Consider the following 47,190-nt stretch of genomic DNA (forward strand, 5'->3'; position numbering starts at 1 on the left):
ATGTCGGCGTTGTTCTTGGGTTCGATGACGGCGGTGACGGCTTCGCCCCATTTCTCGTCGGGGATGCCGATGACCGCGCAGTCCATCACGCCGGGGAAGGTGTGTAGGACGGCCTCGACTTCGGAGGGAAATACGTTGAACCCTCCGGTGATGATCATGTCCTTTTTGCGATCGAGTATGTAGACGAATCCGTCTGCGTCGCGTAGGCCGATATCGCCTGTGCCATGCCATCCGCCCGGGCGGCGGGTCTGCGCGGTGGCTTCGGGGTTGTTCCAGTATCCGTCGAAGACGAGGTCGGAGCGGATCACGATCTCTCCTTGCTTGCCCGGCCCGAGCAGCGTGCCGTCCTCGCCCATGATCTCTACGCGCGCGACGACCGTAGGACGCCCGCATGAGGCGAGCCGACCTCGATGGGTGGGCTCGGATACCGCGTCGGCTGTCTCATCGGTCGTGAGGACGGTGCACATGAGCGGAGCCTCGGTCTGGCCGAATACCTGAGTCATCACCGGGCCGAATACCTCGACTGCTTCGGCTAGGCGTTCGGGCGCGATCGGCGCCGCGGTGACGAGAAAATAACGCAAGGAGGAAAAGTCCTGTGCCCGGACCTCGGGGTGTCCGAGAAGCGCGTAGAGCGCAGTGGGGGGAAGCAGGATCCTCGTCGCCCGATTGACGCGGATCGAGTCGAAAATCTCCTTCGGCTTCACGCCCTGGTGAATGATCACTCGGCCGCCCTCGGCGAGCACTGGGAACGCCACGATGCCTGCGGCGTGCGTCATCGGCGTTGCGCAGATGTAGCGGGGTCGCCCCGGCTCGGGGAAGTACACGTTGTTCGCCAGACACATAAGCAGCAATTGCCGGTTGCTGACCGGCACCGCCTTCGGAGTGCCTGTGGTTCCGCCGGTCGACGCGAGCACCGTGATCCGAGCGGGGTCGGCGGGCAGGTCGGGCGCGCACGTGTCTTCCGGAGCAATCCAGTCGGACAGGACCGGATCTCCAGGGCGGCCGGGGCCGATCGAGACCACCGTGACGATCGACGGAACGAGTTCCAACAAAAGGGAAACGTGGGCGGCGAGGCTGCTGTGGTAGATCAGCCGGGTGCAGCCGGTCAGATTCAGGAAGCCGGCAATCTCGGCCCCACGGCTGGCCACGTTCACCGGTATCCACACCCCGCCGGCACGTATTGCGCCAACGATGCAGGCGAACGCATCAGCGTCGTTCGGACTGAAGATCGCGACCCGCTCACCAGGTTCCAAACCATCGCAGAGCAACGCGGCGGCGATGCGGTGGGTGAGCCGATGGAACTCGGCATGGGTGCTCAACGTCGTACCGTCGGGCAGTGTCATACACGGAGCCGTCGGCGCGACCCTGGCGCCGCGATCGATGTAGTCGGTCAGATTCATGTGACGTCCTTTATCTCTTCGATGAGGGGTGACCCCGCAGCTGCACCGCAGAGCCACCCCGACCCGAGTGCCCTGCTGGGCTCGCTGGTTGCTCGAGTCAGTACTTCGGCGACCGATTTGCCGGCCCTTCAGATGTCCGGCCCTCTTCCGTGACCTCCAGCCCTGTGCCGAGCCGGATCGTCGGCACATACAAAAGAGACTTCGAGTCCGCCGAAGGATTCGCGCGAATTCGGACAACATCGAGTACCTTCGCCGAGCAAGACGCCGTCATCGCCAGCCAGGGCGGCCTGCAAGTCCGCTACGCGTCGCACTCGCCCGCTGGAATTGCCCGGCGGGAATCAGTCTCGGCCGCGTGCAGACAGGGCACGAATGAAGCGAGCTATCTGTTCGGGTTTCTCCTCGGCCATGAAGTGACCGGCGTTGATCGGCTCGTAGGTCGCCTCGGGTGCCCATGCTCGCCAGAGCGCTGCGGCGTCGAATCCCAGCTGCGCACCCCAGTCCTGAGAGATCACGCCCACCGGCATCTGCAGTTGCTTTCCCGCGGCGCGATCTTCGCGGTCCATGCTCAGGTCGATGCTCGAGGTGGCACGGTAGTCGGCAACGATGGAGTCCACGGCCCTGACAGAGCTATCGATGTAGTGCCGTCGGACTTCAGGGGTGAAGGTCGCGCCGTCGGTGTCCCACGCGTCGAGGAATGAGGCGAAGAACTCCTCTGCTGCTGCTTTGATCATCTTCTCCGGCAAGCCAACCGGCTGGGCCATCAAATACAGGTGCCAGGCGACCTTCGCGTCGACGCCACGCAACACGTCCCAGGTGTCGAGGGTGGGCAGCACGTCGAGGATCCCGAGATACTGCACCGCTTCCGGGTGATCAAGACCCGCGCGGACGCCGACGAGGGCGCCCCGATCGTGGCCCACCAGACCGAACCTGTGATGACCGAGGGCCCTGGCTACCCGCACGATGTCGTTGGCCATGGTCCGCTTGGAGTATGTGTGCGGACCGTCCTCCGGCGGCTTTCCGCTTTCGCCATAGCCGCGCAGGTCCGCAACGATGACCGTGTGTTCACCGACGAGCTGGCGAGCTACTTCGCGCCACATGTAGTGCGTCTGCGGAAAGCCGTGCAGCAGGATGACTGCCGGCCCTGTCCCTGCGACTGCGACGTTCAGCTCGACCCCCTCGCCAGGCAGTGTCTGGTATCGGAATCCGTCGATGGCTGGCATGGTCGTGAGTCTCCTTCACAGGTCAGGGGTCGATTGGAGGGACGGGCGTCCGGAGAAGATCCCGGCAGGAAGCCCTCGCGGGCGGGGAGATGTAGCCCGTAGGGCGGGGATCAGGATGGAATCGACGAGCGACTCGAGATAGTCGTCGTCGGTGGCGAGGCCATTGAGCCGCCGTAGCAGCAGCACTGCTCCGGCCACCTCTTCGAAGGGGAACGGATCGACATCTTCGGGCAGCTCGCCGCGCAGCACGGCAGCCTCGATCACCGAGGTGGGCAATCGGGCGCCGGTCGGTCCGACGGCCTGTTCGATCGCCTCACAGAGCTCGGGATCCTCGAGGCCTGATTGCAGCAGCAACAGCGCGGTTTGGCTGTCCGTCGAGCGCATCGTCGTGATCAGTCGTCGACACAACGCGATCAGGTCGCCGCGGAGACTGCCCGTGTTGATGTCATTCGGGCCCTCGCGGCGAGCGGGACCCGCCTTCAGTGCGGCGACGACCATATCCCGCTTGGATTTCCATCGCCGGTAGAGAGTGGCCTTCGACGCGCTTGCCCGACGGGCGACTTCTTCGAAGGTGACTCCTTCATAGCCGCGCTCAGCCAGGAGGGCGTTCACCACCTCGAGGATCTCGCCCTCGCGTGCATCATCGCGAGGGCGACCTCCGCGACGCGCCCCTTGCTCGGCCGGGGAGCCGGCACGGTTTAGATACGACACGTTCCGTACCGTATCACGCCGCCGAGTCGGCAGACCCGAATGGAGCACGCACCTGACCACGGGCGTCGGCGGGAGTTGTCCGTGCCGACGCAGTTGCCCGAGGCGCTCTATGCGGATCAGCGAGCGATCGAGATCGCGAAGGGCGTGAATCCGCTGGATCGGATCACGTGCGGTACGAACAAGATCGCGGCCTCGGCAGCCCGCGCGGTCGCGATCCCGCCGAGGTCGGTGATCCACTCCTGGTGCCAGCCGAGGTCCGCGAGAAGCCCGCGGACGACCTGCTTGGTCTCCGGGTCCTTGCCGGAGAGGAACGCGGTTGGCGTCTGGGTGAGCGCGGCGGGCGCGGTCATCACCGAGTAAAGCATCGTGTTGAGCGTCTTGACGACGTGCGTCTCGGGGAGCGCCTCCTGGAGTTGCTCCGCGAGGCTCGAGCCGGGGTAGAGCAGGTCGGCGGGCAGTCCGTCCGGTCCGTCGACGGTGGCGTTGGAGACGTCTACGAGGATCTTGCCGCCCAGTTCCTCGCGCAGCGCGGCGAGCCGCTCCAGCGAGCCGGCGCCTGGCGTGGCGTTGATGACGATCTGCGCTGTCCGGGCAGCGTCGGCGGCAGCGCCCGGCGAGCGGTCCGCCACGGTCACTTCGTGCCCGGCCCGGGTGAGGGCGGTGGCCAGGCCGCCGCCGACGCGGCCGCCGCCGAGGATGGTGATCTTGCTCATGGTGAAGGTCCTCCTGGGTTTTCTGTGTTTTCTGTTCTGGTCGGTGGTCAGCGGGAGAGCGTGGCGACCGCATCGGCGTGCACGCCGGGCGCCGCTGCCAGGAAGCTGTCGCTCTCCGGGGTCCAGGGGCGGCCATCGGCGGTGGAGATCCGTCCGCCGGCCTCGGCGACGAGCAGCGCACCGGGAAGCAGGTCCGCGCGGGCCCCGGCGAACTGCCAGAAGGCGTCGATCCGGCCGGCGGCCACGTTCAGCAGGTGCAGGGTGGCGGGCACGGCTGTCCGCACCACGAGCGCGTCGGTGAGCATCTCGGTGATCGAGGAGCCGACGCGCCGCACGACGGTCTCGTCCTCGTCCGGCCTGGCCTGGCTCGTGGCCACGATGCTCAGCCCGAGGTCCGTGGTCCCCGACACATGCAGCGGCCGGCCGTCGAGGTGGGCGCCGGCGCCGGCGAGCGCGGTGTAGGTCTCGCCGGTCAGCGGCAGGTGGACCGCGGTGAGCACCGGCTGGTTATCGTGCACGAGGGTGGCGGTCACCGCCCACTCCGGCAGGGCGTGCAGGTGGTTGATGTTGCCTTCGACCGGATCCACGACCCACCATTCGCCGGCCGGCAGAGCGCCGCCGTCCAGCTCCTCCTCCACCCAGCGGGCGTCCGGGCGGAGGGCTTCGAGGCGGGGGCGCAGGATTTCGAGAACCGTGTCGTCGTTGGCGGCGAGCGCGCCCATCAGCTCGTCACGGGTCCGGAACCGGACCACGTCGCCGAAGCGCTCCCGCAGTGCCGAACTCGCCGTGCGTACAGCGATCTCGGTCTGTGCGAGCAGGTCGGCGTCGGAGGCGGAGCCGGCGGCTGTGGCAACACCGGTGTTCCGAATCGACTCGGGCATGGCGGGTGCTCCTCTCTGAGCAGGGGGTGATGAGGTCAGCCGGGCGAGAACCGTGGTCTTTTGCGCCCGCATCTCGAAGGTAGGAGGAGCCACCATTAACTTCAAGTGCATGTAAAGCACGAATAGAATGACTCCCATGCAATTGGATTTGAATCTGCTCGCCGCACTCGACGCTCTCCTGGAGGAAGGCAGCGTGGCCGGCGCGGCCGACCGCCTGCACGTCACCGCCCCCGCGATGAGCCGAAGCCTCGGCCGGATACGGCGCACGACGGGGGATCAGATCCTGGTACGCACAGGGCGCACGATGACCCCGACGCCATACGCGCTCGCCGTCCGGGAACAGGTGCACGACCTGCTGCGGCAGGTCCAGGGCGTGTTGGCGCCAAGCCGTGAACTCGACCTCGCGACGCTCGAGCGCACCTTCACGCTCCGCTGGCACGACGCACTGGTCGCCCTCAGCGGTCCCACCCTTCTCGCTGCCGTGCGCGAGCAGGCGCCGGGCGTGCGTCTGCGCTTCATCGCGGAATCGAGCATCGACACCCCCGAGTTGCGTCGCGGCGAGGTCGACCTCGCCGCGAACGCGGACCGCCCGACCGCACCCGAGATTCGCGCCGATCGGGTGGCCGAGACCCAGCACGTCATCGTCGTAAGGCGGGGGCACCCGCTCACCCGTGTCGAGACCGTCACCGCCGCGCGGTACGCCGCGGACGAGCACATCACCGTCTCGCGGCGCGGAAGGCTCGGCAACATCATCGACGACGCTCTCGCGCGGCTCGACCTCACCCGACGTGTGGTGGCGACCGCGCCCACCGAAAGAGCCGCATTCGAGTTCGTGCGAGGCTCCGACCTCCTCGTCACAGCCCCCGAATCCACGGCGCGTTCGGCCGCCGCAGATCTCGGCCTGGTCCTGCTCCCGCTCCCGTTGGACCTGCCGCCGGCCCCGGCGTACCTGTCGTGGCATCAGCGCTATGACACCGACCCCGCACACATCTGGCTACGCGATCTGGCACGGACCGCGTTGACCAGTGCGATGAGAGGACAGGGTCAGACGGCGCATTGACACCTGCTGAGGCAGAGAACCAGTCCGTCTTCCAGCCAGCTCGACGGCGCAGGCTGACGCCACCGGGTGTCCAACCGGGGCACCAGGGGCGCTCCTACTCGAATTCCGGATCGCCGAGATCGCGAGGCAGCGCGCGGCGGCCGGCGCTCCGCAGCCGATCCACGTCCGAGAATTCGCGGATCGACACGCCCGTATCTTGTCTTTCAGTGCACCGAGTTATGCCGCTCATTCGCCGAACACGAGGTAAGTGATCCTGTGCCCTGCCGGAACCGTCTCGGCCCGAGAGCCGGCGGCTAGTGTTCTCCGACCTACTGGTGCATGAGGCGCTGCTTTCCAAGGAGGTGTGCGAGCAGATCCGGCTGCGCTCGGCGTAGCGCGGGACGCGGTCGACCGGCGGGAGATTACGCGCCATCGGGACGTAGACGAAGATTCCGCCGTGCGTCTGCGTGTTCCTCCCGGTGGCAAGGTTCGCTCGACATCCACGGACCATCCCCGCGTGCGCGGGGCCGACGGATACGCATCAGGGTGCACTTGCTCGGCGACCCATCCGTTGGGTTCTATTGACAGCGTGAATGTCCGGCTTCAGTCCGTGCTCCACCAACGGGGGATCGTGCCCAAGTCCTTGGCCGATGTCTGCCAGGTCGACCCGAAGACGGTGCGCCGCTGGCTCGGCGGCCGGGTACCGCACGCCAGGCACCGTCGGCGGGTGGCTCATCATCTGCGCGTAGAAGAAACCTTCTTTTCAGGATTTCCGGGGGTTCGCGGTTGCTGGTGATCACCGTGGAGGCTTTGCGGTGGTGCTCGACGATCAGCTCGTAGAAGTCGTTGGTCTCGGGCGCCTCGAGCCGATGCAGAGCGAGGTCGTCGATGATCAACAGGTCGACGCGGTGCAGTTTGCATCTCGTCTTCGTAGCTGCCGTCCAGGCGTGCGCCGCGTAGGCGTTTGAACAGTTTGTCGGCGCGTTCGGTGTGGACGCTGCGGTTGCGGCGGACCGCGATGTGGCCTAATGCGTTGGCCAGGAACGTCTTTCCAACCCCGACCGGCCCCATGATCAATACGTTGTAGGCGTCGGCGAGGAACCGCAGCGAGCATAGCTCGGACCAGAGCTCGCGGTCGAAAGTGACCGCGGTGGAATTGTCCCAAGCCTGCAGGTGCATCTGTAGGTCCAGGTGGGCGACCTTGGCGCGCGGCGTTGTTCGGATTGGCGGTCGCGGCGGGCGACCTCGTCGGCGAACAACATCTCCAGAAAATCGTGGTGCGGCAACCGATTCGACCTGGCGAGAGCGAGCCGTTCGGGCAGGATGTCGAGGAGCTGGCCGAGCTTGAGCCGGCGCATCAGCGACTTCAGCTCGGGAGTGATCTCGATGGGTTTGGCCGCCGGGGACGCGGCGGGACGGCGGGTGTTCATGACGGCCTCCTGACCGCGAAATCGGTGGTGGAACGGACGTACCGGGACGGCGCCGGTGGTGGCAGCAGCGACAGCTGCCCGCTGGTGGTGCCGCGGGTGAGCATGCGGTCGATGACCCCGACGTCGACCACCTCGGCGTCCAGGGCGCGGCGGCAGGCGTCGGCGCCGTGACGGCGGACCAGGCCGAGCAGCCGGCGGGCCGCGTGCCTGGTCGCGTTCCTACGGACCTGCACCATGTCGAAGATGGCCGACCCGTGGCACTACCGGCATCGAGGAACGGAACCGGGATCGGGCGCGGAAGAGTCGGGCCAGAACGACCGCGACGGGCACTGAATCGCCCCGGCGCCCCGGGGTTTGGTGCTCACTGACTCCGGACTCACCGGGGGAATTCACCCTGTCTCGGCGGGTGCGTTCCGAGGACGGTGGTGAGCTGGAGTTTGGTCTCGTCGTCACTGCCGGGTACAGCGGTCATGATCACGATCTTGAGCTCGGAATCGCCGTCGGTCAGCACGTCACAGTCCACCGTGACCGGACCCACCGACGGATGCCGGACGGTCTTGCGAACCTCGCGATTGGCAGCCACCTCTCCTGTCGCCCATTGTTCTGCGAACCTGGCGTTGCCCGCATTCAGATCAGCGATCAGCGCGGCAAGGCGGCGGTCCTGAGGGAATCGGGCGGTGGCGCGGCGCAGATCGGAAACGCGGTCGACCACGTGTCCGTCGTCATGACGGAAACCTTGGTCGCGCACTCGCCCGCGCCGGCTGGTTCCGGCGCGGCATTGGATGCGGCGCGCGGCGCCTACGCCGCGCTCGTCGCGGACCGGACCATCCTGCGTTTCCTCATGCACGCGAACTGTGCCGCCGGCGAGCCGCTGGTAGGGCAGGCCGTGCGCCGGTGCTACGCCAAACAGGTCGACACCGTTCGGCAGCTGCTCGGCGACGACGACGCCGTGCGGCGCTGGTTCGGCGCCGGAATGCTCGACAACGTGGTCGCTGTGCTGGGTCTGGCCGACATCGACGAGCCGTGGGCACGCGTCCTCAGCGCCCGATGACCCGATACCGGGGATACGCCCACGCTGGCATTACGGAACAACCTGGTCAGCGCCTACGAGTCGGCGGAGGATCTGGGTCGTGCGATCCCGCTGTTGGAGGCGACGCTCGCTGATGCCGAGCGGATGCTGAGACCCGGCCACCACTTGACTAGAACGATCCGCTTGGGGATCGGGACCCGGGCGGAATCGCTACGCTCGCTGACCGACCGAAAACCGATCGCCTGTCGATTCCGTCCCGAGGTTCACGCCGTTGTGTTCCGCCATCGGCACCGTTGCCGGGCAGCTAGGGTGCTGAGCACCCCCACCTCGAGATGGACATATCCCGGAGTAGCAAGCGCTGGATATTCGGCTGGTTCCCAACGGCAACTGGAGATACGTGCTTGTATTTCGTTCACCATTTCTGCGGAGCCCTCTCGCGCCTCGCCGAGGTGAAACCACGCCTGGAGTCGCAGTTCGACGTTTGCCGAATGCATCACGGTCCACCACGCCTCGGCATAGGTCTGTGCGATGTGGCTGACCACCTCGCCTAGTGAGTGAGTGTGTGTGCTTGCGTGGGCGTTTCGTCCGCCGTACATTGCGCCTCTTCACGAACAACATGTCATCCGAATTGCAGAACTCGGCAGCGTTGGAACGCGGACTCGCGGGAGGCGTCCTCCCAGGCTTCGATGTCGTCGCGGACCTGGTCGAGGTGGGCGAGGATGCCGTCGACGGCATCGGCGCCGAGCGCGAGTCGCAGTAGTGTCCTATCGACATCGAGGGCGGTGAGTATGAGGGCTGCGCCGCGGGCCGGGTCGCCGGGCTGTTGTCCGTCAGATGCAGCGACGACAGCGCGCATGCCACCGACCGTGGCGGCGTAGTCGGACAATTCGGAGCTGAGCGTGGTGTTTCCGGGCAGACTGGTGCGGAACGACCCCGGCTCTACGATCATCACCTTGATGCCGAGCGGCCGGACCTCGCTCGCCAGCGCCTCGGACATGCCCTCGACGGCGAACTTGCTGCCGCTGTACGCGGAGAAGCCTGCTCGGGAGGTCTGGCCGAGCAGGCTGCTGACCTGGACGATCGCTCCCGATCGTTGAGCGCGCATATGCGGCAGGACGGCGCGTACCATTGCGGCTGGCCCAAAGACGTGCAGTTCGAACAGATCCCGAAGTTCCGCGTCGGAGGTCTCCTCGAACGCTCCGATATGGCTGCGGCCGGCATTGTTGACCAGGACGTCGATGTGGCCGTAGCGGGCTGCGATGTCCGCGACAGCGGTCGCAATCGCGGTCTGATCGGTGACGTCCAGAGCGAGCGCCTCGATCCGATCCGGGTGGGCGGCGACGAGGTCTGCCAGGGCTTCGGGGCGCCGCGCGGCAGCGACGACAATATTCCCCGCGGCGACTGCCGCCTCGGTGATGGCCCGACCGAAGCCGGAATTGGCGCCTGTGACAATCCAGATCGCGTTCACTTCTTCAGCGTGCAGCCGGTGCAGGGGCGCGTCCAAGACCTGTCATGATAACCATTGGTTATGGACCTGCACGGACGCGATCTGCGCTACTTCCTGGCTGTCGCTGAAGAGCTGAGCTTCACGCGCGCGGCTGAACGACTCTATGTGTCGCAACCGGCACTGAGCAAGCAAATTCGGGCACTCGAAAGACATTTGGGCGCACTACTTTTCACACGAGATCCGCAGCGGGTGATACTGACACCCGTCGGTGAGGCACTGCTCCCGCACGCACGGACAGTGCTGGCGGCACTCGACGCGGCGACCGCGGCGGTGGAGCAAGCGCGAACGGCCCAGCGAAGCACCCTCGTGATCGGGATGGGGGCCAGCCCGGGGCGCGGCGGACTGCTTCCGGCGGTGCGGTCGCGGTTCCTTGCGGCCTACCCCGAAGTCACCTTGAAGTTACGTCAGGTGGGCTGGCAGGACCCGACCGCCGGACTGTCGGACGGCAGCAGCGATCTGGCGTACATTCGGCTCCCGTTGCCGGATCCGGAGCGCTACGCCACCACAGTGGTATCGGAGGAGCCCCGGCTGATCGCGCTGCCTCCCGGACATCACCTGGTGGGCACAACGGCATTGGACTTCGCGGACCTGCTGAACGAGCCGTTCCTGGCGCTGCCGCACGCGGCAGGACCACTGCGGGACTACTGGCTGGCAACGGAGAAGCGAGCCGGGCGGCCGGCCCGCGTCGGCGCCGAAGTGGCCGGTATCGATGAGGTCAACGAAGCTCTGGCGGCGGGCCTCGGCGTGATCCTGACCGCCGCGGGCGACATCCCATTGCTCGACCGCGGCGGGGTAACTTTCCGCCCGGTCCGCGATCTACCCCCGCTACTTTTTGCGCTCGCCCGCCGCGCAAACGACCAGCGTCCTCTGGTTCGGGCCTATGAGCAGGCACTACGAGCAGTCCGCGACGTCGACGAGAAATAGGAGCACGCACCGCATCAGCGATAGCAACTCGCGGATCTCACTGCTGCGGTGGTCGGCGATCGATGCTGAACGACAGCGTCCCCGACATCGCGATCTCGTCCGTCGCCTCGTTCCTGGGCGTAACTACCCGCGGAAGAATTGCATGCATCCGGTGCGCTCGCGGTGGTGGTCACCGGCCAGAGTCCGCGTTTGCTGCGGGCCACCCACCTTTATGCGGTGGAGGTGGACGAGCCCGGGTTGTGACCGTCGGGGCCGGTCATCGTTGTCGGCGCACTCAGGGGGCTTTGTGGGCTCCGGTCATGAGTGCGGCCAGATCTTCCGGGTGCAGGAAGGACGGCGGGGGCGGCGGACCCCAATTGAACAAACCTTTTGCGCCTTCCAGGGTTTCGGGGCTCCACAGTTGGTCGTCGACGATGCAGTCCATATCGGAGTAGTACTCGCTGAAATTGCCTGCGGGATCTTTGAGGTACCAAAAGAAATTAGAGCCTGCGTGGTGACGGCCCAGGCCCCACACGTGGCGTTCCGGGTTGTCCTCGAGCATCGCGAATGCTCCGCGTCCGACCTCGTCGATATCCTCCACCTGCCAGGAGGTGTGGTGCAGAAAGCACACCGGGGCGGCCAGGACCAGGACATTGTGGTGGTCGGTGGAGCAACGGAGGAACGCGCCGTGGTCCTTGATGTAGTCGCTCGCCTTGAAACCGAGTCCCTCGACGAAGAATCGCATGGTGGTTTCCAGGTCGGTGGTGCCCAGGACGGCATGCCCTAGTTTGCGGGGCCGGACCCGGTCGGTGCGATCGATGAAACCAGCTCGTTTTCCGGTTCTCTCGACACGGCCGGGACCATTGTAGGGAGTGGGCGGTGTAGGGGGCTGGATGATGCGCGGAGTGACACTCATATTGATCTGCGAGCCGGTGATCGGCTCGGTCGCGCGAAGTACATTGGTGCGCAAGTGAACCGGTATGCCGAGCCGCCCCAGGCGGGCGGCGGTGGCGTCGAGGTCGTCGGCATCGTCCGCGGCGATGCCGAGCTCGACCAAGCGGCGATGGGCCGACTGGACGATCTCGAGTTGATCGCCGCCGTCTTGGGTCGCGAACCAGCCGTCACCGCGGGGTGTCAGCCCGAAATCGGTGTAGTAGGCCATCGTTTCGGTCGGATTGGGGACGCCGATGGTGACGTGGGAAAGTCCGTGCAGTGCCATGGCCTACTTCTCCGACTCGGCCACGAAGGTCTGGTGCAGTTCGCCGATGCCCTCGATCCAGCTGTCCAGGCGTTCGCCGGGCTGAATGAACCGCTTGGGATCGCGGCCGACGCCGACACCGGCGGGGGTGCCGGTGAAGATGATGTCGCCCGGGTAGAGGGTGGTGGTGTGCGACAGCGTGGAGATGAGCTTGGGCACAGAGAAGATCAGTTCGCGGGTGCGGCCCTTCTGCATCTGCTCGCCGTCGAGGGTGCAGCCCAGTTCCAGGTCGTCACGATTGTCGAGCTCATCGGTGGTGACCAGCCACGGACCCATCGGCGCGAAACCTGGGAACGACTTGCCGAGGCTGAATTGGGGTGCGGGACCGGCCAACTGGGAGGAACGTTCAGAGATGTCCTGCCCGGCGGTGAGCCCGGCGACGTATTCCCAGGCGTCGGCCTCGCTGACCTTGGCCGCGGTGCGGCCGATGACCACCACCAACTCCACTTCCCAGTCGACGGTTCCGCCGGTCGGGATGACGACCTCGGTGTCAGGACCGCTGAAGCTACTGGCGAACTTGGTGAAGACCGGCGGGATCCGGGTCGGGGATTCGAAACCGGATTCCGCGGCATGCGCGCTGTAGTTCAGGCCGATCGCGAAGGTTTGGCGGGGCGTGGGGGACGGAGCGCCGAGGGTGCGCCGATCGATCTCGACACCGCCGGTGTCCGAATGTTCCGCTGCATCGGCCCAGGCCCGGAACGCATCCCAGTTCTCGTAGATCGGGGACAGTCCGGGGCCGAATCGGCCTTCGCTCGCGGTCGCGATATCGATGGCCTGCTGTCCATGAACGAGAACGGCTCGGCCGCCGAGGTTTGCGATACGCATGTCAATTGCTCCTTGCCTGTGTGGCCAGATCGGCCGATGGATGAACGTGTGCTCGGAGGTGCCGGGAGTATTGGGAGATGAGGCCGTCGACGGCTGCCGTGTCGCGCACGGCGCCGAAGATGTAGTGATCGGCGCGTACCAATGCCGTGGTCGCACCGAATTGCGCGAACCAGGAATGCCATTCGCCGTCGGCATCGATCAGTGTGGTGGCCGCGGCGATCGGCGGAACCGCAGTCGATGCGAGTGTGAACGGCGCGAGGACGATCAACCGAACCCCGAGCGCGGTGAGTTCGGCGCAGGCTTGCTCGCCGAGGATTTCGGGAAGTTGTGTGTCAGTGGTGAGCAACAGGGCGGCGTTCGCGCCGACCAGGTCGTCGAGAAGGGCTGTCCTACCGTCGAGTTCGGCACGGAACTGGGGCGACAAGGTGCCACGCAGTTCGGGGAGGTCGATACCCGTGGCCACGACGCCGGGCCCGAGTACCGGCTGAGCCGAAATCGGGAGCACCACAGCAGGATCGGCATTGCCAGCGATCATCCGAGCATCGCGTTGCGCGGCGGCTTCTTCGTCGAGCACACAGATGACCTTGCCCAGCTCGACCGACATGGCGATCGCGTGCTGGATGTGGGTGAGTCGCTCGCTGGTGTATGTGTCCAGCAGCGCTGGATCCGATTGCCCGCGCAGAACTCGATCGAGTTTCCAGCTCAGGTTGGCCGCGTCACGGATGCCCGAGCACATGCCCTGACCGGCGAACGGCGGCATATTGTGCGCCGCATCGCCGACGAGGAAGAGCCTGCCTTCGTTCCAGTGGTCGGCCCATCGCGCCTGAAAGGTGTAGACCGCATGCCGTTCCAGGACAGTGTTCTCAGGGGTGCGGCCCCACGGCTCCATCAATCGCCACGCGGTGTCGCTGCGGTTCAGGTCGTCGAGCGATTCACCCGGTAGCCGCATGAACTCCCATCGGCGCCTCCCCGGACCGCCGGAGACGATCGTGGTCGGCCGGACGGGATCGCAGAGCTGCCAGTTCTGCGGCGACCACACCAGATCGTCCTGCGGAATGGTATCCACGATCAGCCAGTCGAAGTAGAACCCCAGATCCTGCATCGATGTCGACATCTGTTCGCGGACAAAACTGTTGGCTCCGTCCGCGCCGATCGCATACCGAGCGTGGGTCTGGGCGGTGGCACCGTCCGCACCGGTGTGGGTGAGCACCACATACTGGTCGGGTTCGGCGACGAGCCGGATCACCTCGCGGCCGCGCCGCACCGTTACCTGCGGCATGGCGGCGACCGCGTCGCCGAGCACCTGCTCGAGTTCGGGCTGGGAGAAGAAGTTCGCCACCGGCCACCCGGATGGGCCCAGCCCGGACCAATCGATCCGAACCAGCGAATCGCCGTTGCGGTTGCGCCATTCGTAGTGGTCGGGAACCGGGGCAGAAATGGCCTCGATCTCGCCGCGCAGACCCATGGCCTGGAACACCCGCCCAATTTCATGGTCGAAATGCACCGCACGTGGCAGCGGGTACAGCGCGGGCCAGCGCTCCAGCACGATCACCGAATGACCTGCCAGGCCCAGCATCCGCGCGACCGCCAGCCCGACCGGACCGGCACCGACCACCGCTACGTCGTATATCCGCTCCTGCACGAAAACTCCCTTATCCGAAACACTTTGAGATCACAGCGCGGCGATTACCGCGGCAATGAGGAAGATGAGCGCCACGACCGCGACGCCGGTACGGGCGAAATGGAAACGCCGCCAGAACGCGCGGAGCCCCTCGACGCCCTCGGGTGGTGTGCCCTCGGCGCGCCTGCGGAACTTCGAGTTGATCGGTTCGCCGAACAGGATCGAACCGATCATGATCACCGCCAGGCAGCACAGGCCGAGCCAGCCGAACAGTCGCGAGCTACCCGATGACTGGGCGGAGAACAGCACCGCGCCGAGCCCGGAGAGCGACACGAAGATGGGCATCATCGGATCGACGTGTTTCAACGTGCGCCGGAAGTCGGTCGCATACTCGACCACCGACATTCGGTTCCACACCGCGAGCCGGTCGACGGCGATGACCCAGATTCCGCCGGTGGCGAGCCCACCGAACAGCAGCATCAACATCGCGCCCGCGTGCCCGAGATTCGACATGATCAGTCCTCGTTTCCGGTGTGGTCGCTGTCCACAGCGACGTATTCGATCGACAGGATCGTTGTGCTGCGGTCGGCGTCGACGAACGGTTCGTAAGCCGCACGCACCAATTCGCCTAGGCCGGAGGATTCGAAATCGGTGACCCAGGTTTCGACAATCGCGTCGAACTCCGAACCTGCGGGTGCGCACCTCGACGGTGTTCGTGTCGATACGTTGTCGACGCGTTCGAGAATCGTTGTGCGGTAACGGGAGTCACCGGCCAGAGCTACGGCAGCCTTGTCGAGCTGTTCGCCGAACTGCGCCTCACTGAGGCCTTTTCGGCGGACCCGGAAGTCGAAGGCGCAGCTGCGGAGTTCTCGTGCCTTTCCGTAAGCGGTCAGAATTTCGGTGAACAAGTGTCGAATTACTTTCTGTGGCAGGCCATTTTGTCGCGCGCTTGAACCGCTCCGCATTGGATGAGTGCGGAGCCGGAATGGATCGGATGCTTATCCCGCGGCGGGAACGGCTGCGGCGACGAGTCCGGACCAGCCGAGAATGTCGAGGTCGATCGGTTCGGCTACGGTGCCGCAGGTGCCGCAGGTGCGGGCGTCGAGGTCGGCGCTGAAACGGGTGCAGGCGCTCGCGTAGATGGGTGCGGCTTCGGCGTCATTGTCGTGTTCCCATTCCAGGCGGTGCAGTTCCTCGCCGCACGTGTGGCAGAACCAGGCCGCGGCGACAAGTCCTGCTTCGAGTGCGACATAGCGCAGCATGACGCCCTCTTCGATGGGCTCGATACGGTGCGGGGTCCCTGCTGGGACGTATACGTTGTCGCCTACCTGAGCAATGAAGTAGTTGACATTGCTGTTGCGCATACTGATTCGGGACGAGCCCGACATCTGGACGATGATGGTGTCCTTGGCGAAGATCTGATAGAACGGCTGGTCGACCCAGTTCCTCGAGAGCACCAGTTGGGGGTCGACGTCGATCGGCAGGACCGCGAGATCGGCGTAATTGCCAACTGTGGCACCGGTTTTGAAGGCTGACAGCATACGTCGGCGCGACATGTGATTATCCCTGTTCCTTCGCGGTCTTGCGCAGTGCGTGATAGGCGGCATTGGCGACCCGGGTTTGTTCGACCACTCGGCCCCAGCCCCACGGGTCGGCCGGGAATTCGGTGTTCACGTGCCCGCAATTGCCGCAGGTGCGACCGGCATCGGAGTTGCGGATCGCCGCGAATTCGTGGGATCCGACCATAGTGGAGAACTGTCGATAGACATCGTCGGCCTTGCCGAATCGGGTCGGATCGAAGTCCGGTGCGCCTTCGGGGCCGGCATCGTATTGGTGTCGAAGCATCTCCTTCTTGCAGCTCTGGCACTTGGCGACCATGGCTTCCTGCTGCCCGGCCTCCTCGGACTGCAGTTGGGTGACCGTTACCAGCACGAACGCTTCGGGGTTCTCCTGGTCACGCAGAAAGGAATTCACGCCGTGGAACTTCTGCAGTGCCATGATCTGGCCGGTCTGCAGCATCGCGTCGTTCGCGCCGAAGATCACCGTCACCTCCGACACCGAGTTGGCGTGGAAGAAGTGGCCGTGATCCTTGCCCGGTTCCCCGTACATGAGCGCGCCGCACGGCACCATCGCGCCCGCATCGTCATACGGGAAGATCGGGACCAGTTCGGCGCCGGCTTTCGCCATCCGCTCGTACACGCTGACCTTCAACGGTTCTCGCTTGCCCGTGGGCGGCGGGATTCGCTTTCCGGCGGTCATCTCGGGGATGGCTGCCGCGGCTTCGATGGCTTGGCTCACATCATTCTCCTTCGAACTGTGCCTCGTGCGTGCCCGCCGATCTCAGGGATGGGCCGGCGGGCACGCATGGGCGGCCGGACGTGAGGTGGTGACGCCCGGTACGGGGCAGCGCCCCGCCCCGATATGACGTCCGGACCGAGTGGCTGCTGCCTGCAACCTTCTGAATGTCGCATAATGCGGAACAGTGACCCGCGTCACGAGACAACAGTAGCAACTGTCACCATCGTCGGCAAGCGACCGTCAAGACTTGCCGCAGTGGTCCGTCAGCCCTTACTCCTATATGGCTCGAGCGCGGCGACGTGCTTACCGTCGGCATCGAACCTGACCAACGTGCGCCACTGGATGCGCACGCGATTGTCGTTCCACAGTGCCTCGACCGGATCGATTCGGAGCGCCGTCCGGGGCGACGACGGCGAGCGCTCCGATCTCCTCGATCCGCAATAGTTCGACGATCTCTTGCTCGACTTCGGCGGGTGTGGGTTCGTTCAGTGTCATGAGCTGAATTCCTCTGTGTCACTTCGATGTAGAGGCGATAGCCCCAATGGGGATGAGCAGCACAAGGCCGAATAGATGCAGCACGCCGCCGAGCCGCATAGTGTCGATTCCGTCGATGACCGCGGACCAGGTGGTGGTGCCCTTGATTCCGTACGCGGTCAGGACCAGTTCCGCCGAGCCCACGAGAATGCACAGGCCGCCGAGAATTCGGCTCGACCACCGTGTCGCCAAACAGGGCCAGGATTGTCGTGATCAGCGCGAGCGCCCAGGCGAGCGACCCGAAGAACGCCTGCTGCAATCCGGATGGGCTTTGGCCGGCGGCTGCGGCCATCTCCGCGAAGTTCGGGCTCATCGCGGGAATCTGCGTTTGGGGTTGGGCGGGAACGTAGGCCCAGGCCGGGCCGAATAGGGCAACCCATAGTGATAGTGCACAGAGCAGTGCAAGCCGGTAGGAGGGGTGGGCGGTGGCAGTCGGGGTCGTTGCCGTGAGGGTGGTCGTTTTCGTCGGCGTTGCGTTCATGGTCGCGTCTGCTCTCGGGTCGATCTCAGTGGGAACCGAGTCGGGTGTTCGACCAGGATGGATACGACACACAGCTAGCCCGCCGGTGTTATGTAGCGCGATGCGGAACAGTTATCCACATCGCGAACCGTAGGTTAGCAAGGGGTGAGCCCGAGAGGGGCGAATTGAGAACAATCGAAATCCGCGTGCTGTGAAACGAGTTCGGTGACCTCCGCATGAACCCGATGGTTCGCGAAGGTCACCGAAAGTGGTTGGTCGTGCAGTGCTGTCGGCTACCCGATCCGGCCGCTGAGTTCGTTCGCGATACGGACGGTGGCGGCGGCGGTCGTCGTCACCCACTCCTCGTCGACGCGCGAACGGGGTGCTGTCACGGCGATCGATGCGCGTGCCCGCCCAGCGCGGTCGCGCACGACGGCGCCGACTCCGCTGACATCGGTTTCGCTCTCGGCGTTGTTGATCGCGTAGCCGCGGTCGCGTGTTTCGGCCAGTTGGGTGATCAGGGCGGCTCTGCTGTTGATTGCCGTGTCGGTCGGCGCCTCGAGCTTCTCGTTCGGATACAGCGCCAGTAGATCGTCCTCGTCGAGTTCGGCCAGCAGTGCTTTGCCGCTGGCAGTCGCATGGGCGGGCAGTGTCCAGCCGATGCGGCTGCCGGTGCGAACGATCTGCTGACTTTCGATGCTGTCGAGGAACAGCACCTCGGGTCCCCGCAGGATTGCCAGATGGACCGTCTCGTTGGTCTCGGTCCACAGCTTGGTCAGCGCGCTGCGCGCGATCACCCGGATGTCCATGTTCTGCACGACGGCCAGTCCGATATCGACCAGCGCCGGTCCCGGCTGATAGGCCCGGGAGAACTCGTCCTGTTCGACGAACTGGTGGTAGCTCAACGTGGAGAGCATCCGGTGCACGGTCGACCGGGACAAACCCATCTCGCGGCTGACCTCGTTGACCCGAAGCTGTTTGCTGTTCTCGAACAGTCGCAGCAGGCGCAGTACGTTGTCGACCGCTCCGATCAGGCCGGCGGGTCGCTCGTCGGATTCCTCATCCGAATTGTCCACTCGCGCAGGCTTGGTGGTGCTACCTGGCTGATCGAGGCGATTGACATTCATGAGTTCACGGTATCCCACGGCAGTGCGATTTCCGCTGGTCGCGCCATTCGCCACCCGGTTTGTGATCCAAAGCATTCCATGATGGGGAACATGGGCCCTCATAGTGGAACTGAAATTCTTGTGATGTGACGCACATCATGGCACCATATGGAACATTGTTTCTCATTGTGAGACCTAAGGATCTTTGGGTGTAGCGGAGGTCCGATGACGCGATTGAGCGGCCGAGTTGCCCCTGTCGCCGGTGCGCCCTGCTCGATGTCCTGATCGCTCCGCGTGGCCGGAAAGAGGAAGTTCTCGACGGTTGGATCGCGCACTCCTCGGCGGCCCATCGCCATCCGTGGCATCTGTGTCGCCGCCGGATAGGCCACTACCCACTGCAACTTTCTTGCAGTGTGACCTACAACATGTCATGATGAGGCACAGTGTTCCGCATCATGACACCAATATAGGAGACGACATGCCTCTCTTTCTGAGTCTTCATCAGGCGCCCGGACTGTCAGCCGAGGAAGTCGCGGGCTTCGGGCCCGAGGTAGCCAAGGGCGTGCACGCGACGTTCAAGCGGCTGGAAGCCAACACCGATACGGGGTTCATCGTGACCCTGTACGAGGCGGGCGATGCGGCGTCGGTCGAGAAGGAGTTCGAGCGGGTCGGATTCCCGTTCGACTCCATTACCGAGGTCGACCTGACACTGGATGAGGCGGGTCTGAGCGCGCTGGTCGCGGAATGACAGCGGGAGTGCGGGCGACGGCCGAACCTCGGATCGAGCGGGACATCACGCTGCAGTTCCGGGCCGACTGGGGCCAGGCGAATATGACGCGCATCTGCGGGTGGCTGGCCCAGGAGATCGGCGACAGGTCCGGTGTTGGTTCACGTTTCGCCACCTGGGCGGGACGCGGCGGCCGCGATCAGACCGATGCTCTACTCGCGGGCGAGGTCGACATCACCGTCATGACTCCGGCTGCGGCTGTCCGGCTCGTCTTCGACGGATCGGGACCGATCGGGGTCGGCCCGCAGCCGAACTTGCGGGCGCTGGGCTCGATCGCTCACCGCGACCGCCTGGTCATCGCGGTCGATGCGAGCCTGCCGGTGCATACGGTGGCCGATCTCGCGACGGTGGCCGACCAGCTCGTTATCGCGACCTGCGCGGAAGACGGGATCAACACCATCGGTATGGCCGCCCATCACGGATTGCGGCTAGCCGGGGCGGCCCCGGAAACGCTGGTGGCCAACGGTGCCCGTTTCGCATACTGGGAGCGGCCGTTTCCCGCACTCCACGCCTTCACCATCGGCCAGGCGAATGTGCTGATCAACGAAGCGATCATGATGCCGGTATGGCAGCAGATCGCCAACCGGCGGCCGGTGCGCTACCTGGACTGGGGAGACGAAGTCATCGACGGCTTCGCCGAACTCGGATGGGGCGCCGTGACTGTCGACGCCGGATACCTCCCGGGTCTTGAAAGTGATCTGCGCACACTGGATTTCGCCGATCTGGTGGTGTTGTGCCGCGACGATCTGCCCGACGACATCGCTTATCTGGCGACCTGGTGCATGGTCCAGCAGCGCAAGGCCCTCGAGACCCAGTACATGCATATGGCCCCCGACCACACACCGGTCGGTTACCCCCTGGATCCGGCCACGATGGCGAAGACCCCGGTCCCGCTACATCCGGCCGCCCAGCGGGCGTACGCCGACCTCGCCCAAGAGAAGCCCGCCACCGACGGGTTGATCTGGAGCTGACCATGATCGAAACAGATCTGCTGATCACCGGAGCCGGCCCGGCCGGGCTGTTCGCCTGTTACTACGCGGGCCTGCGCGGACTGCACGTCACCCTCGTGGACAGTCTCCCGCATCTGGGCGGGCAGACCGCCGCGCTGTATCCGGAGAAAAACATCTACGACGTCGCGGGTTTCCCGGCGATCCGCGGCCGAGAGCTCATCGATCGACTGGTCGAGCAGGCGTCGACCGCCGACACGACCATTCTGCTGAATCAAGAGGCCACCACCCTCGAGGACCAGCCTGACGGTTCGCTGATCATGACCACTGCGACCGGCACCCGCATCCATGCCGGCGCGGTCCTGGTCACCGCGGGTATCGGCCGCTTCACCCCGCGGCCTCTGCCGGCATTGGACGGATTCACCGGGCACGGCGTCGAATACGTCGTCGGTTCGCCCGAGCGATACGCAAACGATCACGTGATCGTCGTCGGCGGTGGAGACAGTGCGGTGGACTGGGCCAATTCTCTTGTCTCGCATGCCCGCTCGGTCACCGTCGTGCATCGGCGCAACCGTTTCCGGGCACACGAAAGCGCGCTGGCTCAGCTGTCGGCCACCTCGGCGCGGATGATCATCAACAGTGAGATCGCCCAGGTCCACGGCAACGGCTCCCTGCGCGCGGTGACGGTGCGCGATTGCGTCAACGACACCACCGAGCAACTCGACGCCACCGTCCTCATTCCCGCGCTCGGTCATATCGCCGCGCTCGGCCCACTGACCCAGTGGGGGCTGCGGATGACCGACAAACAGATCGAAGTCGATACCACCATGGCCACCAGTCGATCTCGCGTATTCGCCGCCGGCGACATCACCACCTACCCCGGCAAAGTGCAACTGATCGCGGTCGGATTCGGCGAGGCGGCCACGGCCGTCAACAACATCGCGGTGACTCTGCGGCCCAGAGAAGCCCTGTTCCCCGGCCACTCCACCGAGATGTCATCCCAGCAGGTGGCTTGAAAACGCCGCCCCAGCTGGCGGATACCCGAACCCGGCCCCGGCCACTGGCCTGAGAGGAGGCCTGACATGGCGTATGTCATCAACGACGCCTGCATCAACGAACTCGACGGTTCTTGCGTCGACATGTGTCCGGTGGATTGCATCTACGAGGGTCTCACCAAGCGATACATCAACCCGAACGAATGCATCGACTGTGGCAACTGCCTGTCCGAATGCCCGGTGTCGGCGATCGAGAGCCCCAAGGACATCACCGACCCGACCTGGCAGCAGGACAATGCTGCGTTTTTCGCATTACCGCTACCCGGTCGCGAAGAAGCCCTCGGCGACCCCGGCGGCGCGGTCGGACTCGGCGCGGTCGGTGTGGACACCCCGCTCGCGGCCTCATGGATCAAGGAGTAGGTCATGCGTGTTCCCTTTCTGATCATCGGCGGCGGCATCGGTGGTATGACCACCGCGCTGGCCCTGGCGCAGGCGGGCTTTGCTGTGCACATCGTCGAACAGGCCCCGGAGTTCGGAGAAATCGGCGCCGGTATCCAATTGGCGCCCAACGCGATTCGGATCCTCGATCAGCTCGGGCTGGCCGGTGCGATCGAGCGGATCGCGGTCCGGCCGAAAAACCTGGTCTTCCTCGACATCGACTCCGGTGAGCACCTGGCCACTGTCGATCTCGCGGACCGGTTCGTCGCCCGGTACGGACAGTCCTACTCGGTGCTGCACCGCGGCGACCTACTCGACGCGCTACTCGACGCCTGCCGTGCGCAGGCGAATATCACCCTCGAGACCAACAAAACGGTCACCGGGATCGCCAACCGCGAGACCAACAGGGTGGTGGTCGATTTCGCAGACAGCACCCAGTATGTGTGCGACGCGGTTGTCGGCGCGGACGGCCTGTGGTCCAAAACCCGCACGTTGCTGTCCGATGATGCCCCCATCTGCTCGGCGTATGTCGCCTACCGCGGTGCGCTCCCGATGAGCGAGGTCAGCGCGCCCGTCGAGAACGACGACGAAATCGTCTGGATCGGACCGAACAAGCACCTCGTGCAGTACCCGATCCGGGGAGGCGACCTGTATAACCAGGTCGCGGTATTCCGTAGCGACCATTTCGATCCCGCCATCGCCGGGACCGAGGAGTGGGGCACCCCCGACGAGCTCGACGAGCACTTCGGTACCACCTGTGGGCAGGTACGCGGGTCGATTTCCCAGTTCAAACGCGAGAAGCGCTGGCCGATGTACGACCGTGCGCCGCTGGCCAACTGGACCGTCGGGCGGGTTACCTTGCTCGGCGACGCCGCGCATCCGATGCTGCAATACCTGGCCCAGGGCGCGTGCCAGGCTATCGAGGACGCCGAGAGCCTGACCCGGTTCATGGTCAAGCACAGCGGTGACGTCGACGAAGCCTTCGCGGCGTACCAGGCCGAGCGTATTCCGCGCACCGCCCAGATCCAGTCGGTTGCCCGCATGTGGGGCGAGATCTGGCATACCGAAGACCCCATCGTCCGAGAACTGCGCAACAGGGTATTCGCCCGCGACACCACCGAGCATTACGTCGACCTGGACTGGCTATACCAGGTCCGCGTCGGATAGGAGAACCGATGAACGACGTTGTGCGCGAGGTGGTCCAGGCCAGTGGTGCGCTCGCCTTCGCGGGTCTCAGCGATATGGTGTGGGGTCACGCCTCGGTCCGCGACCCCGAAGGCAAGGGCGTATGGATCAAGGCCTCCGGCTGGGGATTCGAAGAAATCGATGCAGACAAGGTCCACCTCGTCTCGTCCGACGGTGCGGTGCTGACGGGGGAGGGGAAACGCCACCTCGAATTTCCCATCCATACCGAGATCATGGCGCGGCGCACGGATGTGGGCTGTGTCGTGCACACCCACGCACCCGCACTCGCCGCCTTCGCTTCGATGGACGTCGAGCTGCAACCGATTTCGCACGACGCGGTGCCGTTCACCTATCCGCAGCTGCCTCGCTTCACCGAAACCGGTGCTCTCATCGCGACCCGGGACCTGGGCCGCGCCCTCGCCGAGACACTCGGTGACGCGCACGGCATCTTGATGCCCAACCACGGTGCGGTCACGGTCGGGCCCGACGCCGCAAGCGCTGTCATGTACGCGGTACTGCTCGAACGTGCTTGCCGCACACAACTTCTCGCACTGGCCGCAGGCGGATCGAAGGTATGGTCGGATGAGCAGGAGACACGCTTCAAACGTGATCAGATCTGGAACCTGGGGCAGCTGGGTGCCGGCTTCGAGTACCTGGCCAGACGCGCAGCGCAGCCCGATGTCCACTGATCGGCTCCTCGATTGGCTCGAGTCGGAGACCAAACGCCTGCTCGAGACCATCGACGAGTACTGGGAATCGGATTTCAACGAGCAATCGGCCCTGCCCGGGTGGACCGCCGGGGCATTGGTCACCCACGTGGCGAACCACGCCGACAGCGTGAACAACCAGCTGACCGGGCGCGATTCGGGCCGACGATGGACCATCGACACCGGTGCGGACCGGCCAGGCGCGGTGCTGATCACCGACGCGCTCGACTCGGCGGAACGGCTCGCAACGACGGTGTCCGGGCTGCGCGCCGCGGACTGGGGGCGCTTGGTTCGCACTCCCACAGGGGAACTGGTCACCGCCTCCCGCTTGGTGTGGCTGCGGCTGCGTGAAGTCACCGTTCACCACGTGGACCTGGGGGGTCGCTTCGAAGACCTGCCCACGGATCTGATCGACGAGCTGCTGGCCGACGCGGTACGAGCGGTGCGACACAGAGATGACTGGCCCGCACTCGTGCTGCGACCGACCGGATCCGATCAGGCACTGCGCACCCGGCCCGGGAACTATCGGGGGCCCATCGAGATCATCGGAAGCCCAACCGGACTGCTCGATTGGGTGACCGGCCGCAGTGATGGGGGCCTACTCGAAACCCCGGCGGGAAGCCTTCCAGCCCGCCCGTTCTGGATCTGACCTCATGGAAACGAGAACAATGAAGATCACCCACTTCGGGCACGCCTGCGTGCTCCTCGAGATCCCTACGCCCGGCACCGAGATCCGCCTCCTCATCGACCCCGGCACCTACTCCACCGGATTCGAAGAACTCCGTGGCCTGACGGCGGTGCTGATCACCCACTCCCATCCCGACCACATCGACATCGACCGATTGACGGCTCTGCTCGCGGCCAATCCGACCGCCGACGTCGTGGCCGATTCCGCCAGCGCCGCCCTGCTTTCGGGCCTCGACCGGACCGTCACCACGGTGAAACCGGGTGACAAACTGGGGGTCGCCGAGGTGCGGGTGGATGTAATCGGCGGCGCGCACGCGTGCATTCACGCCGCGCTGCCGAATGTCCTCAACAACGGCTACGTCATCGACGGATCGATTCTGCATCCCGGCGACGACCTCGAGACCTTCCTCGAAGGGCATGCGATCGAGGTATTGCTCATCCCGGTCGGCGGACCGTGGATGAAGATCGGCGAAGCCGTCGATTTCCTGCGCCGCGTCGCACCCCGCGTCGCGATCCCCATCCACCAAGCCGGACTCGCTGAGATTCATCAGCAGCTGCACTACCAGCTGTTGAGGAATCTCGGTCCCGACGGTTGCGAGCTCGTCGTTCTGGAACCAGGCACCGCGCTCGCGGTCTGAACAAGGCGGATAGAAATGAGCACCATCGAAAACGTCGACACGGCGACCGCACCCGACCCGGCCCTGGAGCAGCTTTACCGGGACTTCACCGCCGAGCACCTGAACCCGCTCTGGACGCAGACCAACGACCTCATGCCGATGGCGCCGGCGTCCAAGGCGATTCCCTTCGTCTGGAAGTGGTCCACGCTCTATCCGATCGCGCAGCGCGCCGGCGACCTCGTCCCGGTGGGACGCGGCGGGGAACGGCGAGCCATCGCTCTCGCCAACCCAGGTTTGGGCGGCGCACCGTACGTCACTCCGACGCTGTGGGCCGCTATTCAGTACCTGGGCCCGAAGGAAACCGCACCCGAGCATCGCCACGCGCAGAACGCCTTCCGATTCGTCGTGGAGGGCGAAGGCGTCTGGACGGTCGTCAATGGCGATCCGGTCGCGATGCGCCGCGGCGACTTCCTACTGACCCCGGGCTGGGCATTCCACGGCCACCACAATGAGACCGATCAGCCGATGGCATGGATCGATGGCCTCGACATTCCGTTCGTCAACTACACCGACACCGGGTTCTTCGAATTCGGTTCCGATGGAGTCACAGACGAGGACACACCGGATATCTCACGCGCCGAACGACTCTGGGCGCACCCCGGGCTGCGCCCACTGGTCGGATTGGGAAACAAGACCAGCTCACCGATCGCCGCCTACCGGTGGGAGCACACCGACGCGGCCCTGCGCGAACAGCTCGCCCTCGAGGACGAAGGCCACGCGGCCACCACCGAACCAGGGCATGCCGCGGTGCGCTACACGAACCCCACCACCGGCGGCGATGTCATGCCGACCATTCGCGCCGAATTTCACCGCCTGCGCGCCGGCGCGCACACCCGACCGCGCCGTGACGTCGGCTCGTCGGTCTACCAGGTATTCGATGGCATCGGACGATTCCACCTGGGGGACAAGGTTTCCGAGATCGGGAAAGGCGACATGATCGCCATCCCATCTTGGACCGAATGGTCGATCGATACCGACCACGGCCTGGACCTGTTCATGTTCTCCGACGCCCCGATCGTCGAATGCCTGCATTTCGACCGCACCCAGATTTCCGAAGGAGCCTGATCCGATGCGACTCGCCACCTTACGCCTCGATTCGAACGCCAGCGCCACCGTGGCCGTCCGCGTGGACAGCGACGAATCCGCCACTGTCATCGAAGGTTTCGCTGATCTATCCGAGCTTCTCGCAGATCCCGATTGGCGGGCTATCGCCGAAGCGGCCGACGGCGTCGCGGTTGTGCTCGGGGGTGTCGAATACGCTCCCGTGGTTCCCAAACCCAGCAAAGTCATCTGCGTCGGCCTCAACTACGCGACCCACATCAAGGAAATGAGGCGGGAACTGCCCGCCTACCCGACCTTGTTCGCCAAGTTCCGGGAAGCGCTGACCGGGCCGTACGACGATGTCATCGTCCCGACCTACGCCGCGGCGCAATGTGATTGGGAGGGCGAACTCGCCGTCGTCGTCGGTAAGACCGCCTACCAGGTGGACGAAGCCGACGCCGAGGTATACATCGCCGGCTACTCGGTCATCAACGACTACACGATGCGCGACTACCAAACCCGCACCCTGCAATGGGACCAGGGCAAGTCATTCGAGAAGACCGCCGGTTTCGGTCCTTTCCTCACCACCACGGACTCGTATACCTTCGGAAGTACGCTCGAGACCAAACTCGAAGGCCGCACGGTGCAGACCGCCACCACCGACGACCTGGTATTCAAGCCGGCCACGTTGATCGAGTACATTTCCCACATCCTCACCCTGCAACCGGGTGACGTCATCTGCACCGGAACTCCCGGCGGCGTCGGCCACGCACGCAAGCCCGAGGTCTATATCCAGCACGGGGAGACCGTCGAGGTCACTATCGAAGGCCTGGGGACGGTCCGTAACAAGACGATCGTCAAATAGGAGTCTCGCGCTGATGGGATTCCACGATCTCGCTCGCAGCGAACAGTCGCTTCTCGCCCGCCGCGGCACCGCCTATTTCGCGGAGCGGCTCGCCGCGCTCACCGATGACGAACTCGGGGAACCGACCCTGCTCAAAGGCTGGACCCGCCGCCACCTCATCGCGCATGTCAGCTACAACGCGGTCGCCCTCGGTAATCTGCTCGACTGGGCGGCAACGGGTATCGAAACACCCATGTATACCTCACCGGAGCGACGTGGGCGGGACATCGAGGAGGGCGCCACCATGTCGCCCGCGGCCCTGCGGAACTTGTTCGACCATACAGTCGCGCGGCTCGACGAGAAATGGCGAAACCTCCCGGACGCGGCTTGGGACACCAACGTCCGTACTGTGCAGGGGCGTTCGGTTCCGGTCGTGGAGACACTGTGGATGCGCAGCCGCGAGGTGTGGATTCACGCGGTGGACCTCGCCAACGGTGGTCGTTTCGACGTGTTTCCCGACGTGATCTCGAGCAGCCTGCTCGACGATGTATTCAGTGTCTGGCGCAAACGTGATGTCGGCGCGGGTCTGGTCTTTCGGGTCGATGATCGGGCACCGGTCACTGTTCTACCCGAGGTCTCGACTAGCACCACGATCACGGGATCGCTTGCCGCGGTCACCCGCTGGGTAACCGGCCGCGGAGCGATCGGCATCGCCACGACAGGGCCGGCGGTTGCCGCGCCCAGCTGGATCTGAACGCGAAAGGCGCCCAGTGGCAAAAAGTTCCACATACGCTGCTCTGATCTGGACCCCGAATCCGGATGCGGTGTGCTGCAGCATCCAAGGAAGGGCCTTGACGATATCGGTAGGCTCGCACGACATTCGTGATCTGACGGTCTATGATCCATCGGGCCGACCTGTCGGCTTCTCAGGATTCTCTCAGCTGAACCCGTATTGAACCCCTACAGGCCACTACCTGAGGTTCTGTTGAGTAGGCTCAAAAAAAGTCACTCGCCATAGCGCACGGCGACGCTGACCCCTCAGTTCGACATGACGCACGCGTCCTACAAGCCTGTTGCACTGCCCTTTGAGGATAAGGCGCCGTGGAAGAGCGAATACGACCGTGAGCAGGCGGCATGGACACGCATGACCTCCACCATCACGATAGGCGCGACGATCGGCACTTTGGTCGGTGGCCTCAGCGGCGCTCCGGTGGGCTGTGTACTCGGTGGCGTTTTAGGTGCCACCGCGGCGGCCGCAACGATCATCGGAATGTTCGGCCCGTTCATTCCGGCCGCGGCGATCGGCGGCCTCGGCGGCATCATTGCCGTCGGCGCCCTGGGAACCGTGGCCGGCCAAATCTTGGTCACAGCTCCAGTCGCAGTCGGTGCGGCCATCCAATACTTCGCCACGGTTAATTCCCCATTCCAGGGTAAATGAGACTTGCACAGATAGGAGAAGCTGAGCGCCTTGCGGGCGACCGCGACCGCATCACAGCGGAACTCGATGATCCTTCCACTGCGGGACGAAATCCTCACAGATCAGGAGTCAACCGAATCGGGGGCAGTTCCCTTTGCGAATCTACTGACGTTGCACCTGACCAGGCTTGACCCAAGTGGCTCTGAAATGACCTGAGCGGACGGCTGCTCATTGCCGGAGCCGTGCACCCATCCGCCCAAGTGTGTCGGTAGCGAGGTGGGCGGTCGTGTCGATTCCGAGAAGGATTCCGCCTGTCTCGTGACCGTCGAGTGACTGTGGCGCCTCAGTGACGATGACTCCGAATGCACCATCGGCGATCGAGATGTCCGGCGGGGGACGCTGCTGTTTCGTGTTGTGGCGTAGTCGGGACATGAGGGCCGCGGAGACGGAATTGGGGCTCCGGACCGTTTCACCTGGCATGTCGTCCAGGCGGACGGCGCGGTGCCCCGACGGCCTCGACCTTGTCGAGCTCGCCGCGGGCGGTCGAATCGGCCGCATCATCGGATTCTTCGGACTGCTCGCAGGCGAGTAAACCGAACTCGATATATGTTGCTCTTGTGACGACAGTAATGGCAATGCAATACTGTGGCCTGCTTCACTCTCGGCTCCGTTAGGGGATATGTCATGGCCTCGCTCAGTTCCATCGACGCGACCACCGCACCAGCGACCTGGAAAGGCCGCACGGTCCTCCTAATCTGTTTCATCTCAATCGTTTTCGATGGCTACGACCTGGTGGTCTTCGGGGCGACCATGCCGTCGCTGCTCAAGTACGAGCCGTGGGGAATGACCAAATCCACCGGCGGCATGATCGGGTCGCTCGCGTTGGCGGGCATGCTGATCGGCACCCTGGCCGTAAGCCTGCTCACCGATCGGCTCGGCCGCCGCCGCATCATGCTGGTGAGCATCGCCTGGTTCTCCACCTTCATGTTGCTGACGGCCGCGGCCCCCTCGTTGGAGGTCTTCGCCCTGCTGCGGTTCCTGACCGGAATCGGCCTGGGCGGCGTCGTTCCGACGTGCGTCGCCCTGACGGTCGAGTTCGCGCCGAAGCGGCATCGGCAGATGTCGAACGCCATCATGTTCAGCGGCTATTCCATCGGCGGCGTCGGCGCGGCGGCCCTGGCCATAGTTGTCCTGCGGCACTTCGACTTCCGGTTGATGTATGCCATCGCCGCGGTATCCCTGGTGACGCTGCTGCCGGTCGTGTGGAAGTTCATGCCGGAGTCGGTGTCCTACCTCGCCCGCGTCGGGCGCGTCGATGAGGCTCGCCTGACGGCCGCGAAATATGGCCTGGTCTATGCGGATATCGTCACCGAGGAGGACGAGGCCCGCGAACGATCGCAGTCGAGCCTGTCCACCCTGCTGAGCCGCAAATGGATCCTGTCGACGATCCTGTTCGCCCTGATGAGTTTCTGCGGTCTGCTGCTGGTGTACGGCCTCAACACCTGGCTGCCGCAGATCATGCGCGAGGCGGGCTTCGCGCTCGGCGCCGCGCTGACCTTCCTGCTCGTGCTCAATGTCGGTGCCATCGTCGGCGCGCTCGGCGCGTCGTGGATCGCGGACCGGGTCGGCGCGAAGAAGGTCGTCGTCGCCTGTTTCCTGCTCGCGTGTCTGAGCGTGCTGTTGCTGAGTGTGCGGCTGCCGTACGGCGTGATGCTCGGCATGGTTGCCGTCGCGGGCCTCGGGTCCATCGGAACCCAGATCCTGGTCAGCGGCTACTGCTCGACGCACTATCCGCAGTCCCTCACCGCGGCGGCACTGAGCTGCTCACTCGGCTTCGGCAGGCTCGGCGCCATCACGGGCCCGCTCATCGGTGGCTTCCTAGCGAACCTGGCCTTGGGCTGGCAGATCAACTTCTACGCGTTCAGCGCCTTCGCGATCGTCGGCGCGCTGATGGCGTTCGCGGTCCCGCGCGTAGTCGACTAGCGCGCGGCGATCAGTTCTTACCCGCGATCACCGAGGCGGTGAAATCATGTGTGGGACCGGCGAGATCATGTCGCAGTTCGCGGAAAAGGTCGGCGGCGCGCACCCCGCTGCAGTCATCGGGCAACAACTCGATCGGCAGACCGGGGTCCAGGTAGGGCAGCGTGCGCCACACCGTGAGCGCTCGCACGCAGGTGACGAACGCGGCGCGCGCCTCTCGAAAGCTTTGGGCGACAGTTCGTAGCCGACACCGTCGGTCGTCTTCTTGCTCAACAGGATTCCCCTGCGCCTGATCCTGCTGATCGCCGCGCGCGTACGGCTGACTTCACCGCGTCCAGATACGCCGTCAGCCTGACCGATGTCCACGCCGCCGAAAGGTCTCTACGCCGAAAGCCAGTTGTCCGTCTCGCACGTGCAGACCGCACAGCATGACGATGAGCTGGCGCGGCTGCGGGCTCGCCGCGTGCAGATCGGTGGGGTCGGACATTGTTCGACTCGTGCGTGCACGACAACCGCGCCGCTCGCGGCCGCCGCAAAGCCGATACCGAAAACCGAAAACCAGAAAGGGTCTGTGAAATGTGTGAATCATGTGGCGTCCCGAATCTCGGGTCCGTGGGCGAACGCGCAGGCGTCACCCGCCACGCCGCTCGCATTGCGGCAGCGGCTACGGCGAAACTGCAGGTAGCCGCCTGCGCCGGACCGGCGTCGGCCCCGTCACCGGACGCCGATCTCGTCCTGTACAACGGCACGATCATCCAGGACCCGCTGAGCGGAAAGACAGCCGAGGCCATCGCGATTCGCGGTAACCGCATCGTTGCCGTCGGCGACCGGGCCGAGGTCGTCCGCCAAGCCGGTCGAGACACCGAGCAGCGAGATCTGCAGGGCCGCACCGTCACCGCGGGCCTCATCGACTCCCATCTGCACCAGTACATGGGTGCCATGGAGCAGGCGAACATCTCGCTGCTCGAGGCACGCGACTTGGCCGACGTGGTGGCCGCCATCGACGCTCGCGTCACGCGAACCCCAGCGGGGCAATGGGTTTGCGCACGCGGCGGCTGGCACGAGAGTCTGCTCGCCGAGGCCAGACTGCCAACCCGCGCCGAACTCGACCCGGTGTCACCGAACAATCCGGTGTTTATTCCCCGCGGCGGACACGTGGTAACGGTCAACAGCGAGGCGCTACGGATCGCGGGCATCACCCGCGACACGCCCGACCCGGACGGCGGCGTGATCGTCCGCGATGCGAACGGCGAACCCACGGGCGTGCTGCTGGAGAGCGCGGCGCAGCTGGTCCGCGGGCGGCTGCCCGCGCCGCCGGACACCGCCGAGCAGCAGCGATTACTGCGCCAGAAGATCGCCGAGCATGCCGCCCTCGGCATCACCTCGGTCACCGAACCGGGCCTGACTACGGCGCAATACGAGCAGTACGTGGCACTGCGGCAAGCCGGGCGGCTCGACGTGCGCGCCCACATCCTGCTGTGGGCTCGTTCGCTGACCGACGTCGAAACCGTCACCGCCTCGATGCTGCCTCGCTCAGGCGACGACATGCTGCGCCTCGACGGCTTCAAGATCGCCGCTGACGGTGGCGTGGAGGGCGCCTATCTGCACCAGCCCTATCAGATCGTGCCCGGCGAACAGCCGAACTCCGATTATGTTGGCACGCTGAACCTGCCATCGGGCGGTGCGGCGGAGCTGGCGCGCATGTACGTCGCCGCCGCCCGCCACGGTTTCCAGTTCCAGACCCACGCTGTCGGCGATGCCGCCTTCGACCACGTGGTGCGCGCTCTCGAACTCGCTGACGGCGAAATCCCCTTGGCACCTCATCGTTTCGCGATCATGCATCTGTTCCTCCCCAGCGGGGCCGGGCTGGCGTCGATGAAGCGCATGGGCATCATCGCCACCGTGCAGGACCATCCGGTGCTCCTGGGGAACAACCAGCTGCGCTGGTGGGGTGCGGATCGGGCGGCTCGCGCGATTCCGATCCGGACCATCCTGGACGCGGGCATCACCACGGGCGGCGGGACCGACGCACCTGTCTGCCCGCCGAGCCCGCTGTGGTCGATGGGGTGGATGACCACCCGAAAGACATTGCGCGGCAATGTACTCGGAGCCGAACAAGCCATCACACCCGCCGAGGCACTGCATCTGTACACCATCGGTAGCGCCTACACACAGTTCGCCGAGGACTGCATCGGCAGCCTGGTGCCCGGAAAACTGGCCGACCTCGTCGTGCTGGACGGGAATCCGCTGACCGTACCGGCCGACGAGATCCGCGACATCCAGGTCATGCTCACCATGGTCGACGGCAGGACAGTCTACGAGCGCTGAGCGACCGCGAACCGAACCGGCCGCGGCATGGCGGATTCGCGCCGCTCAAATAGTGTGACGCTCTTCGCGCGCTCATCATGAGCTGGCCGACCGTGGGATCGTCGAGCATGCGGAGCTCCGGCTACGCCGCCGAACGAGCAGCCGAAACATTCTGTGGCACATGGCAGGTACACTCCCGTTCCCGACGACGACATCGGAGACCGGCACCACGGATCGGTAGTTTGGCGGCGCCAGCCACCCGTCGCCCCGTGCCGACAGGCATATCGAGTCAGCAGTCGACACCAAGCAGGCAGAGGCTCTCACCGGCGAAAACCGTCAAATAGCAACAACTCTCGGTTAAAGACCGAATGGTGTAACGAATTGGACTGCTGCAACTCCGATTCGACCAACGCCCAGGTCGCCCGACTACGATGGATACGTCCTCCAGCGTCCACCGCGACCGCTGGAGCTCGGTGCGGCGGTTGGTCCCGGGCAACGTCGCGGCCGGACCGGGACCAACCGGATTCGGAGCTGCTGTTCAGTCTCCGGGACACACCGTCATTTCCGCCGGTAGCCCTCGAGGATCGAGTCGTCCACGTCCGGGAGGTTGACGACAATGTTGTCGGGGGTGCGGCAGGTCAGCCACACCAACTCCTCGGTGGTGCTCATGTTCACCTCGACATGCGGCATGAACGGTGGCACGAATACGAAGTCGCCTTCACTCATATCGACATATTCCTGGTAGTTGTCGCCGTAGTAGATCCGCGCGACACCGGTAAGTACGTAGCCGCCGGTTTCCGCCTCGCCATGGTGGTGTGGCAGGGACCGGTAGCCGGGCTCGTTGCTCACCTTGCCGTACCAGATCTTGGTCGCCGGCGTGTGTTGCGGGCTGACCCCCGACACGCGCACGGCGCCGCCGGACTGGGCGGTTCCGGCGTATTCCTGTCCGGCTCGGGTGACAATGGGTGCGATTCCAGTGCTGGTGCTCTCGCGGGTCATCGTGCTTCCTTTCTGTTCCCCGGTGCGGGGTCGATCTCAGTGTGGTGAGCAGGGGTGATTCGGTTGCGTAGCACTCCGATTCCTTCGATCTCCGTCTCCACGATGTCTCCGGCGTGCAGGTAGCGCGGCGGGTCGGCAGCGACCCCGACGCCGCCTGGTGTGCCGGTCAACACGACGTCGCCGGGCCGAAGTGTGGTGAATGCGGAGATGTAGGACAGCAGTGTTGCCGGATCGAAGACCAGGTCGTCGGTGGAGCCGACCTGTTCTTCGATGCCGTTGACCCGGCAGGCGATGCGCAGGCCATCGGCGGGGAGCTCGTCAGGGGTGATCAGTTCTGGTCCCAATGGGGTGGTCGCGTCAAAGGCCTTGCCCTGCAACCACTGTGAGGTCCGGTGCTGCCAGGTGCGAACGGAGAAATCGTTGGCGACGGTGTATCCGGCGATACCGGCTCGTGCCGTGTCGCGGTCGGCGCGTCGGAGGACGGCGCCGACCACAACCGCGAGTTCGGCCTCCCAGTCGAGGCCGACGGACTCGGCGGCACCCGGGAGCACGATGTCGGCATTCCATGCGGTGAGGGTGTCGGCGAATTTCGCGAAGAGCGTGGGAAATTCGGGTTCCGGCCGGCCCAGCTCGGCGATGTGCGCCTGGTAGTTGTGGCCGCAGCACACGATCTTGCCCGGTGTGGTCACCACCGGCGCCGGTCGTGCCGTGGCTGCAGGTGCTGGGGCCGCGCCGAGGGGTACCGATCGCCAGTTCGGGTCTGCGAGCAGGGCGGCGACGTCCCGCGCGGTGCTCGCATACCACTGCCCGTCGAGGTGGACTTCGGCGTGGCTGCTGTCGTCATCGGACAGAACTGTGCGTAGACGCATCGTTGGGGCTCTCCAGGACTCGGCGGGTCGGTCGGACGGCGAACGCCGGGAGACCGTACTGCATATCGCGTTCTCTTGACGATGATGACGATAACACCATAGTGTGGTGTGGGCCACCCGTTCCCGGGACCGGCGCGATCGAGAAAGGGACGTCATGTCCGTCACCCGTATAAACCCACCCACGCTGGCGAAGCCGTCCGGTTTCGCGCACGCCACTCGCTGCGGCGACATCGTTCACCTCGCCGGGCAGACGGCTCTCACACCGGACGGGAAAATCGTCGAGGGCGGGATTGTCGTCCAGTTCCAGCAGGCGCTGTCCAATGTGCTCGCCGCGCTCGATGCCGCCGGGGGGCGACCGGGAGACCTGCTCAGTGTCACCATCTATCTGCTCGACATCGCTGACTATCAGGCCAACGGCAAAGAGATCGGCCGCATCTGGCGCGAGCTGGCCGGCACCGAGTATCCGGCGATGGCGGGCATCGGCGTCACCTCGCTGTGGCAGCCGGAGGCGCTGATCGAGATCCAGGCCGTGGCGGTGCTGGACTCCGACGCAGCCTGAGCCGACATCGACCGCAGTTCGCCCCCCATACTCCGCCACCGAAAGGGCAGAGACCCGATGCTCACCCCCTCAGCCCATACGGACACCTTCTGCCGGGACCACCTCCCACCCGAGACCGAGTGGCCCGAATTCGTCTTCGATCTGCCCGCGCTGCACTATCCCGATCGTCTGAACTGCGCGACCACCCTGCTCGATGCGGCGGTGGCCGGCCATGGGCGCGCCCAGCCGTGTCTGCTCACCAGCGTGGAGTCGTGGACATACGGTGACCTCCTCGACCGCGCGAACCAGATCGCACATGTCCTGACCCACGACTACGGCCTAGTTCCTGGTAACCGCGTGCTGTTGCGCGCGCCCAACACCCCCTGGCTGGTCGCCTGCTGGTTCGGAGTCGTCAAAGCCGGTGGTGTGGTGGTCACGACCATGCCGCTGCTGCGCGCGCCCGAGCTGTCCAAGCTGATCGAGCTGACCCGTCCCGTGCTCGCGCTGTGTGATGCCCGGTTGCTCGACGAGCTGTCCGCCGCGGACCCATCGGTGCTGATCGTCCAGGTCGGTGGAACCACCCCCGACGACCTCACCCGCCGTGCCGCGGCGATGCCGACGACATTCGACGATGTGGCGACCGCGGCCGATGACGTCGTGCTGCTGGCTCCCACCTCCGGGACGACGGGCGTGCCGAAGGTGACGATGCATTTCCACCGTGACGTGCTCGCCAATGCCGACACATTCGCGGCCCACATAGTGGCATCGCGGCCGGACGACATATTCACCGGTACACCACCCCTGGCGTTCACCTTCGGGCTCGGCGGGCTCGTGGTTTTCCCGTTCCGAGTCGGAGCGTCGGTGGTGTTGCTCGACAAGACAGATCCCGCCACCCTTGTCGAAGCGATCGAGAAGTTCGCGGTCACCGTATTGTTCACCGCGCCGACGGCATACAGGGCATTGCTGAAACGGGACGACCTGCGTCGACTGAAGTCGCTGCGGCGCTGCGTCTCTGCTGGTGAGCATCTGCCGGTGGAAGTGTTCAACGGATTCCACGAGCGGGCCGGGGTGAAGATCATCAACGGCATCGGTGGCACCGAAATGCTGCACATCTTCATCTCCGCCGCCGACGACGACATCCGACCCGGCTCCACCGGCCTTGCCGTACCCGGCTACCGCGCGGAGATCCAGGACGAGGAGGGGCATCCGGTTCCGGACGGCACGCCGGGGTTCCTCGCGGTCAAGGGGCCGACCGGGTGCCGGTATCTCGCCGATTCGCGCCAGCGCGACTACGTCCGCAACGGCTGGAACAGGACCGGGGACACCTACACCCGCGACGCCGACGGGTACTTCTGGTACCAGGCCCGCAACGACGACATGATCGTCTCCGCCGGTTACAACATCGCGACACCCGAGGTCGAGGCCGTCCTCGACCAGCACCCGGATGTGGTCGAGAGCGCGGTGATCGGCGTACCGGACTCCGATCGCGGCATGATCGTACACGCCGTGGTCGTCCTGCGGCCCGGTGTGCCAGCCGACGCGGACAAGCTCCGTGAGCTGCAGGATTTCGTCAAGCGGACCGCGGCACCCTACAAGTACCCGCGCAGCATCGAGTTCGTCGACAACCTGCCACGCAATCCGAGCGGCAAGCTACAGCGCTTCAAGCTCCGAGAGCGCTGGAGCGCGACGCGATGACCGGCATCGTGATCCAGCGTCCGGTGGATTGGCAGGATACCGACGCGGCCGGGCACTATCACCACAGTGCGGTCATCCGCTGGGTGGAGGCCGCCGAGGCTGCCTTGCTCGAGCAGTTGGGGTTGCGATGGCTCTTCGGTCGGATCCCACGGGTTCGATACGAAGTCGATTACGCGGACCGGCTGTGGTTCGGTGATACCGCTTCGATTGGACTGTCGGTGGGCAAGGTCGGCACATCGTCGATCCGATACGACTTCGTCATCACCAGGATTCCCGCCTCGGCGTCGCCGGCGGCGGAGGCTTCACCAACCGTCGCGGTCCGCGGCGCACTGACCGCCGTGCATGCGCCCGACGCGGGTGCGCAGCCCTGGCCTGCGAATGTTGCTGCGGCACTGGGTGATACATCGACATCGCAACCCAAGCCGACCGACGTCGGCGAGCACCTGCCCGAATTTCGAACGTTATCGACCCGAGAAGTGTGAGGCTTTCATGCGTATTGCAGTGATCGGCGGAGGACCTGCGGGCCTGTATTTCTCCGCATTGATGAGGCAACTCGATCCGACCCACGAGATCACCATCTGGGAGCGCAACGCCCGGGACGACACCTTCGGCTTCGGTGTCGTGTTTTCCGACGAGACGCTCGGCGGCATCGAACACGCCGACGAGCATGTCTATCGGACAATGAGCGAGCAGTTCGCCCGTTGGAGTGACATCGACATCCACTACCGCGGCGAGGCTCGCACCTCCGGCGGCCAGGGTTTCGCGGCGATGAGTCGCAAGGAACTGCTGCGTATCCTGCAGCAGCGGTGCATCGACCTGGGCGTCACCATCCACTTCCAGACGTCGGCGCCGGATGTCGAAGAGCTCACCGCCACATACGATCTCGTCCTCGCCGCGGACGGCATCAACTCTGCCGTGCGCACCCGATTCAGTGACGTCTTCGCGCCCAGCCTCGATCGCCGGCACAACAAATACATGTGGCTGGGTACCGGCCGGGTCTTCGAGGCATTCGAATTCTTCATTAAGCACACGCCGTACGGAATCATGCAGGTTCACGCCTACCCGTTCAGTGCCGACCAGAGCACCTTCATCGTCGAGATGCATGAGTCGGTGTGGCACGCAGCGGGTTTCCCCGCTTTCGCCGACCGGGAATTCACCTCCGGTGAGAACGACGAGAAGTCCATCGCGGTGCTGCAGGAGATCTTCGCCGACGAATTGGACGGGCACACGCTGCTGGCCAACAATTCCCGGTGGATCACTTTCACCACAGTCCGCAACCGGACGTGGCGAAGCCGGAACATCGTCCTCATCGGAGACGCCGCGCACACCGCGCACTTCTCTATCGGCTCGGGCACCAAACTGGCCATGGAAGACGCCCTCGCCCTGGCCGCCTGCCTGCACGAAAATGATTCCGTCGCAAGCGGTCTGGCGGCCTACGAAGCAGAGCGGCGCCCCGTCGTCGAATCAGTTCAGCGGGCCGCCCAGGCCAGCCTCGAATGGTTCGAATCGATCGCGCAGTACACCGACCAGGACCCGGACCAGTTCGCCTTCAACCTGCTCACCCGCAGCCGTCGGATCACCTACGACAACTTGCGACTTCGTGACGACGGCTTCGTCGACACGATCGACGGCTGGTATCTGTCGGCGCGGGCCGAGACCCACGGTGTCGAGTCCGCCCGCCCACCGATGTTCTACCCACTGCGGATCAGGGGGATGGAGCTGGCCAACCGCATCCTGGTCTCGCCGATGGACATGTATTCCGCGGTCGACGGAGTGCCGAACGATTTCCACCTGGTTCACCTCGGCAGCAAGGCGCTCGGTGGCGCGGGCCTGGTGATGACCGAGATGGTCTGCGTATCACCCGAAGGCCGGATCACCCCGGGCTGCGCCGGTCTCTACACCGACGAGCAGGAGGCGGCGTGGGCGCGCATCGTCGACTTCGTCCATACCAACACCCGATCGAAGATCGGTGTGCAGCTCGGACATTCAGGGCGCAAGGGCGCCACCAAGGTTATGTGGGAAGGGATCGACGATCCGCTGGAGACCGGCGGCTGGGAGATCGTCGGCCCGTCGGCTGTTCCGTATGGTCCGCGCAGCCACACACCCCGCGAGATCACCATCGCCGACATGGACGACATCACCGCGCAGTTCGTCGATGCCGCACGTGCGGCGGCACGGGCGGGGTTCGATCTGCTCGAGTTGCACTGCGCGCACGGCTATCTACTCTCGTCGTTCCTGTCGCCTCTGGCGAACCGCCGCAACGATGAATTCGGTGGGTCGCTGGAGAATCGGCTGCGTTTCCCACTGCGGGTCTTCGACGCGATTCGGGAGGTCTGGCCTGCGGAGCGCCCGCTGTCGGTGCGCATCTCGGCGACCGATTGGGTCGACGGTGGCAATGCGATCGATGACGCCGTCGAGATCGCGCGCGCCTTCGCCGAACACGGCGTGGACGTGCTGCACGTGTCCTCCGGACAGGTGGTCGCCCATGAGAAGCCCGCGTACGGCCGCAGCTATCAGACGCCGTTCGCGGATCGGATCCGGCAGGAGGTCGGTGTGCCACACAATGTCGCGGTGGTGGCCGTAGGCGCGATCTCCACCTATGACGACGTCAATTCCCTACTGCTCGCAGGACGCGCCGACCTGGTCGCCATCGGCCGCGCGCATCTGTGGGATCCGCACTGGACGCTGCATGCGGCGGTGGAACAGGGCTATCGCGGCGAGGCCGCAGAATGGCCGGCTCCCTTCCAAGCCGGTAATCGGAGGCCGCCGAGTGGTCGTACCGACGGTCCGCCGCCGCGCCTGGAACTGGTGCGTGCGCGCCCAGCAGTGGGGAGCCGGCGTTGGCAGCCGACTCGCGTCCCGTCGGGTCGGACAGCGAACACTTCGATGATTTGTGGTCCCGCTGATCTGGCGGACACGTCCTGTGCGAAGGGATGAACCGATGACGACCGACACCCTGGCAACCTCCGCGATCTTTACCGCGGCTGTCGCTCTCGCACCCGTCGAGCCCCAGCATTTCGACCTCGCCTTCGAGGCCACCACCCAGCCGTGCCCGTGGCCCAAGGCGTATGGCGGTGATCTCGTCGCTCAGGCTGCGGTGGCGGCGATGCGGTCGGTGAACGACGGCAAGACATTGCATTCGATGCACAGCTACTTTCTGCGACCGGCCGACATCGGGGCGAAGGTGCGGTACGAGGTGGAAGTACTGCGCGACGGACGTGGTTACAGCACGCGTCAAGTGCGTGGCTACCAGAACGGCAAGCCGGTGTACGTGTGTCTGGCGAACTTCGCCATAGGTGAGCGCGGCGGCACGTTCTCCGCCGAGCTCACCGAAGCCGTGCCCGATCCGGAAGACCTACCGAGTTCAGCGGAATACCTTGCAGAACGCAGTGGCGGGACGATGACCGAGGAATCGAGGATCTACTGGTCAGCCGGCCGCAGCTTCGACACCCGGCACGTGCCCGGTCCGGTTTACCTCTCGATCGAAGGAGAACGGCTGCCGCACCAGGCGGTATGGGTGAAGCCGTTCGACCCACTCCGGACCGTCGCAGGGCTGACCGACGACCAGCGGGATCTGGCCGCGCTCGCGTACGTCTGCGACTACACCATCCTCGAGCCGGTCCTGCGGGTGCTCGACCTGCCGTGGGCCACGCCTGGTCTGGTCACCGCAAGTCTCGATCATGCGATGTGGTTTCACCGCCCGGCATCGGTCGACGGCTGGCTGCTCTATCTCCAGAACGCGGTAGCCGCCGATGCGGGTCGGGGTCTGGGCTCGGGTCGCTTCTTCACCCGCGACCACCGTCACGTGGCAACCGTGGTGCAGGAGGGAATGATTCGCGCCGCGTAGCTCGCAGCGTTCGGCTTACCGTAGTCGGCGTGGAGTCACGTATGGTGCACATATGACGGCAGAGCCGCAATCGACCCCTGGTTCCGGCGGCGGCCGAGACTCCCGACTCGCTCAGCTGATCATCACGATCTTCGGCCTGTGCGCGCGGGCGGAAGGCAATTGGCTGTCGACCGCGTCGGTCGTGGCGCTGATGTCCGATGTCGGCGCGGAACCCCAAGCGGTTCGCTCATCGATCTCTCGTCTGAAACGCCGTGGCGTACTAATCAGCGAACGTAGCGGCAGCACTGCCGGGTACTCCCTCGCCACGCCGACGTTGGAGGCGCTCGCCGAGGGTGACGTGCGGATTTTCGAGCGCAGCCGTGCATCGGAGGACGACGGCTGGGTTGTGGTGGTGTTTTCCGTGCCCGAATCCGAGCGCGACAAGCGGCACGCGCTGCGGTCGAGCCTCACCCGTCTGGGCTTCGGCACCGCCGCACCAGGGGTTTGGGTCGCACCGGGGAACCTGGCCCGAGAGACTCGGCAGGCCCTGGAACGCCGTGGATTGTCGGCATACCTGGACATGTTCACCGGACACCACTTCGCTTTCGGGGATCTGCGCTCGAAGATCCCCCGGTGGTGGGATCTGGACGAACTCACCCAGTTGTACGCGGACTTCCTACAGCGCTACCGGCCCGTCCTCTATCGGACGGCAGCCGGGCGGCCGACCCCGCAAGAAGCGTTTCAGCTTTATATACCGATGCTCACCGAGTGGCGCCGGTTGCCCTATCGCGATCCGGGCCTCCCGCTCTCGCTGCTGCCACCGGCTTGGAACGGAGAAGCGGCGGGCACGCTGTTCGACGAGTTGAACGACGTGCTGCGCCCGCTGGCCGACAAACACGCCCTCGCGGTGATCCATGGCCAGCGCGCCGAGCGGGCCGCACCAATACCCGACCGTCGCGATCGAACCTGAGCGAGGCCCGCGTCCATGGGTCAATCGAATTCGGCCCGGAGCAGATCGGTGAACACCCCGATCGGATCGTGCCAGTCGCCGTGTGCCCACTCGGCGTTGACATTGGCGACGAGGACGTGGCGGCCGTCGTGGGTGCCGTATATCTATCGAGCGCTACGACGAAGCCAAGGCCTGGTCTCACCGCGAGATCCCAGCCGCTGCTTGACATCCCAGCGCCTGGGATGTCAAGCAAGTAGCTGGGATTCCGGCTGGTTGGTGGTGCAGGTCGGTGATCATGGTGCGGTAGACGACTTCGCATAGTCTGCGTTTGAGGATCCGTAGTGCCTCCATACCGCCTTCGCCTTTGGCTTTGCGTCTGGCTAGCGGTGCTCGTGTCCGGGTAGCAGCGTGCCTGTGTGCGGGCGATGCGGTAGCGAGCGGCGTTGAGCTGCTGGTTCCCGGTGCGGGACAGGCGATGGCGCGCGGTTGGACGACCAGCCCCGCGGTCGGCTCGGATATCGCTCGCCTCTACGCCGTCGGCATCCATGTAGGTCGATTGGATCGAGACTGCCTGCTTCACACCGCCTGAGTCCGGATCGCGTCCCGTCCTCGTCGGCACCGCCCAGGGTTGATCGCCGAGACCGGCTGTGTCGACTGGCGATATAGCCGGGGTACATGATGGAGGGGTGAGCAGCGCTTTCAGGCTCTGATCCTTTCCCGACGCAGCGTGACGTGTCCGGTTCGGTCGTGGCGGAGTTGTCGGCGGCCGGATTATCGGATGCCGAGGAGATCGGTCGTGGTGGTTTCGGGGCTGTTTATCGCTGTGTGCAGGGTTCGCTGGATCGGGTGGTGGCGGTCAAGGTATTGACCGCTGATCTCGATGAGGAGAACCGCGCGGCGACCGCGGCGAGGAGGGTAAGCGGTTCGAGGATGGGCGAGGCAAGAAGTGAGTCGCCGGTCCAGATCGAGTCGAATCCCGCATCCTCGGCTCGTTCGGCGAAGTCCAGCACGTCGGCGGTCGATGCGCCGGCGAGAAGTGACTCGCGGGCGGGGAGGAACAGCCCGACTTTCGTAGTCATGAGCCGTTGCTGCCAGGTTGGGTCGGTTCGGCGGTCAGCGCGGCTTGGACTTGTCCGTGGTCGACAAAGGTGTCCTTGCGGGCGACCAGCCCGTCCACGTCGAGGGTGACGACGTCGAGGCAGTCGAACGGGAGAAGAAGTGTCGATCACTGAGCCGCGGATCGCGTCGGGGGCGGCGAATCCGTGCCCGAAGCTGGCCACACTGATCGCGGGGATGTGTGCGGGCGCGGACTGTATAGACGATGTCGACGTGTTGCGTTCGGGCGGGATGAAGATGTTGTTCGACGGCGTGTATGCGCCGTCGACGGTGGGAACGTTATTGCGGGAGTTCACTTTCGGGCACGCCCGGCAGTTGGAGTCGGTGCTGCGCGGTCACCTCGCGCAGTTGTGTGAGCGGGTCGATCTGCTGCCCGGCGCCGATGAGCGGGTGTTCGTTGACATCGACTCGCTGCTGCGCCCGGTGATCGAAGCGGCGCCAGATCCGCCCGATGGTCGACTTCGACAGCCCGGTACGCGCGGCCATCGAAGCCCGCGACCAATGAGTGTCGGTGCCCGGCAACGTTTCCAGCGGTGTCGGCAGCCTGTGCGCCGGTTCCGGCAACTCTCGAAGGCGGTGCGCCGCTGCCCGAACGGACTGAGCCCTGACATCCCGCTCACCACCCGGCTGCAGGGCGTCTACCCGGTCGACAGGGGCGAATTGCCGCCGAACAAGACGCGGCCGCGCCCGCCAAGGATTGGCCGCCGGCCGAACGCATCGGACTGCTGGTGCGCGACGAATCCGGCCGCCGCATGGACACATCCCGGAGTCGATGTCGGCCCGGGTGCGGATGCCCGGCTTCAGCTATTGCAGAGCCTGCCGGCGTTGGACGGATCCACCGGGTTCGCCATCGTGGCCGGACTTCCGGTTACCCGATGGTCCTGTTTCCGCCGGGGTCCGTCCGGGCGGTCACCGCCGGTCCGCTGCCGGGGCCTCGACGGATGGCAGACACGCCAGAAGAGTGCGCACCATGGCCGGAACCTGCTCGTCGAGCTCGGCGGGGATCGGTTGGCCGCTGGAGAGGTACCTGCGTACCGCGGCATAGGGCAGGTCGATGACAGCCAGGACGACCGCCGTAGCGGACAGCCCGGTCGCCGTGCGCAGGCCGCGTACGAGCCCCCGCACGGCGGCATCCCAGCGATCGGCTTCGGTGGCGCGATGTGCGCGGGCGACTTCGGGCCAATCCTGTGGGGCGAAGCTGCGAGCCCCGGCTAGCAGGATCTGCGCATCGAGGGGGTTGCCGCGGCACCACACCACGGTGTGACGCGCGACGTCCGCGGCCGCGGCGAGAAGATCGTCATTGTCGAACAATGCGTAGGCCCCGCAGTGGAGATTCTCGACCGCCCTGTTCCACAGGGCTGCCATCAACGACGGGCGGTCGGCGAACCGATGGTAGACCGACCCGCTCGGAGCGCCGGACTCTCGGATGACTGCGGCCATCGTGACAGCGGCGGTGCCGCCGCCTGCCAGCAATCGGGCCGCCGCATCCAGGATCGCCGAAGTGTCGTGCACAAACCTCGCCACCTCCTAGAGGCTACTCTCCAGAAATGTAGAGTGAGGTCTCTACAATGATCAGAGAGGTGCCGACAATGACCATCACTTCCGAGGACGTCTACCGTCTCGCTCCGTATGTGCGGACGCTCGGCGTGAAGTTCGCCGACCTAGCGCCAGCCCGGGTGACCGCGCGCCTGGACCACAGCGCGGAGCTGTCCACTACCGGAGGCGGCCTGCACGGCGGGGCCCTAATGGGGCTCGCCGATGCCGTCGCGGCGGTCTGCGCAACGCTCAACGCCACCCCCGGAGCACTGCCCGCAACGACAGATTCCACGACTCATTTCCTGCGCCCGATCCGACGCTCGGCCCACGCGGTTGCCGAACCGATGCGGACAAGCCGAACTGCCGTCGTAGTCGAGGTCAAGATCGTCGACGAGTCCGACCAGCTGTGCGTTCATGTGATCCAGACCGTGCAAACCCGCGTGCCGAACGCTGCCTGAGGTCCACGCACTCAGTCCTGCGTTGTTGGCCCGAACCGTGCCGCGCTCGACCCGAATAGGCAGTGTTTCGAAGTGAGAGACGATCAGTAAAGCCGCGCCGCTTGTGCGACACCCAGAACACGTAATCGATGACGCAGTAGTGAAAGCAGAAGATGGGGTCGAAAACGGCGGTGTCGTTCTCGCCCATGTCGCCGTTGGCGTCGGCGATCGGGAGGTGTCCGTCGCCAGCAGGTCAAGCCGCCGGCGGCGACAAGCCCCAGATGTGATCGGCGCGATTGAGCCGGTGACCTGACCCCATGATTTCGGTCCGGGGAGTGTGAGAGCCTTGCGGCCCACGTAGTGGGCGGGAAGGCTCGAAGATCATGGCGACACGCAAGAGGCACACCCCGAACAAGTTGTGCGCAAACTGGGCGAGGCCGATCGAATGTTGGTCGAGGGTGATCGATCCCGAAGACGAAGACCGCCGCCTGGCCGAGGCGGTCGGCGGCAGCCACATCCGCCTCGGCGCACCCCAGCAGCGGCTCAACCCGTTCGATCTGGAAATCCACACCCGCCTCGACGGCCGCCGCAGTGCCCCCTCCGATGCCCTGATCCGGCGGAAACTGTTCCTGCACACCATCATCCAGGTCCTACTCGGCGAGCAGACGTCCGCACAACGGGCGGCTCTCGATACCGCGTTATCAGCCACCTACACCGCCGCCGGGATCACCGACGAACCCGTCACCTGGGCCCGGCCCGCACCGACACTGAGCGGATTACGTGACCAACTGACCCGGCTCGCCACCCCCGCCGCTGGAGAGGTGGCAGCCGGATTGCATCCCTTCGTCGGCGGCGGGGCGTATGCCGGGCTGGTGGACGGGCCTACCACCACCGACCCCGAGGCGGGTTGGTGGTGTTCTCGCTGCGGGAGTTGCCCGAGGAGTTGAAGACGATCGGGACCCTGCTGGTGTTGGACGCGACGTGGCGGCGGGTGTCGAGCCCGGCCGAGCGGCGGCCCCGGATGATCACGGTGGACGAAGCCTGGCTACTCATGCGCCAACCCGCCGGAGTGCAATTCCTGTTCCGGGCCGCGAAGAGTTTCCGCAAACACTGGGCCGGACTCACCGTCGCCACCCAGGACTGCGCCGACGTGCTCTCCACCGAGCTGGGCCGCGCGATCGTGTCCAACGCCGCGACTATGCGTTCAAGGGCCTCATGACCCACCACACCTGCGGACGCAAGATGCAGGGCAACTGGTTCCACGGCGCGGCCTTCTACCGGCGCCGCTATCCACAGGAATACGCCATCGCCGGCAGCCTCGAACACCCCACCAACGTCTTCTTGAAAGAAGACATGCTCATCGACCCCATCGACAACTGGCTCGCAGAGGTTTTCGAACCCGAAAGAGTCGAATACACACTGACTCAGATGGAGGCCGCGCAACCCGATACGACGGCGACATCGGACCCACTACGCCGATCGATCGCCGAATGCGACCGCAAACTCGCCAGACATCGCGCCGCTCTAGAGGCCGCGATGGTCGCCGCGTGGAGCAGCGACATACACCGCGAACGGACAGTCCTGGCCGCTCAACTCACAGCCGCGACGAATCACGCCGGACTCGCTCAACGAATGAGCCACGACGAAATCCGTCAACTGGTGGAGGCACTCGGTGGAATCCAGGCGATCCTGCGGGCTGCCGACCTCGGCGACAAGCTGGAGGTATACCGCGAACTAGGGCTGAAACTCACCTACAACCACGACGACCACGCGGTTACGGCCGAGACGAACCCACGGCCACGAGTTGGTGTACTGTCTGTGTCCGGAGGGGGTATCGACCAGTACGCCAACCTGCTGCAACACCGAAAACTGCTGGTCATCGGCCAATAGCGGTGGCGTGACGGTTCTGGTCCGGTTGCCGCAGGTGGCCCTCGCCGGACAGACCTTCGCCGACAGCCGAGAAATTGACCAGGCCACCCGCCGGGCCGCTGCCGCCCTCAATGAACGAGCACGACCATGGGTCTGGGGCCGACCCGCCCCGAAACGCAGGACCTACGCCGCCGTTTTATTTTCACCCTTTGAGGAACGCAGCATTAGTCGCCTCGGCCCCCGACAATTCACCCCACCCGTGGCGGCTGGGTTCGGATATGCTCGCGACGCGGTGCGGTGTAGGAAGCGGGGGAGCTGTTGGCTCAACTTGATATCGGCTCGACCTTCGCCGACTTCGCTATCGAGGGGGTTTTGGGCCGAGGCGGCATGGGCTCGGTGTATCTGGCC

Annotated in this window: 48 protein-coding genes and 6 pseudogenes; 29 read left to right on the forward strand and 25 right to left on the reverse strand. The window is 65.3% G+C overall.

Translation table 11 applies throughout. The features are described 5' to 3' along the window. The 5 genes from ACWEO2_RS40605 to ACWEO2_RS40625 all read right to left on the reverse strand — a co-directional run. On the reverse strand, positions 1 to 1,400 hold a 1,400-nt coding region (locus tag ACWEO2_RS40605), incomplete at its 3' end, for a class I adenylate-forming enzyme family protein (protein WP_452410243.1). Between the two features lie 338 nt (positions 1,401 to 1,738). Continuing rightward, a complete protein-coding gene (locus ACWEO2_RS40610) occupies positions 1,739 to 2,620 on the reverse strand; it encodes an alpha/beta fold hydrolase (protein WP_452410244.1) in 882 nt (293 codons plus the stop codon). 15 nt (positions 2,621 to 2,635) lie between these two features. Further along, positions 2,636 to 3,232: a TetR/AcrR family transcriptional regulator gene (locus ACWEO2_RS40615; RefSeq protein ID WP_452410245.1), complete on the reverse strand. Its 597-nt coding sequence runs from the start codon at positions 3,230 to 3,232 to the stop codon at positions 2,636 to 2,638. A 215-nt stretch (positions 3,233 to 3,447) separates the two neighbouring features. Then, positions 3,448 to 4,044 carry an NADPH-dependent F420 reductase gene (locus ACWEO2_RS40620; protein WP_452410246.1) on the reverse strand — a complete coding sequence of 199 codons (597 nt, stop codon included), beginning with the start codon at positions 4,042 to 4,044 and terminating at the stop codon, positions 3,448 to 3,450. 47 nt (positions 4,045 to 4,091) lie between these two features. After that, a complete protein-coding gene (locus ACWEO2_RS40625) occupies positions 4,092 to 4,925 on the reverse strand; it encodes an inositol monophosphatase family protein (protein WP_452410247.1) in 834 nt (277 codons plus the stop codon). A gap of 136 nt (positions 4,926 to 5,061) precedes the next feature. Between ACWEO2_RS40625 and ACWEO2_RS40630 the strand changes: the two genes are divergently transcribed. After that, positions 5,062 to 5,985 carry a LysR family transcriptional regulator gene (locus ACWEO2_RS40630; protein ID WP_452410248.1) on the forward strand — a complete coding sequence of 308 codons (924 nt, stop codon included), beginning with the start codon at positions 5,062 to 5,064 and terminating at the stop codon, positions 5,983 to 5,985. 743 nt (positions 5,986 to 6,728) lie between these two features. Here ACWEO2_RS40630 and ACWEO2_RS40635 read toward each other — a convergent pair. From ACWEO2_RS40635 to ACWEO2_RS40645, 3 genes and pseudogenes are all read right to left on the reverse strand, one after another. Next, positions 6,729 to 7,394, reverse strand: a pseudogene (locus tag ACWEO2_RS40635) (ATP-binding protein); the annotation flags it as partial. Then, positions 7,391 to 7,630 (reverse strand): hypothetical protein, encoded by a 240-nt coding sequence (locus ACWEO2_RS40640; RefSeq protein WP_452410249.1) that lies wholly within the window; start codon positions 7,628 to 7,630, stop codon positions 7,391 to 7,393. The pseudogene ACWEO2_RS40635 and the gene ACWEO2_RS40640, both read right to left, overlap by 4 nt. Before the next feature lie 140 nt (positions 7,631 to 7,770). Then, complete coding sequence (locus tag ACWEO2_RS40645) at positions 7,771 to 8,241, reverse strand: MmyB family transcriptional regulator (RefSeq protein WP_452410250.1); 471 nt, start codon at positions 8,239 to 8,241, stop codon at positions 7,771 to 7,773. Here ACWEO2_RS40645 and ACWEO2_RS40650 point away from each other — a divergent pair. Next, positions 8,236 to 8,445 carry a hypothetical protein gene (locus ACWEO2_RS40650; RefSeq protein WP_452410251.1) on the forward strand — a complete coding sequence of 70 codons (210 nt, stop codon included), beginning with the start codon at positions 8,236 to 8,238 and terminating at the stop codon, positions 8,443 to 8,445. The genes ACWEO2_RS40645 and ACWEO2_RS40650 overlap by 6 nt on opposite strands. A 598-nt stretch (positions 8,446 to 9,043) precedes the next feature. Here ACWEO2_RS40650 and ACWEO2_RS40655 read toward each other — a convergent pair. Next, on the reverse strand, positions 9,044 to 9,928 hold the full coding sequence (locus ACWEO2_RS40655; protein ID WP_452410252.1) for an oxidoreductase: 885 nt from the start codon (positions 9,926 to 9,928) through the stop codon (positions 9,044 to 9,046). Between the two features lie 24 nt (positions 9,929 to 9,952). Here ACWEO2_RS40655 and ACWEO2_RS40660 point away from each other — a divergent pair, with 24 nt between their 5' ends. After that, the gene (locus ACWEO2_RS40660; RefSeq protein WP_452410253.1) at positions 9,953 to 10,855 is read left to right on the forward strand and encodes a LysR family transcriptional regulator; all 903 of its coding nucleotides are present in this window, start codon (positions 9,953 to 9,955) and stop codon (positions 10,853 to 10,855) included. A gap of 274 nt (positions 10,856 to 11,129) precedes the next feature. Here the strand turns inward: ACWEO2_RS40660 and ACWEO2_RS40665 are convergent, their stop codons facing one another. The 9 genes from ACWEO2_RS40665 to ACWEO2_RS40705 all read right to left on the reverse strand — a co-directional run bounded on the left by ACWEO2_RS40665 (position 11,130) and on the right by ACWEO2_RS40705 (position 18,957). After that, positions 11,130 to 12,053, reverse strand: coding sequence for a VOC family protein (locus ACWEO2_RS40665; RefSeq protein ID WP_452410254.1), 924 nt, complete (start codon positions 12,051 to 12,053; stop codon positions 11,130 to 11,132). Between the two features lie 3 nt (positions 12,054 to 12,056). Beyond that, positions 12,057 to 12,917 (reverse strand): fumarylacetoacetate hydrolase family protein, encoded by an 861-nt coding sequence (locus tag ACWEO2_RS40670; protein ID WP_452410255.1) that lies wholly within the window; start codon positions 12,915 to 12,917, stop codon positions 12,057 to 12,059. Between the two features lies 1 nt (position 12,918). After that, positions 12,919 to 14,559, reverse strand: coding sequence for a bifunctional 3-(3-hydroxy-phenyl)propionate/3-hydroxycinnamic acid hydroxylase MhpA (mhpA, locus tag ACWEO2_RS40675; protein WP_452410256.1), 1,641 nt, complete (start codon positions 14,557 to 14,559; stop codon positions 12,919 to 12,921). 30 nt (positions 14,560 to 14,589) lie between these two features. Then, positions 14,590 to 15,051, reverse strand: a complete 462-nt coding sequence (locus tag ACWEO2_RS40680; RefSeq protein ID WP_452410257.1) for an anthrone oxygenase family protein — start codon at positions 15,049 to 15,051, stop codon at positions 14,590 to 14,592. A gap of 2 nt (positions 15,052 to 15,053) precedes the next feature. Beyond that, positions 15,054 to 15,446 carry a hypothetical protein gene (locus tag ACWEO2_RS40685; protein ID WP_452410258.1) on the reverse strand — a complete coding sequence of 131 codons (393 nt, stop codon included), beginning with the start codon at positions 15,444 to 15,446 and terminating at the stop codon, positions 15,054 to 15,056. A 90-nt stretch (positions 15,447 to 15,536) separates the two neighbouring features. Next, the gene (locus tag ACWEO2_RS40690; RefSeq protein WP_452410259.1) at positions 15,537 to 16,094 is read right to left on the reverse strand and encodes a hypothetical protein; all 558 of its coding nucleotides are present in this window, start codon (positions 16,092 to 16,094) and stop codon (positions 15,537 to 15,539) included. A gap of 4 nt (positions 16,095 to 16,098) precedes the next feature. Beyond that, a complete protein-coding gene (locus ACWEO2_RS40695; RefSeq protein WP_452410260.1) occupies positions 16,099 to 16,836 on the reverse strand; it encodes a hypothetical protein in 738 nt (245 codons plus the stop codon). A gap of 513 nt (positions 16,837 to 17,349) precedes the next feature. Next, the gene (locus ACWEO2_RS40700; RefSeq protein ID WP_452410261.1) at positions 17,350 to 17,562 is read right to left on the reverse strand and encodes a hypothetical protein; all 213 of its coding nucleotides are present in this window, start codon (positions 17,560 to 17,562) and stop codon (positions 17,350 to 17,352) included. A gap of 561 nt (positions 17,563 to 18,123) precedes the next feature. Next, positions 18,124 to 18,957 (reverse strand): IclR family transcriptional regulator, encoded by an 834-nt coding sequence (locus ACWEO2_RS40705; RefSeq protein ID WP_452410262.1) that lies wholly within the window; start codon positions 18,955 to 18,957, stop codon positions 18,124 to 18,126. A 457-nt stretch (positions 18,958 to 19,414) separates the two neighbouring features. Between ACWEO2_RS40705 and ACWEO2_RS40710 the strand changes: the two genes are divergently transcribed. The 13 genes and pseudogenes from ACWEO2_RS40710 (at position 19,415) to ACWEO2_RS40770 (ending at position 30,644) form a co-directional block, all read left to right on the forward strand. Next, positions 19,415 to 19,684, forward strand: coding sequence for a nickel-binding protein (locus tag ACWEO2_RS40710; protein WP_364483018.1), 270 nt, complete (start codon positions 19,415 to 19,417; stop codon positions 19,682 to 19,684). Next, complete coding sequence (locus tag ACWEO2_RS40715) at positions 19,681 to 20,694, forward strand: TAXI family TRAP transporter solute-binding subunit (RefSeq protein WP_452410263.1); 1,014 nt, start codon at positions 19,681 to 19,683, stop codon at positions 20,692 to 20,694. The genes ACWEO2_RS40710 and ACWEO2_RS40715 overlap by 4 nt, the downstream gene beginning before the upstream one ends. A gap of 2 nt (positions 20,695 to 20,696) precedes the next feature. After that, positions 20,697 to 21,686, forward strand: coding sequence for an NAD(P)/FAD-dependent oxidoreductase (locus ACWEO2_RS40720; protein ID WP_452410264.1), 990 nt, complete (start codon positions 20,697 to 20,699; stop codon positions 21,684 to 21,686). Between the two features lie 66 nt (positions 21,687 to 21,752). Continuing rightward, complete coding sequence (locus tag ACWEO2_RS40725; RefSeq protein ID WP_452410265.1) at positions 21,753 to 22,085, forward strand: indolepyruvate ferredoxin oxidoreductase subunit alpha; 333 nt, start codon at positions 21,753 to 21,755, stop codon at positions 22,083 to 22,085. Positions 22,086 to 22,088: 3 nt separating this feature from the next. Next, positions 22,089 to 23,270 (forward strand): FAD-dependent monooxygenase, encoded by a 1,182-nt coding sequence (locus ACWEO2_RS40730; RefSeq protein WP_452410266.1) that lies wholly within the window; start codon positions 22,089 to 22,091, stop codon positions 23,268 to 23,270. A gap of 8 nt (positions 23,271 to 23,278) precedes the next feature. Next, the gene (locus ACWEO2_RS40735; protein ID WP_452410267.1) at positions 23,279 to 23,977 is read left to right on the forward strand and encodes a class II aldolase/adducin family protein; all 699 of its coding nucleotides are present in this window, start codon (positions 23,279 to 23,281) and stop codon (positions 23,975 to 23,977) included. Then, complete coding sequence (locus ACWEO2_RS40740) at positions 23,967 to 24,644, forward strand: maleylpyruvate isomerase family mycothiol-dependent enzyme (RefSeq protein ID WP_452410268.1); 678 nt, start codon at positions 23,967 to 23,969, stop codon at positions 24,642 to 24,644. The genes ACWEO2_RS40735 and ACWEO2_RS40740 overlap by 11 nt, the downstream gene beginning before the upstream one ends. A gap of 4 nt (positions 24,645 to 24,648) precedes the next feature. After that, on the forward strand, positions 24,649 to 25,320 hold the full coding sequence (locus ACWEO2_RS40745; protein WP_452410269.1) for an MBL fold metallo-hydrolase: 672 nt from the start codon (positions 24,649 to 24,651) through the stop codon (positions 25,318 to 25,320). A 15-nt stretch (positions 25,321 to 25,335) separates the two neighbouring features. Beyond that, positions 25,336 to 26,424, forward strand: coding sequence for a cupin domain-containing protein (locus tag ACWEO2_RS40750; RefSeq protein ID WP_452410270.1), 1,089 nt, complete (start codon positions 25,336 to 25,338; stop codon positions 26,422 to 26,424). A gap of 4 nt (positions 26,425 to 26,428) precedes the next feature. Next, positions 26,429 to 27,265, forward strand: coding sequence for a fumarylacetoacetate hydrolase family protein (locus ACWEO2_RS40755; protein WP_452410271.1), 837 nt, complete (start codon positions 26,429 to 26,431; stop codon positions 27,263 to 27,265). Between the two features lie 13 nt (positions 27,266 to 27,278). Next, positions 27,279 to 27,998: a maleylpyruvate isomerase family mycothiol-dependent enzyme gene (locus tag ACWEO2_RS40760; RefSeq protein WP_452410272.1), complete on the forward strand. Its 720-nt coding sequence runs from the start codon at positions 27,279 to 27,281 to the stop codon at positions 27,996 to 27,998. A 264-nt stretch (positions 27,999 to 28,262) separates the two neighbouring features. Next, positions 28,263 to 28,682, forward strand: a pseudogene (locus ACWEO2_RS40765) (hypothetical protein); the annotation flags it as partial. 663 nt (positions 28,683 to 29,345) lie between these two features. Beyond that, on the forward strand, positions 29,346 to 30,644 hold the full coding sequence (locus ACWEO2_RS40770) for an MFS transporter (RefSeq protein WP_452410273.1): 1,299 nt from the start codon (positions 29,346 to 29,348) through the stop codon (positions 30,642 to 30,644). Positions 30,645 to 30,654: 10 nt separating this feature from the next. Here ACWEO2_RS40770 and ACWEO2_RS40775 read toward each other — a convergent pair. Both ACWEO2_RS40775 and ACWEO2_RS40780 read right to left on the reverse strand, forming a co-directional pair. After that, a pseudogene (locus ACWEO2_RS40775) lies at positions 30,655 to 30,861 on the reverse strand (PaaX family transcriptional regulator C-terminal domain-containing protein); the annotation flags it as partial. Between the two features lie 126 nt (positions 30,862 to 30,987). Beyond that, a complete protein-coding gene (locus ACWEO2_RS40780; protein WP_452410274.1) occupies positions 30,988 to 31,128 on the reverse strand; it encodes a hypothetical protein in 141 nt (46 codons plus the stop codon). Between the two features lie 125 nt (positions 31,129 to 31,253). On the opposite strand from ACWEO2_RS40780, the gene ACWEO2_RS40785 reads away from it, so the two are divergent. Further along, positions 31,254 to 32,969, forward strand: a complete 1,716-nt coding sequence (locus ACWEO2_RS40785) for an amidohydrolase (RefSeq protein WP_452410275.1) — start codon at positions 31,254 to 31,256, stop codon at positions 32,967 to 32,969. A gap of 537 nt (positions 32,970 to 33,506) precedes the next feature. On the opposite strand, the gene ACWEO2_RS40790 is transcribed toward ACWEO2_RS40785, so the two are convergent. Then, positions 33,507 to 33,947, reverse strand: coding sequence for a cupin domain-containing protein (locus ACWEO2_RS40790; RefSeq protein ID WP_452410276.1), 441 nt, complete (start codon positions 33,945 to 33,947; stop codon positions 33,507 to 33,509). After that, the gene (locus ACWEO2_RS40795; RefSeq protein ID WP_452410277.1) at positions 33,944 to 34,816 is read right to left on the reverse strand and encodes a fumarylacetoacetate hydrolase family protein; all 873 of its coding nucleotides are present in this window, start codon (positions 34,814 to 34,816) and stop codon (positions 33,944 to 33,946) included. The genes ACWEO2_RS40790 and ACWEO2_RS40795 overlap by 4 nt, the downstream gene beginning before the upstream one ends. Positions 34,817 to 34,922: 106 nt before the next feature. Here ACWEO2_RS40795 and ACWEO2_RS40800 point away from each other — a divergent pair, with 106 nt between their 5' ends. From ACWEO2_RS40800 to ACWEO2_RS40830, 7 genes and pseudogenes are all read left to right on the forward strand, one after another. Further along, complete coding sequence (locus ACWEO2_RS40800; protein WP_452410278.1) at positions 34,923 to 35,375, forward strand: RidA family protein; 453 nt, start codon at positions 34,923 to 34,925, stop codon at positions 35,373 to 35,375. Positions 35,376 to 35,432: 57 nt separating this feature from the next. Beyond that, positions 35,433 to 37,049: an AMP-binding protein gene (locus ACWEO2_RS40805; protein ID WP_452410279.1), complete on the forward strand. Its 1,617-nt coding sequence runs from the start codon at positions 35,433 to 35,435 to the stop codon at positions 37,047 to 37,049. Continuing rightward, the gene (locus ACWEO2_RS40810; protein WP_452410280.1) at positions 37,046 to 37,531 is read left to right on the forward strand and encodes an acyl-CoA thioesterase; all 486 of its coding nucleotides are present in this window, start codon (positions 37,046 to 37,048) and stop codon (positions 37,529 to 37,531) included. The genes ACWEO2_RS40805 and ACWEO2_RS40810 overlap by 4 nt, the downstream gene beginning before the upstream one ends. A 7-nt stretch (positions 37,532 to 37,538) precedes the next feature. Then, entirely contained in the window at positions 37,539 to 39,986 is a 2,448-nt protein-coding gene (locus ACWEO2_RS40815) for a bifunctional salicylyl-CoA 5-hydroxylase/oxidoreductase (protein WP_452410281.1), read from the forward strand. A 4-nt stretch (positions 39,987 to 39,990) separates the two neighbouring features. Further along, positions 39,991 to 40,896, forward strand: coding sequence for an acyl-CoA thioesterase (locus ACWEO2_RS40820; RefSeq protein WP_452410282.1), 906 nt, complete (start codon positions 39,991 to 39,993; stop codon positions 40,894 to 40,896). A 52-nt stretch (positions 40,897 to 40,948) separates the two neighbouring features. After that, a complete protein-coding gene (locus ACWEO2_RS40825; protein WP_452410283.1) occupies positions 40,949 to 41,845 on the forward strand; it encodes a PaaX family transcriptional regulator in 897 nt (298 codons plus the stop codon). A gap of 711 nt (positions 41,846 to 42,556) precedes the next feature. After that, positions 42,557 to 42,748 (forward strand): annotated as a pseudogene (locus ACWEO2_RS40830) (hypothetical protein); the annotation flags it as partial. A gap of 26 nt (positions 42,749 to 42,774) precedes the next feature. On the opposite strand, the pseudogene ACWEO2_RS40835 reads toward ACWEO2_RS40830, so the two are convergent. Then, positions 42,775 to 42,903 (reverse strand): annotated as a pseudogene (locus ACWEO2_RS40835) (LLM class flavin-dependent oxidoreductase); the annotation flags it as partial. A gap of 133 nt (positions 42,904 to 43,036) precedes the next feature. On the opposite strand from ACWEO2_RS40835, the pseudogene ACWEO2_RS40840 reads away from it, so the two are divergent. After that, positions 43,037 to 43,426, forward strand: a pseudogene (locus ACWEO2_RS40840) (IS1380 family transposase); the annotation flags it as partial. Between the two features lie 423 nt (positions 43,427 to 43,849). Here the strand turns inward: ACWEO2_RS40840 and ACWEO2_RS40845 are convergent. After that, on the reverse strand, positions 43,850 to 44,464 hold the full coding sequence (locus ACWEO2_RS40845) for a TetR/AcrR family transcriptional regulator (protein ID WP_452410284.1): 615 nt from the start codon (positions 44,462 to 44,464) through the stop codon (positions 43,850 to 43,852). A 65-nt stretch (positions 44,465 to 44,529) separates the two neighbouring features. On the opposite strand from ACWEO2_RS40845, the gene ACWEO2_RS40850 reads away from it, so the two are divergent. Then, positions 44,530 to 44,934 (forward strand): PaaI family thioesterase, encoded by a 405-nt coding sequence (locus ACWEO2_RS40850; protein ID WP_452410285.1) that lies wholly within the window; start codon positions 44,530 to 44,532, stop codon positions 44,932 to 44,934. Here ACWEO2_RS40850 and ACWEO2_RS40855 read toward each other — a convergent pair. After that, a complete protein-coding gene (locus ACWEO2_RS40855) occupies positions 44,855 to 45,142 on the reverse strand; it encodes a tyrosinase family protein (protein ID WP_452410289.1) in 288 nt (95 codons plus the stop codon). The genes ACWEO2_RS40850 and ACWEO2_RS40855 overlap by 80 nt on opposite strands. 229 nt (positions 45,143 to 45,371) lie before the next feature. On the opposite strand from ACWEO2_RS40855, the gene ACWEO2_RS40860 reads away from it, so the two are divergent. Genes ACWEO2_RS40860 through ACWEO2_RS40870 form a run of 3 tightly spaced genes read left to right on the forward strand, consistent with a single transcriptional unit; the run spans position 45,372 to position 46,803 of the window. Continuing rightward, entirely contained in the window at positions 45,372 to 45,860 is a 489-nt protein-coding gene (locus tag ACWEO2_RS40860) for a hypothetical protein (protein WP_452410286.1), read from the forward strand. Then, positions 45,824 to 46,132, forward strand: coding sequence for a TraG/VirB4 family ATPase (locus ACWEO2_RS40865; RefSeq protein ID WP_452410287.1), 309 nt, complete (start codon positions 45,824 to 45,826; stop codon positions 46,130 to 46,132). The genes ACWEO2_RS40860 and ACWEO2_RS40865 overlap by 37 nt, the downstream gene beginning before the upstream one ends. Next, entirely contained in the window at positions 46,129 to 46,803 is a 675-nt protein-coding gene (locus tag ACWEO2_RS40870) for a hypothetical protein (RefSeq protein WP_452410288.1), read from the forward strand. The genes ACWEO2_RS40865 and ACWEO2_RS40870 overlap by 4 nt, the downstream gene beginning before the upstream one ends. Positions 46,804 to 47,190: the final 387 nt, after the last annotated feature.

Source organism: Nocardia sp. NPDC004278 (genome assembly GCF_053602975.1).

Coding starts and splice junctions, on each gene's coding strand:
- ACWEO2_RS40790 (WP_452410276.1), bottom strand. CDS start 33,947: ATGACCCGCGAGAGCACCAGCACTGGAATCGCACCCATTGTCACCCGA.
- ACWEO2_RS40690 (WP_452410259.1), bottom strand. CDS start 16,094: ATGTCGCGCCGACGTATGCTGTCAGCCTTCAAAACCGGTGCCACAGTT.
- ACWEO2_RS40780 (WP_452410274.1), bottom strand. CDS start 31,128: ATGTCCGACCCCACCGATCTGCACGCGGCGAGCCCGCAGCCGCGCCAG.
- ACWEO2_RS40625 (WP_452410247.1), bottom strand. CDS start 4,925: ATGCCCGAGTCGATTCGGAACACCGGTGTTGCCACAGCCGCCGGCTCC.
- ACWEO2_RS40670 (WP_452410255.1), bottom strand. CDS start 12,917: ATGCGTATCGCAAACCTCGGCGGCCGAGCCGTTCTCGTTCATGGACAG.
- ACWEO2_RS40660 (WP_452410253.1), top strand. CDS start 9,953: ATGGACCTGCACGGACGCGATCTGCGCTACTTCCTGGCTGTCGCTGAA.
- ACWEO2_RS40810 (WP_452410280.1), top strand. CDS start 37,046: ATGACCGGCATCGTGATCCAGCGTCCGGTGGATTGGCAGGATACCGAC.
- ACWEO2_RS40825 (WP_452410283.1), top strand. CDS start 40,949: ATGACGGCAGAGCCGCAATCGACCCCTGGTTCCGGCGGCGGCCGAGAC.
- ACWEO2_RS40640 (WP_452410249.1), bottom strand. CDS start 7,630: ATGGTGCAGGTCCGTAGGAACGCGACCAGGCACGCGGCCCGCCGGCTG.
- ACWEO2_RS40755 (WP_452410271.1), top strand. CDS start 26,429: ATGCGACTCGCCACCTTACGCCTCGATTCGAACGCCAGCGCCACCGTG.
- ACWEO2_RS40705 (WP_452410262.1), bottom strand. CDS start 18,957: ATGAATGTCAATCGCCTCGATCAGCCAGGTAGCACCACCAAGCCTGCG.
- ACWEO2_RS40665 (WP_452410254.1), bottom strand. CDS start 12,053: ATGGCACTGCACGGACTTTCCCACGTCACCATCGGCGTCCCCAATCCG.
- ACWEO2_RS40725 (WP_452410265.1), top strand. CDS start 21,753: ATGGCGTATGTCATCAACGACGCCTGCATCAACGAACTCGACGGTTCT.
- ACWEO2_RS40815 (WP_452410281.1), top strand. CDS start 37,539: ATGCGTATTGCAGTGATCGGCGGAGGACCTGCGGGCCTGTATTTCTCC.
- ACWEO2_RS40630 (WP_452410248.1), top strand. CDS start 5,062: ATGCAATTGGATTTGAATCTGCTCGCCGCACTCGACGCTCTCCTGGAG.
- ACWEO2_RS40760 (WP_452410272.1), top strand. CDS start 27,279: ATGGGATTCCACGATCTCGCTCGCAGCGAACAGTCGCTTCTCGCCCGC.
- ACWEO2_RS40740 (WP_452410268.1), top strand. CDS start 23,967: ATGTCCACTGATCGGCTCCTCGATTGGCTCGAGTCGGAGACCAAACGC.
- ACWEO2_RS40870 (WP_452410288.1), top strand. CDS start 46,129: ATGACCCACCACACCTGCGGACGCAAGATGCAGGGCAACTGGTTCCAC.
- ACWEO2_RS40650 (WP_452410251.1), top strand. CDS start 8,236: ATGCACGCGAACTGTGCCGCCGGCGAGCCGCTGGTAGGGCAGGCCGTG.
- ACWEO2_RS40795 (WP_452410277.1), bottom strand. CDS start 34,816: ATGCGTCTACGCACAGTTCTGTCCGATGACGACAGCAGCCACGCCGAA.
- ACWEO2_RS40680 (WP_452410257.1), bottom strand. CDS start 15,051: ATGTCGAATCTCGGGCACGCGGGCGCGATGTTGATGCTGCTGTTCGGT.
- ACWEO2_RS40745 (WP_452410269.1), top strand. CDS start 24,649: ATGGAAACGAGAACAATGAAGATCACCCACTTCGGGCACGCCTGCGTG.
- ACWEO2_RS40770 (WP_452410273.1), top strand. CDS start 29,346: ATGGCCTCGCTCAGTTCCATCGACGCGACCACCGCACCAGCGACCTGG.
- ACWEO2_RS40720 (WP_452410264.1), top strand. CDS start 20,697: ATGATCGAAACAGATCTGCTGATCACCGGAGCCGGCCCGGCCGGGCTG.
- ACWEO2_RS40850 (WP_452410285.1), top strand. CDS start 44,530: ATGACCATCACTTCCGAGGACGTCTACCGTCTCGCTCCGTATGTGCGG.
- ACWEO2_RS40710 (WP_364483018.1), top strand. CDS start 19,415: ATGCCTCTCTTTCTGAGTCTTCATCAGGCGCCCGGACTGTCAGCCGAG.
- ACWEO2_RS40715 (WP_452410263.1), top strand. CDS start 19,681: ATGACAGCGGGAGTGCGGGCGACGGCCGAACCTCGGATCGAGCGGGAC.
- ACWEO2_RS40805 (WP_452410279.1), top strand. CDS start 35,433: ATGCTCACCCCCTCAGCCCATACGGACACCTTCTGCCGGGACCACCTC.
- ACWEO2_RS40610 (WP_452410244.1), bottom strand. CDS start 2,620: ATGCCAGCCATCGACGGATTCCGATACCAGACACTGCCTGGCGAGGGG.
- ACWEO2_RS40735 (WP_452410267.1), top strand. CDS start 23,279: ATGAACGACGTTGTGCGCGAGGTGGTCCAGGCCAGTGGTGCGCTCGCC.
- ACWEO2_RS40730 (WP_452410266.1), top strand. CDS start 22,089: ATGCGTGTTCCCTTTCTGATCATCGGCGGCGGCATCGGTGGTATGACC.
- ACWEO2_RS40620 (WP_452410246.1), bottom strand. CDS start 4,044: ATGAGCAAGATCACCATCCTCGGCGGCGGCCGCGTCGGCGGCGGCCTG.
- ACWEO2_RS40750 (WP_452410270.1), top strand. CDS start 25,336: ATGAGCACCATCGAAAACGTCGACACGGCGACCGCACCCGACCCGGCC.
- ACWEO2_RS40820 (WP_452410282.1), top strand. CDS start 39,991: ATGACGACCGACACCCTGGCAACCTCCGCGATCTTTACCGCGGCTGTC.